Annotated in this window: 52 protein-coding genes (2 of these 52 only partly in view); 29 read left to right on the top strand and 23 right to left on the bottom strand. The window is 55.4% G+C overall.

Translation table 11 applies throughout. The annotated features are described in order from the left end of the window. On the bottom strand, positions 1-901 hold the 5' portion of the coding sequence (locus ACMWKK_RS04415; protein WP_112780129.1) for an aldose 1-epimerase family protein. 308 nt of this gene lie to the left of the window's left edge; only the first 901 of its 1209 coding nucleotides appear in the window; its start codon is at positions 899-901; its stop codon lies beyond the left edge, outside the window. 275 nt (positions 902-1176) lie between these two features. Further along, positions 1177-1683, bottom strand: coding sequence for a thiol peroxidase (gene tpx, locus ACMWKK_RS04410; protein WP_032640892.1), 507 nt, complete (start codon positions 1681-1683; stop codon positions 1177-1179). 107 nt (positions 1684-1790) lie between these two features. Between tpx and ycjG the strand changes: the two genes are divergently transcribed. Then, a complete protein-coding gene (ycjG, locus tag ACMWKK_RS04405; RefSeq protein WP_045331153.1) occupies positions 1791-2756 on the top strand; it encodes an L-Ala-D/L-Glu epimerase in 966 nt (321 codons plus the stop codon). On the opposite strand, the gene mpaA is transcribed toward ycjG, so the two are convergent. Then, on the bottom strand, positions 2747-3460 hold the full coding sequence (mpaA, locus tag ACMWKK_RS04400) for a murein tripeptide amidase MpaA (protein ID WP_112780130.1): 714 nt from the start codon (positions 3458-3460) through the stop codon (positions 2747-2749). The two genes, ycjG and mpaA, sit on opposite strands and share 10 nt — an antisense overlap. A 185-nt stretch (positions 3461-3645) precedes the next feature. On the opposite strand from mpaA, the gene ACMWKK_RS04395 reads away from it, so the two are divergent. The 3 genes from ACMWKK_RS04395 (at position 3646) to ACMWKK_RS04385 (ending at position 8370) form a co-directional block, all read left to right on the top strand. Continuing rightward, positions 3646-5262 (top strand): peptide ABC transporter substrate-binding protein, encoded by a 1617-nt coding sequence (locus ACMWKK_RS04395; protein ID WP_045331149.1) that lies wholly within the window; start codon positions 3646-3648, stop codon positions 5260-5262. A 270-nt stretch (positions 5263-5532) separates the two neighbouring features. After that, a complete protein-coding gene (locus ACMWKK_RS04390) occupies positions 5533-7950 on the top strand; it encodes a glycogen/starch/alpha-glucan phosphorylase (protein ID WP_112780132.1) in 2418 nt (805 codons plus the stop codon). An 81-nt stretch (positions 7951-8031) separates the two neighbouring features. Then, on the top strand, positions 8032-8370 hold the full coding sequence (locus tag ACMWKK_RS04385) for an STAS domain-containing protein (protein ID WP_112780133.1): 339 nt from the start codon (positions 8032-8034) through the stop codon (positions 8368-8370). Between the two features lie 164 nt (positions 8371-8534). Here ACMWKK_RS04385 and ACMWKK_RS04380 read toward each other — a convergent pair whose 3' ends face one another. The 3 genes from ACMWKK_RS04380 to ACMWKK_RS04370 all read right to left on the bottom strand — a co-directional run bounded on the left by ACMWKK_RS04380 (position 8535) and on the right by ACMWKK_RS04370 (position 12203). Next, complete coding sequence (locus tag ACMWKK_RS04380) at positions 8535-8675, bottom strand: Ecr family regulatory small membrane protein (RefSeq protein ID WP_141884615.1); 141 nt, start codon at positions 8673-8675, stop codon at positions 8535-8537. 73 nt (positions 8676-8748) lie between these two features. Further along, positions 8749-9981 (bottom strand): sensor domain-containing diguanylate cyclase, encoded by a 1233-nt coding sequence (locus ACMWKK_RS04375; protein WP_112780134.1) that lies wholly within the window; start codon positions 9979-9981, stop codon positions 8749-8751. Positions 9982-10073: 92 nt separating this feature from the next. Next, on the bottom strand, positions 10074-12203 hold the full coding sequence (locus ACMWKK_RS04370) for a putative bifunctional diguanylate cyclase/phosphodiesterase (protein ID WP_112780135.1): 2130 nt from the start codon (positions 12201-12203) through the stop codon (positions 10074-10076). Positions 12204-12660: 457 nt separating this feature from the next. Between ACMWKK_RS04370 and ACMWKK_RS04365 the strand changes: the two genes are divergently transcribed. From ACMWKK_RS04365 to dbpA, 4 genes are all read left to right on the top strand, one after another. Beyond that, complete coding sequence (locus ACMWKK_RS04365) at positions 12661-13803, top strand: methyl-accepting chemotaxis protein (RefSeq protein ID WP_045331140.1); 1143 nt, start codon at positions 12661-12663, stop codon at positions 13801-13803. Between the two features lie 182 nt (positions 13804-13985). Continuing rightward, positions 13986-14969 (top strand): zinc transporter ZntB, encoded by a 984-nt coding sequence (zntB, locus tag ACMWKK_RS04360; protein ID WP_047716631.1) that lies wholly within the window; start codon positions 13986-13988, stop codon positions 14967-14969. A gap of 284 nt (positions 14970-15253) precedes the next feature. Continuing rightward, on the top strand, positions 15254-15427 hold the full coding sequence (locus ACMWKK_RS04355) for a hypothetical protein (protein WP_308464005.1): 174 nt from the start codon (positions 15254-15256) through the stop codon (positions 15425-15427). A gap of 27 nt (positions 15428-15454) precedes the next feature. After that, a complete protein-coding gene (dbpA, locus tag ACMWKK_RS04350) occupies positions 15455-16828 on the top strand; it encodes an ATP-dependent RNA helicase DbpA (RefSeq protein WP_112780137.1) in 1374 nt (457 codons plus the stop codon). Between the two features lie 42 nt (positions 16829-16870). Here dbpA and ttcA read toward each other — a convergent pair whose 3' ends face one another. Continuing rightward, the gene (gene ttcA / locus ACMWKK_RS04345) at positions 16871-17806 is read right to left on the bottom strand and encodes a tRNA 2-thiocytidine(32) synthetase TtcA (RefSeq protein ID WP_112780138.1); all 936 of its coding nucleotides are present in this window, start codon (positions 17804-17806) and stop codon (positions 16871-16873) included. 145 nt (positions 17807-17951) lie between these two features. Here ttcA and ACMWKK_RS04340 point away from each other — a divergent pair, with 145 nt between their 5' ends. The 5 genes from ACMWKK_RS04340 to ACMWKK_RS04320 all read left to right on the top strand — a co-directional run bounded on the left by ACMWKK_RS04340 (position 17952) and on the right by ACMWKK_RS04320 (position 21174). Continuing rightward, entirely contained in the window at positions 17952-18611 is a 660-nt protein-coding gene (locus tag ACMWKK_RS04340) for a DUF1345 domain-containing protein (RefSeq protein ID WP_045326601.1), read from the top strand. 98 nt (positions 18612-18709) lie between these two features. After that, positions 18710-19054, top strand: coding sequence for a DUF1294 domain-containing protein (locus ACMWKK_RS04335; protein WP_112780139.1), 345 nt, complete (start codon positions 18710-18712; stop codon positions 19052-19054). A gap of 113 nt (positions 19055-19167) precedes the next feature. Continuing rightward, positions 19168-19617, top strand: a complete 450-nt coding sequence (locus ACMWKK_RS04330; protein WP_112780140.1) for a hypothetical protein — start codon at positions 19168-19170, stop codon at positions 19615-19617. A 260-nt stretch (positions 19618-19877) separates the two neighbouring features. Then, a complete protein-coding gene (locus ACMWKK_RS04325; RefSeq protein ID WP_112780141.1) occupies positions 19878-20909 on the top strand; it encodes a methyltransferase in 1032 nt (343 codons plus the stop codon). A 67-nt stretch (positions 20910-20976) separates the two neighbouring features. Then, a complete protein-coding gene (locus ACMWKK_RS04320; RefSeq protein ID WP_023312007.1) occupies positions 20977-21174 on the top strand; it encodes a hypothetical protein in 198 nt (65 codons plus the stop codon). 427 nt (positions 21175-21601) lie between these two features. On the opposite strand, the gene ompC is transcribed toward ACMWKK_RS04320, so the two are convergent. Then, positions 21602-22711 carry a porin OmpC gene (ompC, locus tag ACMWKK_RS04315; RefSeq protein WP_112780142.1) on the bottom strand — a complete coding sequence of 370 codons (1110 nt, stop codon included), beginning with the start codon at positions 22709-22711 and terminating at the stop codon, positions 21602-21604. Between the two features lie 390 nt (positions 22712-23101). Next, positions 23102-26626: a pyruvate:ferredoxin (flavodoxin) oxidoreductase gene (gene nifJ / locus ACMWKK_RS04310; protein ID WP_112780143.1), complete on the bottom strand. Its 3525-nt coding sequence runs from the start codon at positions 26624-26626 to the stop codon at positions 23102-23104. Between the two features lie 272 nt (positions 26627-26898). Between nifJ and ACMWKK_RS04305 the strand changes: the two genes are divergently transcribed. Then, positions 26899-27165, top strand: coding sequence for a DUF333 domain-containing protein (locus tag ACMWKK_RS04305; protein WP_032658293.1), 267 nt, complete (start codon positions 26899-26901; stop codon positions 27163-27165). Here the strand turns inward: ACMWKK_RS04305 and hslJ are convergent, their stop codons facing one another. The 7 genes from hslJ to ACMWKK_RS04270 all read right to left on the bottom strand — a co-directional run bounded on the left by hslJ (position 27166) and on the right by ACMWKK_RS04270 (position 31708). Beyond that, entirely contained in the window at positions 27166-27603 is a 438-nt protein-coding gene (gene hslJ, locus ACMWKK_RS04300; protein WP_112780144.1) for a heat shock protein HslJ, read from the bottom strand. Positions 27604-27733: 130 nt separating this feature from the next. Then, positions 27734-27862, bottom strand: coding sequence for a DUF2474 domain-containing protein (locus ACMWKK_RS04295; protein ID WP_008501283.1), 129 nt, complete (start codon positions 27860-27862; stop codon positions 27734-27736). Then, positions 27862-28872 carry a cytochrome d ubiquinol oxidase subunit II gene (gene cydB, locus ACMWKK_RS04290; protein WP_112780145.1) on the bottom strand — a complete coding sequence of 337 codons (1011 nt, stop codon included), beginning with the start codon at positions 28870-28872 and terminating at the stop codon, positions 27862-27864. Before cydB ends, ACMWKK_RS04295 begins: the two co-directional genes overlap by 1 nt. Further along, on the bottom strand, positions 28872-30272 hold the full coding sequence (locus ACMWKK_RS04285; RefSeq protein ID WP_112780146.1) for a cytochrome ubiquinol oxidase subunit I: 1401 nt from the start codon (positions 30270-30272) through the stop codon (positions 28872-28874). Before ACMWKK_RS04285 ends, cydB begins: the two co-directional genes overlap by 1 nt. Before the next feature lie 152 nt (positions 30273-30424). Further along, entirely contained in the window at positions 30425-30826 is a 402-nt protein-coding gene (locus ACMWKK_RS04280; RefSeq protein ID WP_112780147.1) for a hypothetical protein, read from the bottom strand. Further along, positions 30804-31130, bottom strand: coding sequence for a polymorphic toxin type 44 domain-containing protein (locus tag ACMWKK_RS04275; RefSeq protein ID WP_236653081.1), 327 nt, complete (start codon positions 31128-31130; stop codon positions 30804-30806). The genes ACMWKK_RS04280 and ACMWKK_RS04275 overlap by 23 nt, the downstream gene beginning before the upstream one ends. Before the next feature lie 86 nt (positions 31131-31216). Further along, positions 31217-31708, bottom strand: coding sequence for an Hcp family type VI secretion system effector (locus tag ACMWKK_RS04270; protein ID WP_112780148.1), 492 nt, complete (start codon positions 31706-31708; stop codon positions 31217-31219). Positions 31709-32130: 422 nt separating this feature from the next. Between ACMWKK_RS04270 and ACMWKK_RS04265 the strand changes: the two genes are divergently transcribed. The 9 genes from ACMWKK_RS04265 to ACMWKK_RS04225 all read left to right on the top strand — a co-directional run bounded on the left by ACMWKK_RS04265 (position 32131) and on the right by ACMWKK_RS04225 (position 40649). After that, entirely contained in the window at positions 32131-32319 is a 189-nt protein-coding gene (locus tag ACMWKK_RS04265) for a hypothetical protein (RefSeq protein WP_028013309.1), read from the top strand. A gap of 82 nt (positions 32320-32401) precedes the next feature. After that, positions 32402-33811 (top strand): PLP-dependent aminotransferase family protein, encoded by a 1410-nt coding sequence (locus tag ACMWKK_RS04260; RefSeq protein ID WP_112780149.1) that lies wholly within the window; start codon positions 32402-32404, stop codon positions 33809-33811. A gap of 271 nt (positions 33812-34082) precedes the next feature. Continuing rightward, on the top strand, positions 34083-35228 hold the full coding sequence (gene ydcS / locus ACMWKK_RS04255; protein WP_112780150.1) for a putative ABC transporter substrate-binding protein YdcS: 1146 nt from the start codon (positions 34083-34085) through the stop codon (positions 35226-35228). 17 nt (positions 35229-35245) lie between these two features. After that, on the top strand, positions 35246-36259 hold the full coding sequence (locus ACMWKK_RS04250) for an ABC transporter ATP-binding protein (RefSeq protein WP_112780151.1): 1014 nt from the start codon (positions 35246-35248) through the stop codon (positions 36257-36259). Position 36260: 1 nt separating this feature from the next. Then, entirely contained in the window at positions 36261-37205 is a 945-nt protein-coding gene (locus tag ACMWKK_RS04245; protein ID WP_112780152.1) for an ABC transporter permease, read from the top strand. Further along, entirely contained in the window at positions 37195-38001 is an 807-nt protein-coding gene (locus ACMWKK_RS04240; protein ID WP_080329244.1) for an ABC transporter permease, read from the top strand. The genes ACMWKK_RS04245 and ACMWKK_RS04240 overlap by 11 nt, the downstream gene beginning before the upstream one ends. Before the next feature lie 24 nt (positions 38002-38025). Beyond that, positions 38026-39450: an aminobutyraldehyde dehydrogenase gene (gene patD / locus ACMWKK_RS04235; protein WP_112780153.1), complete on the top strand. Its 1425-nt coding sequence runs from the start codon at positions 38026-38028 to the stop codon at positions 39448-39450. Between the two features lie 183 nt (positions 39451-39633). Beyond that, the gene (locus ACMWKK_RS04230) at positions 39634-39807 is read left to right on the top strand and encodes a GhoT/OrtT family toxin (RefSeq protein ID WP_112780154.1); all 174 of its coding nucleotides are present in this window, start codon (positions 39634-39636) and stop codon (positions 39805-39807) included. Between the two features lie 86 nt (positions 39808-39893). Next, the gene (locus ACMWKK_RS04225) at positions 39894-40649 is read left to right on the top strand and encodes an alpha/beta fold hydrolase (RefSeq protein WP_112780155.1); all 756 of its coding nucleotides are present in this window, start codon (positions 39894-39896) and stop codon (positions 40647-40649) included. A 71-nt stretch (positions 40650-40720) separates the two neighbouring features. Here ACMWKK_RS04225 and ACMWKK_RS04220 read toward each other — a convergent pair whose 3' ends face one another. The 3 genes from ACMWKK_RS04220 to ACMWKK_RS04210 are packed head-to-tail and all read right to left on the bottom strand — an operon-like array spanning position 40721 to position 47221. Further along, positions 40721-42898, bottom strand: coding sequence for a virulence factor SrfC family protein (locus ACMWKK_RS04220; protein WP_112780156.1), 2178 nt, complete (start codon positions 42896-42898; stop codon positions 40721-40723). Then, a complete protein-coding gene (locus tag ACMWKK_RS04215; protein ID WP_112780157.1) occupies positions 42895-45876 on the bottom strand; it encodes a virulence factor SrfB in 2982 nt (993 codons plus the stop codon). The genes ACMWKK_RS04220 and ACMWKK_RS04215 overlap by 4 nt, the downstream gene beginning before the upstream one ends. 4 nt (positions 45877-45880) lie before the next feature. Continuing rightward, entirely contained in the window at positions 45881-47221 is a 1341-nt protein-coding gene (locus tag ACMWKK_RS04210; protein ID WP_112780158.1) for an SrfA family protein, read from the bottom strand. 283 nt (positions 47222-47504) lie between these two features. Between ACMWKK_RS04210 and ACMWKK_RS04205 the strand changes: the two genes are divergently transcribed. Together ACMWKK_RS04205 and ACMWKK_RS04200 are read left to right on the top strand one after the other, a co-directional pair. Continuing rightward, positions 47505-49103: an ABC transporter substrate-binding protein gene (locus ACMWKK_RS04205; protein WP_112780159.1), complete on the top strand. Its 1599-nt coding sequence runs from the start codon at positions 47505-47507 to the stop codon at positions 49101-49103. Positions 49104-49212: 109 nt separating this feature from the next. After that, the gene (locus ACMWKK_RS04200) at positions 49213-49446 is read left to right on the top strand and encodes a YdcY family protein (protein ID WP_045326554.1); all 234 of its coding nucleotides are present in this window, start codon (positions 49213-49215) and stop codon (positions 49444-49446) included. A 3-nt stretch (positions 49447-49449) separates the two neighbouring features. On the opposite strand, the gene ACMWKK_RS04195 is transcribed toward ACMWKK_RS04200, so the two are convergent. After that, positions 49450-49899, bottom strand: coding sequence for a DMT family transporter (locus ACMWKK_RS04195; protein WP_112780160.1), 450 nt, complete (start codon positions 49897-49899; stop codon positions 49450-49452). Further along, positions 49896-50414 carry a GNAT family N-acetyltransferase gene (locus ACMWKK_RS04190; protein ID WP_112780161.1) on the bottom strand — a complete coding sequence of 173 codons (519 nt, stop codon included), beginning with the start codon at positions 50412-50414 and terminating at the stop codon, positions 49896-49898. Before ACMWKK_RS04190 ends, ACMWKK_RS04195 begins: the two co-directional genes overlap by 4 nt. A 145-nt stretch (positions 50415-50559) precedes the next feature. On the opposite strand from ACMWKK_RS04190, the gene ACMWKK_RS04185 reads away from it, so the two are divergent. The 3 genes from ACMWKK_RS04185 to ACMWKK_RS04175 all read left to right on the top strand — a co-directional run bounded on the left by ACMWKK_RS04185 (position 50560) and on the right by ACMWKK_RS04175 (position 53163). Continuing rightward, on the top strand, positions 50560-51135 hold the full coding sequence (locus ACMWKK_RS04185; RefSeq protein WP_008501301.1) for a helix-turn-helix domain-containing protein: 576 nt from the start codon (positions 50560-50562) through the stop codon (positions 51133-51135). 65 nt (positions 51136-51200) lie between these two features. After that, positions 51201-52241: an NADP-dependent oxidoreductase gene (locus ACMWKK_RS04180; protein ID WP_112780162.1), complete on the top strand. Its 1041-nt coding sequence runs from the start codon at positions 51201-51203 to the stop codon at positions 52239-52241. Between the two features lie 253 nt (positions 52242-52494). Continuing rightward, positions 52495-53163: a GntR family transcriptional regulator gene (locus ACMWKK_RS04175; protein ID WP_045326548.1), complete on the top strand. Its 669-nt coding sequence runs from the start codon at positions 52495-52497 to the stop codon at positions 53161-53163. 119 nt (positions 53164-53282) lie between these two features. Here the strand turns inward: ACMWKK_RS04175 and pqqU are convergent, their stop codons facing one another. Continuing rightward, a complete protein-coding gene (gene pqqU, locus ACMWKK_RS04170) occupies positions 53283-55397 on the bottom strand; it encodes a TonB-dependent receptor PqqU (RefSeq protein WP_284948452.1) in 2115 nt (704 codons plus the stop codon). A gap of 239 nt (positions 55398-55636) precedes the next feature. Between pqqU and ACMWKK_RS04165 the strand changes: the two genes are divergently transcribed. Continuing rightward, the gene (locus ACMWKK_RS04165) at positions 55637-56698 is read left to right on the top strand and encodes a YncE family protein (RefSeq protein ID WP_112780164.1); all 1062 of its coding nucleotides are present in this window, start codon (positions 55637-55639) and stop codon (positions 56696-56698) included. A gap of 92 nt (positions 56699-56790) precedes the next feature. Here ACMWKK_RS04165 and ansP read toward each other — a convergent pair whose 3' ends face one another. After that, positions 56791-57671 carry the 3' portion of an L-asparagine permease gene (gene ansP / locus ACMWKK_RS04160; RefSeq protein ID WP_112780165.1) on the bottom strand. The gene runs 616 nt beyond the window's last position, so 881 of the gene's 1497 nt are visible here — the last part of the coding sequence; its start codon lies beyond the right edge, outside the window; it ends in the stop codon at positions 56791-56793.

Raw genomic sequence — 57671 nt, 5'->3', positions numbered from 1 at the left:
CTCCGGCTTTATTGACCACCGCCGCAAGCGTCTCGTGGTTATTGTCCGCGAGCGGCTGAATGTTAAAGACCATCTCATCAAAGCCTTTTGTCGGCCCGGCATAGGTTTGCCAGTCGTTAACGCCCGCTTTGGCGTAGTCGTTGAATGGGCTCACGCTGACCGCTGGCGCAAGGAAGCGGGCGCCTTCTTCGAGGATCGGCGTCCCGAAGTTGCTGTGATAAATGATTTGGTAATCATGAGGGTAATCGGCGTGGTTGGTCAGCACATCGTGCAGGCTGAACCGGTTGGTACCGGGCACGTAGCGCAGTTCGGTCATGGTTTGCAGATCCGCTTTTTTGAACGTGCTCTCCTTGATTAAACCCCGTACGCGGATCTCATGCGGAGCGGCATCCGCCACTTCAACCTCCACCTGCGACACCGGCGTATTACCGGCCCGGCCATGAAGGGTATAAATTTGCCCGTCCGCGATAACCGGGTGTCCCGTCCACTCATAGCCACAGCGCACCATCATCTCGTTGAAACCATCCAGCCAGCCGAGACCGTTGCGGCTTTCAAGATTGATATAGGCCGGGTTAACGACCTCTTTAACCGGAGAATTCCAGCCCAGCCGGGTGCCAAATCCTTCCACGTGCAGAATGTTCATGCCGCGAGTCGGGCTTAGGGTAATGGTCAGGCCATCTTTGCTGGTAATAATGATGACTTTGCTGCCTTCCTGCTTACCGCCGTGCAGAACCTTTTGCTCAATGCTGAACGTATTATCCTGAACGTTCAGCTCCTCGCTGGAAATCTTCCAGTTTCCTTTCTCTACGCTGCTTTCAGCGCTTGTCAGCACCCAGGTTTTAGCCGCTGCATGGCCAGAAATCAGGACAGCGAGGAGCGTAAACGCGAATTTGATCTTCATATTTTATCCTTTTTGCTGAAACGATTATTTTCTTTCGTAAGCAAATCTAATGTTTAGGCAAAAAGGGAAATGTGATGGGCTTCACTGGGGGTGAAAATAGGGAATTTTAACGATTATTATGCGTTATCGATCACGATAACATTACATCTTATCTTACCTATTGCATGATTAATGTGATTTTCGAGCATTTATGCTTTAACGATTCAGCATTGATGAAATAAAAAACCCCGCCGTGGCGAGGTTGCGAATAAGCTGTATAGAATGCTAAGGACTTATTATGCTTTCAGCACGTCCAGCGCGGCAGCATAGTCCGGCTCGGTGGTGATTTCGTTAACCAGTTCGCTGAACAGAACGGTGTCGTTCTCATCAAGAACCAGTACAGCACGTGCTGCCAGACCCTTCAGCGGGCCTTCCGCGATGCTGACGCCGTATTTCTCGAGGAAATCAGCGCTGCGCAGGGTGGAAAGGGTGATGACGTTGCTCAGGCCTTCGGCACCGCAGAAACGGGACTGGGCAAACGGCAGGTCAGCGGAAATGCACAGCACAACGGTGTTGTCCATCTCGGTCGCCAGCTGGTTGAATTTACGCACGGATGCGGCACACACGCCGGTATCAATGCTTGGGAAAATGTTCAGCACTTTGCGTTTGCCCGCAAACTGAGCCAGTGTGACGTCAGACAGATCTTTAGCCACCAGGGTAAAAGCCTGCGCTTTGCTGCCAGCCTGCGGAATGGAACCTGCTACAGCAACCGGGTTGCCCTGGAAATGAACGAGTTGTGACATAGATATCTTCCTGTTTACATATAGTTAACGTCGAGGCTAGTGTATGCCATCAGCGGATAACACGGCAAACCAAATTTTTCGCCTTTACGGGCCGCAAGGAGTCAGTGATGAGAAGCGTTAAGGTCTATGAAGAAGCCTGGCCATTGCATACCCCGTTTGTGATCTCCCGCGGCAGCCGAAGCGAAGCCAGCGTGGTCGTGGTTGAAATCGAAGACGAGGGTGTGAAAGGCGTCGGGGAATGCACGCCTTACCCGCGTTATGGGGAAAGCCTTGCCTCGGTGATGGCGCAGATCATGACCCTAGTGCCTGACCTGCAAAAAGGGCTCACGCGGGAGGCGCTGCAGCAGCGTTTGCCTGCCGGGGCGGCGCGCAACGCCATCGACTGTGCGCTCTGGAGCCTTGAGGCCGCCAGGCGGCAGCAATCCCTGCCGTCCCTGCTGGGCGTGGCGCTGCCCGCATCGGTCGTGACGGCGCAAACGGTCGTAATTGGTGAGCCGGAGCAGATGGCCGCCAGCGCTAAAGCGCTCTATGACGCCGGCGCCACGGTGCTAAAAGTGAAGCTCGACGACCGCCTGATCAGCGAGCGGATGGTCGCCATTCGCTCGGCGGTGCCCGCTGCCACGCTGATTGTCGACGCCAACGAGTCGTGGCATCCCGAAGGGCTGGCCGCGCGATGCCAGCTGCTGGCCGACCTGGGCGTGGCGATGCTGGAGCAGCCTCTGCCAGCTAAGGACGATGCGGCGCTGAAGAATTTTATCCATCCGTTGCCCGTGTGCGCGGATGAGAGCTGCCACACCCGCGAGAGTCTGAGCGAGCTGAAGGGCAGCTATGACATGGTCAACATCAAGCTCGACAAGACCGGCGGGCTGACGGAAGCGCTGGCCCTTGCGGCGGAAGCGCAGGCGCAGGGCTTCGCCCTGATGCTGGGATGCATGCTCTGCACATCCCGGGCAATCGGCGCGGCGCTGCCGCTGGTCAATCAGGTCCGCTTCGCGGATCTGGATGGCCCGACCTGGCTGGCGGTTGACGTTTCACCTGCGCTGAATTTCACCAGCGGCGTGCTTCATCTTTGAGGCTGCCAGCGCAGAAGCTCCACCATTGCTTTTAGGTATTTTTCGCTGGCTTCGTCGGAGGAAATCGGCGGGAATTCAGCGGTGATGCACGGCAGGCTTAAATCGGCACACCAGCTTCCGAACGAGCCCGGCGTTTCATACCCTACGCTGGTGACGAGCGGCAGAGCGAATGCCCCGGCCAGCCACTCGCCAAGGTCGGAGTGGCGCGGATCTTCAATGCAGGCCAGCGGATCGTGGAAGGAGACAACCCATGCGGGGTGGATCTTATGGATAAGCTGGCAAAGCGCCTGCGTTTCTGGCTCCGAGCCGGGCTTGTCTCCCGTCAGCAGCACCACGTCCCGCTCTTCGGCGGAGCTGTTCCAGCGATACACCGTTTCTCCGGCGCGCCAGTTTGCCGCCGGGAAATTACGGTTCAGGTCGACTCCCCGCGCATTCGCGCGTAACCCAAGCTGACAGCCATCCGGATTGACGGCAAGAATCACGTGATGACGCCGCAGTGATGGCGTAAGCGTCCGCAGCGCGCACGAGAGCGTGACGACAGACGAGTTCTCATCGCCGTGGGTGCCGGCAATAATCAGACCGCTGTCGCGATCGGCATCGGGCGCCGGGAACCAGATTAGCGATGCGCCTAAAAATGAGCGGCCATATTGCTCCGCGCCCGGTGGAAAGGCGCCGCGTTCCGCGCGTGGTCGGGTGGTTGCCATACGAAATCCTGATTAAGAAGTCTCTACTGGCAGTGTTGTGCAAAACACGCGGTTAATCAAATAGTTTCCTTGGTGGCTCAGAATTGCCTCAAATCACTATTCCTGACGAAGGTATTTGCATTTCTCTGTTTCGAAACAAATAATTACGCATCTGCTTGTTACCTGAATTCATTAAAGGGGATCTTATGAAGCATCCTGTTTCGCGTCTCTGCGCTGCACTGTTCCTGTGCGGACTTTCTACACTCTCGTACGCGGCTGACGTGCCCCAGGGCACGGTACTGGCGCAAAAACAGGAGCTGGTCAGGCATATTAAAGATGAACCGGCTTCGCTCGATCCGGCAAAAGCGGTGGGTTTACCCGAGATTCAGGTGATTCGCGATCTCTTTGAAGGGCTGGTCAATCAGAACGAGAAGGGGGAACTGACCCCGGGCGTGGCGACGCGCTGGCAGAGCAACGATAACCGTATCTGGACGTTCATCCTGCGTGACGATGCGAAATGGTCGGACGGTACGCCCGTCACCGCACAGGATTTTGTCTACAGCTGGCAGCGTCTGGTAGACCCGAAAACCACTTCTCCGTTTGCCTGGTTTGCGGCGCTGGCGGGCATCAGCAACGCGCAGGCCATTATCGACGGCAAAGCGGCGCCTGACACGCTGGGCGTGACGGCGGTGGATGCCAGAACGTTACGCGTTCAGCTGGACAAACCGCTACCGTGGTTCAGCAACCTGACGGCAAACTTTGCCTTCTATCCGGTGCAAAAAGCGAACGTTGAAAGCGGGAAAGAGTGGACGCGTCCCGGAGCGCTGGTGGGGAATGGCGCCTACGTCCTGAACGATCGCGTGGTGAATGAAAAACTGGTTGTCGTGCCCAATACCCACTACTGGGACAATGCGAAAACTGTCCTGCAAAAGGTGACCTTCATTCCGATTAACCAGGAATCGTCCGCCACCAAACGCTATCTGGCAGGGGATATTGATATTACCGAATCGTTCCCCAAAAACATGTATCAGAAGCTGCTGAAGGACATTCCGGGACAGGTGTATACGCCGCCTCAGCTCGGGACCTATTACTACGCGTTTAATACGCAAAAGGGACCGACGGCCGACTCCCGCGTGCGTCTGGCGCTGAGTATGACGATCGATCGCCGCATTATGGCGGAAAAGGTATTAGGAACCGGTGAAAAACCGGCCTGGCATTTCACCCCCGACGTGACGGCGGGCTTCACGCCTGAACCTTCACCGTTCGAGCAGATGTCCCAGCAGGAGCTGAACGCTCAGGCGAAAACCCTGCTCCAGGCCGCAGGCTATGGCCCTCAGCGCCCGCTGAAGCTGACCCTGCTGTACAACACCTCGGAAAACCACCAGAAGATCGCCATTGCGGTGGCGTCGATGTGGAAGAAAAATCTCGGTGTGGATGTCAAACTGCAAAACCAGGAGTGGAAAACCTATATCGACAGCCGTAATACCGGCAATTTCGACGTGATCCGCGCATCATGGGTAGGCGATTACAATGAGCCGTCAACCTTCTTGTCGCTGCTGACCTCAACCCACAGCGGCAACATCTCGCGTTTCAACGACCCGGCTTACGATAAGATTATCCACCAGGCGACGCTGGAAACCACGGCGAAAGCGCGTAATACGGACTACAACATGGCGGAGAAGATCCTCATGGAGAAAGCGCCTATTGCGCCCATTTACCAGTACACCAACGGCCGCCTGATCAAGCCCTGGGTGAAAGGCTATCCCATTACTAACCCGGAAGATGTGGCGTATAGCCGGACGATGTATATAGAGAAGCACTAGCGGACAGGGAATTATTGTTAAGGTAAGATTACTTCTGTCACACACTGAACTGGCGCGAAACCCGGCGCCAGTTGCTCTTTCAGATCCTCTACCGCAACCGCAAAAACCGGTTCTTATCAGACGAAACTCACTGCCGATATTTCCCTGACGATTCAAAAACAACATAACAGGCAAAAATTGCCTGAGTTGAACATCGCCGTCTACACTTGAACAAAATAATATCTTGTGTACTGCATATTTAATATAACCAGTCACGTCAGTGAGGTCACTATGTCTTTCACTAACAGCGAGTTGCGTGAGCTTGTCGAAACACAGTTAAAATATACTTTGTGCGTTGACGTGAACAAGGCTACCAACGGCGATATATTCAATGCGGTGGCGCTGGCCGTGCGGTATTTTCAGCAAGATCGCTTTCTCGAGAGTCAGGCCCGGCAATCCGCGGAAAAGAAAAAACGCGTTTATTATATCTCGATGGAATTTTTACTCGGGCAATCATTGCGCAACAACCTGATGAACATGAACTTGCTGGAGGATATGCGTCAGGCTGTCAATGACCTTGGATTTGATTTCGATTCTATTTTTGATGAAGAGCCCGATGCCGCGCTTGGAAATGGCGGGCTAGGGCGCCTGGCAGCCTGCTTTATTGATTCTATGGCCACGTTAGACCTTGCGGCATCGGGGCACGGTATCAAATACGAATATGGTCTGTTCAGGCAATCTTTTCAGAATGGACAGCAGGTTGAACATCCGGACGACTGGCATTCCATGCGCTCGCCCTGGCTCGTTGAACATCATAGCCAGGCAATGCTGATCCCCATCGGGGGTTATATCGAGCATGCAGATGATGCTGAGGGACATTATAACCCGATGTGGATGGGGTGGAATACCATCGTGGGTATCCCGAATGACTATTTCGTTTCTGGCTACAGGGGGAGCACCACGAATAAACTTCGATTATACAGTGCTGTCGCCTCTAATTCTTTCAATATTCATATTTTCAACCACGGTGATTATATCAAAGCGGTGAGTGAAAAAATCGCCTCCGAAAATATATCAAAAATACTCTATCCTTCTGATGAGGTCCTTTCCGGTAAAGAGCTGCGGCTGACGCAGGAGTATTTTCTCGTTGCTTGTACCTTGCGGGATATATTTCGGGAATACGCTGAGACTGGCACCGACATTTCGTTACTGCCACATCACGTGGCTATCCAGTTAAATGATACCCATCCAGCGCTGGCCGTTGTCGAGTTGATGCGGATACTGGTAGATGAACATAGCCTTCCCTGGGAGCAGGCCTGGGATATCACCCAGCGAACCTGTGCCTACACGAACCACACCCTGATGCCAGAGGCCCTGGAAACCTGGCCAGTAGCGTTGTTTGAAAAACTGCTGCCGCGTCACTTGCAGATTATTTTTGAGATTAACCACCGTTTCCTGGAGGATGTCGCCGCCCGCTGGCCGGACGAACCGCACCTGCTTTCCTCCTTATCTCTCTTTTCGGGGGATAACGATAAAAGTATCAGGATGGCAAATTTGGCCATCGTCGGGAGCCACCGCGTGAACGGGGTAGCAAAGCTCCATTCCGAGCTTATCAAAACACATCTGGTACCTGATTTTTACTTCATTACGCCCGATAAGTTCATCAATCAGACCAACGGGATCACGCCGCGCAGGTGGTTGCAGCAGGCTAACCCAAATCTTGCTGCGTTTCTGAATCAGCAGATAGGTACCCGATGGCCGACGGATTTACATCTGCTCCGCCAGCTGGAGAAGCATGCGGATGATACGGGGGCGATCGATCGCATCCGCAGTATTAAATTCAAAAACAAATCCACGCTGAGCGATATTGTTTCACAGCGCTATGGGATCATGCTGGATCCGATGGCGATGTTTGATTGCCAGGTTAAACGCATACATGAATACAAGCGCCAGCTTCTGAATATTTTACACGTCATTTCTCTCTATCTCGATATCAAAGAAAATGGGAGAACGATAGCGCCTAAGGTGCATCTCTTCGCAGGTAAAGCGGCACCCGGTTATCGAATGGCAAAGCTTATTATTCAGTTAATTAATACGGTGGCGAATAAAATCAACAGCGATGCGCGTATTGCCGGGCAGTTGAAGGTCATTTTTCTTGAGGATTACAAAGTCTCGTTAGCCGAAAGCATTATACCGGCAACGGACCTTTCTGAACAAATCTCCACGGCCGGAACGGAGGCCTCTGGAACCAGTAATATGAAATTCGCACTAAACGGGGCGTTAACCATCGGTACGTATGATGGTGCCAATATTGAAATTCTTAATGCTGTCGGGGCGGAGAACTTCTATCTTTTTGGCGCTGTTGCTGAAGACATCGCTAAAATGCGGGGCAATGGCGATAATAATCGGTTTTATCGTCAAAGCCATCCGAAAGTGATGCGCACAGTCGATACGCTCGTCTCCGGCCTGTTTACCGCCGATCGTGAAGTTTTTGCACCGTTACACCGTATGTTAACCACAGCCGATCATTATTGCCATCTGCTGGATTTTGACAGCTACAGTCAAACGCAATATCAGGCAATGGCGGATTTTGAACATCCCGACCAGTGGCATCGGAAGGCCCTGTTAAATATCAGTCGAATGGGAGAGTTTTCGAGTGACAGAACCATTCAGGGCTATGCAAAAGATATTTGGGGAATAGAGTGCTGAGGGTATTTCCCCTGCTATCTTTTGGAAACGATGTCGGTGACTCGAAAAGCCAGCGTGCTACAGCAAATGCCGAGGATGATGATGAACATTGAAATACAGAGTGAAAATGACGTACAGATCGTTGTTCCGCTGGTTCGCAGACTGGATGCGTCCGTCGAATCAACCTTTAAGCAGCAGGTGCTGGAGATTATGGAGAAAGGTCATAAAAAGGTCGTGCTGGACTTCAGCCATGTCGATTTTATTGACAGCAGCTGTCTCGGTGCGCTGGTATCGATACTCAAGAGTGTAAACGGCAGGGGGGAACTGGTGCTGTGTTCCCTCAACAGCAACACTCACGACCTGTTTAAGCTGACCAGAATGGATCGTATTTTTTCTATCAAGACTAATCGGCAGGATGCTTTGCTGATGTTGCGGGGCTGAATGGCCGGAGATAAAAAAGCCCGTCAGAGCACGGGCAACATAAGCAAGTGAATAAATGATTCGTTATCAACGTTGTTGGAGGATAACGACGCGTATTTTACGCGGCCATCAGGTATGCAGATACCTGACAAAGTCGGTAGGTGAAACAGGAAATCAAACGTGCGTTACGGTGCGTCGAAGGTCGGGTAAAGGCTATTTTCGAGAAACTCGACGAGATACCAGACCTCACCGCTAAAAATAAACCATAAGCCAAATATAATAAGCAGTAAAACAATTAAGGTGAGTATTATTTCTGTTTTTCCCATTGAAGCTTTTACCCACCTGCGCTAATTCATTCGAGGTGGGCATTGTAGCGGGGCTTTCCCGGATACTCCAGTTTCATGCAGCAAGGACTTTATTACGGCCATCATTTTTGGCGCGATACAGCGCATCGTCCACGCGCTTAAACAGCTCATCAATACTCTCGCCCTGATTATGCCGAGCCACGCCAATGCTGACGGTAAACCGCGGTAGGCCCGGGATCGTAATGCGGGCAACCGCTGCACGGATCGACTCGGCAATCTGCAGCGCGGTATCGAGCGCGGTATGCGGCAGCAGGATCACGAACTCTTCTCCGCCCCAGCGGAACACCATGTCGTTCTCCCGGCTACAGGCCTCCAGCGTTCGCGAGAGGGCGATAAGAACCTCATCACCTTTCAGATGACCGAACAGATCGTTGATGTTTTTGAAATGATCGGTATCCACCAGCAGCAGGCTAAACTGCTGTTGCGCGGGAAGATAGTTGAGGCTGCTTTGATCGGTAATCGCGTAGAACTGCCGCCGGTTGAGGAGCCCGGTCATGGAGTCACGTAACGCCGCATGTTCCAGCTCCTGTTCCAGCCTTTTTTGCTCGGTGATATCGTGAATGATGCACAGCATCAGCTTGTCACCGTAGATCTCAATGGGCCCGGCATAGGTCTGAACGTGACGGGTGGAGCCATCGGCAAGGCGGTGAATAAAATTGAGTGGCTTATGTCCCCCCGGCAGTGCGGCAATCGCCGTCATGATGGGCAGCACGTCTCGCCCCAGGGTATTAATTTCCCAGGTATGTCTACTGCACATGTCATCATGTGAATAACCATAAAAATTGAGCGCGGCCAGATTCGCATCAACGATTTGGCCATCGCGGGCAGGGTCGATTAGCAGCATCGGGGCGCTGTTGGTCTCAAAAAAGCGCGCATAAAAACCCTGTTTTTTCCGTCGATAGGTGGCGGACCGGCTGGCCTTTAATCCTGAAAGCGTTGGTGGGTAGATCCCCTCAAAAACAATGACATCTCCCCAGGGGGCGTAGTGGGCAAGCGAGAGACGACAGCTTAACGGCGTATCCTGTCCATCCCGGCTCAGCGTCCAGATTTCGACGATCTCCTGCTCTGTTTTCAGTTCAGGCACATACATCGACAGGAGGGTCTGTGCCCTGGCGGAATAGATCCCTTTGCGCAGCCCGTCGAGCGTTTTATTCCCCATGGCCTGCATTGCGGCCGCATTGGCAAAAACGATCTGTTCCGACACGGGTGAAATAAGCCAGACGGGTGTTTTAATTACATTTAATGCATCAAAACAAGGTTGCGACATAGGCGTTTCCTGGTCATCGGCAACGTGTGCCTGACAATCATGACAGAATTGACTCGCGTGTACTCCTTTGAAACATACTCCAGTTAACCCCGTCAGGCATGATTTTTTTGTGAAGCAAATGCATGTTCCGGATGAATTTTACCAATGGGTACAATTTGCTTGTCGGAGTTTATTTGCAGAAGCAGCCACGGCACCTGTTCAGCAGGTAAGGGGCGGGAGAAGAGGTAACCCTGCAGGTAATCGCAGCCGAGACGGGTGAGAACCGCCTGCTGCTCTTCCGTCTCAATCCCCTCAGCCACCACGTTCATCTCCATGGTCCTGGCGATACTGATAATGGTTTCAACCAGCTTGTAGCTTTTTTCATTTTCCAGCATCGAGGTGACAAAGCTTCGGTCGATCTTAAGCTCTTTAGCCGGAAGCACGCTCAGCATCAGCAGGTTGGAGTAGCCCGTCCCAAAATCATCAATCGAGACGACGATCCCCGCGTGGTTAAACGCATTGAGTAACTCAATGCTGCGGTCGAGGTTTTTAAGCGCGGTGCTCTCGGTTACCTCAAGAATCAGCCTGGACGGAGACAGGTTATATTTCTCCAGCATTGACGACACGATAGTGAAAATGTCGGGCTGCTCGAACTGGACGGGGGAGAGGTTGAGCGAGAGCGTCCACTGGCTGAAGCCTTGCTCAGTCCAGAAATGAAGCTGTCGGCATGCCGCTTCAATGGCCCAGTTGCCTACGGGAATAATTAAGCCAGTTTGTTCCAGCGAAGGGATAAAAAGATGAGGAAGTACAACGCCTTGCTCAGGATGACGCCAGCGCAGCAGGGCTTCAAAACCGTGAATGGTTTTCTCCTGTGCATACCAGGTTGGCTGGTACCACAGTTCAAACTGATCGCGTTCAAGCGCCTGAGAGAGCGCCTGCAGGAAGCCGGGTTTCGCCGGGATAGCGGTTGACATCTCGGCCCGGTAAATCGTCCAGCCGTTTCGGCCCTCTTCTTTGACGTGGTGCAAGGCGGCATCCGCCTTGAGTTTCAGCTCGTGCAGCGTTTCACCATCCCGGGGATAGAGGCTGACGCCCGCACTGATTGTGGCGCTCAGCGCATGCCCGCAGATCGAAAGCGGGCGTCGAACATCTTCCAGCAACGCGGTGAGCAGGGCGTTGAGCTTGTCGTCATCACATTCAGGCACCAGCAGGATAAAGGCGTCTCCTCCCAGCCTTGCCAGCGTCATTTCGCGCGTGAGCCGGGCGGTGATGCGCTGCGCAACGGCGATTAAAAACTCATCACCGACGCTGTGCCCCCACGTATCGTTAATGCGCTTGAAGTGATCGACGTTCAGAAAAATCACGGCGAATGGCCTGTTGCTCAGCAACGCGCTGCGCAGACAATCCTGCATGCGCAGATCCATCTGGTGACGGTTAGCGAGCCCGGTGAGCGCATCAAAGCGCGCCTGTAGCTCAAGCTGGCGGTTGAGCTGCTGCAGATTATCCGTCAGCCGGCCGGTGCGCCGGTGTGAATCGACAAGTGAAATAATTAACATCACGCCGAGCAGGCAGAGCGTGGTGACTGAAACCCAGATGGATAACCCCAGCTCGCCAATTCCCCCGGGCAGGGTATGCGCCATATCCTGAAACTGCGCGGCGCTCATGCCGGTATAGTGCATCGCACAAATCGCGGCGCCCATGACGACGGCCGCGAGAATGCGTTCAATAACGACGCCTTTGTGTTTATCCCGCAGACGGAAGGCCAGCCACAGCGCCGTGCCGGAGGCAACAACGGCAATGACCACGGACAGCCCCACCCAGCGGCGATCCCAGATGATGCTGCCATCCAGCATCAGCGCGGCCATACCAATGTAGTGCATCGACACCACGCCAGCGCTCAGGATCGCCGTGGCCAGGAGCAGTCGAAAGGGGGAGCGTTTTTTGCCCGTAACGGCAATATTAAGGGCCGTGGTGGAAGCCACTACCGCGACGCCCAGTGATGCGAGGGTTAACCACAGGTCGTAGCTCATCATCATGGGCATTTGCATCGACAGCATGCCGATAAAGTGCATCGACCAAATGCCAATGCCCAGCGTAACCCCACCGGCAATGCGCCAGAACAGGGCAGCTTTTCTGCTGGAAAGGGGGATCTTCCCGGCGCTGTCCAGTGCCACGAAGGAGGCGATAAACGCCACCAGATAAGAGATAGCGATTAACACAGGGTCCCACGATATATTGAGCATTATGCAATCCCACGCCTGAGAGGGTTACCGATTTCGCCTGCCGGGTACTTCTTTATCTGGCAACGAACATGCGCATTCAAACCATATTAGTTATTTATCGTGAAAAATGACCAGTCATATTAATACTCTAAAACTTAATAAGAATATAAAATATATTCTATGGTTAATTTCTTAAGCGTTGCTAAACAAAAGAGAATAATAGTAGCAAAGCTCCTTAAACAGGTGGGCGATCGTATCGTTTCACCGCGGGCGATCCTATCGCTTAACATGGCCGGAGACCAGTATCACAGCATGCTGAGCAGAACATTTTCACTAATACGTTCTTTTTTATCTGACTTAAGGTAAATCTCAGGATGCTAACGGCGAAACTAAAAACAAGCGCCGTTTGCAATGAAAAACTTGCGGGCCAATGCTATAAGTCTAAGTGCCGACCAAAATATAAAACGTGGGTATTATCATGCTAAAAAATATGAGCATCAGGACCTTTATTATTGGGTTCCTCGTATCGCTATTTTTAGTTAATGCAGGTGTCGTTGTTTTATTTTCCAGCAATCCGTCTCTCTTTATTTCGCTTAACGCCATCAACTTCGTTGCGCTATTTTTGCTCTGGGTCTATATGACGAAGTATCTTGTCACGCCGATCAATACGGTGAAGAAAAGTATTGAAGAGGTGACGGCAGGAAACCTGGGCGTCTCTATCCCCGAATTTGGCAATAACTGTGCGGGCCGGCTTATCCCCGGGATCAACAGCCTTTCCGGCAACATTGCGACGCTGGTGCGCGAGATCAGGGCGTCATCGCAGACCGCCATGACCTTGTCGGATCAACTCTCGGCGCGAAGCGCTCAGCTCTCGGTGAAAACCGAGCAGCAGTCTGCGTCTTTAGTGCAAACTGCAGCCAGCATGGAGCAAATGGCCGCGAGCACCAAAAACAATGCTGATAACACCCGTCTGGCGAGCGAGCAGGCAAACGTTGCAACGCTACAGGCGCGCAAGGGCGGCGAGCTCATGGGGCAGGTCGCCAGCAATATGCAGTCCATTACCGAATGCGCCCAGCAGATGACGGAGATCATTTCGCTGATTGACGGCATTGCGTTTCAGACGAATATCCTGGCGCTCAATGCGGCCGTTGAGGCGGCTCGGGCGGGCGATCACGGTAAGGGGTTTTCCGTCGTTGCGGAAGAGGTCAGAAACCTGGCACACCGCAGCGCAGAGGCCGCGAAGAACATCAAAACGCTGATTGACGTCACCAGCAGCAACGTCACGCAGGGAGCCAGCGTGGTGTCGCAGGCAGAGAAAAACATGCACGAAATCGTGACCGGCTCGGGGAATGTCAGCCGGTTGATGGACGACATTTCCGCGTCGACGTCGGAGCAGGAGAAGGGCATTTCCCAGATCACGCTGGCGCTTTCGGAGCTGGAGCGGGTTACGCAAAGTAACGTGGCAATGGCGGAAGAACTCAACGGTTCCTCTGATGTACTGCGCAATCAGGTGATTGAGCTGCAGGCCCGGACGCGTAATTTTAGACTCGACCCGGGTTCCCTCTCCTCATTATCTACCGGCTCGTCCTCCTTCCTTCAGCGGCCAGAGCACTCTCTCTGATACCGCCGCAATTTCATGCCGGGTGGCGCTGCGCTTACCCGGCCTACACGCTCAATCTCGACGCTCGACATTCCCGCATGTACATTTCCTGAGCGATTTCAGCGCGATGGCATACATAGTTGTTGCTTAACCCCTGATGGAGGCTAGACTGACACCGAAAGAGCTCAAAAGGTGGAGGCGCTGTGGAAAGCATTAAAGGATCTGAACTGAACGTTCCTGACGCAGTTTTTGCGTGGGTGCTGGATGGTCGCGGCGGTGCCCGGCCGCTGGAAGATAATGATGTGATCGACAGTGCGCATCCCTGCTGGCTACATCTGAACTATACCCACACCGACAGCGCTGACTGGCTGGCATCGACCCCGCTCTTGCCTAACAACGTGCGCGATGCGCTGGCGGGTGAAAGCCTGCGGCCCCGCGTGAGCCGAATGGGTGACGGCACGCTGATCACCCTGCGCTGCATTAACGGCAGCACGGATGAACGTCCGGATCAGCTGGTGGCGATGCGGGTCTATATGGACGATGGGCTGATTGTCTCCACCCGACAGCGTAAGGTGCTGGCGCTGGATGATATCGTCAACGATCTGAAAGAGGGCACCGGGCCGGTCGACTGCGGCAGCTGGCTGGTGGACGTCTGTGACGCCCTCACCGATCATGCGAGCGAGTTTATTGAAGAACTGCACGACAAAATCATCGACCTGGAAGATAACCTGCTCGATCAGCAGATCCCGCCGCGCGGTTTTCTGGCCTTGTTACGTAAGCAGCTGATTGTAATGCGCCGCTATATGACGCCGCAGCGCGATGTTTATGCGCGCCTCGCCAGCGAAAGGCTTACCTGGATGAATGACGATCAGCGCCGCAGAATGCAGGATATTGCCGACAGGCTGGGCCGCGGCCTGGATGAAATTGATTCCTGTATCGCGAGAACGGCGGTGATGGCGGACGAAATCGCCCAGGTGATGCAGGAGTCGCTGGCGAGAAGAACCTACACGATGTCCCTGATGGCGATGGTGTTTTTACCCAGCACCTTTCTTACCGGGCTGTTTGGCGTCAACCTGGGCGGCATTCCGGGCAATGCCTACCATTACGGCTTTACGGCGTTTTGCGTGATGTTAGTTGTTTTGATTGGTGGTGTTGCATGGTGGTTGCATCGTAGTAAATGGCTGTAAATTTACGCTTTTTTCCGCTTTTACCAAGTTCAAAACGCGCTTTTAATTGAGCGAAGTCAATAAACATCGTCCCCGTAAGGTGCAATATTACTCCCGCAGGTGAATGCAACGTCAAGCGATGGGCGTTGCGCTCCATATTGTCTTACTTCCTTTTTTGAATTACTGCATAGCACAATTGATTCGTACGACGCCGACTTTAATAGTCGGCTTTTTTTTTGCCTCCTGATTCTCAGCGTCTACCCTAAAAGGGACGACAGCAAATTCTGGAGGGAATGATGAGCATCCTGAACGCTCTGCTACTGCAACAATCGCGTCAATCCGATCCCATCCCGACCGATCCGGTGCCAATGCCTGACCCCATCCCGCGTCCGCAGCCGATGCCCGACCCGCCGCCCGATGAAGAACCGATTAAATTGTCGCATCGGACCGCGAGATCTGCGAGGATACGCGCCATCTGACCGCAAAGATCACCACGAGAGACTATTGTGACCGCTTTTTCTACCCTGAATGTTCTGCCCGCCGCCCAACTCGATAACCTCAACGAGTTGGGATACCTCACGATGACGCCTGTTCAGGCGGCCGCCTTGCCCGCCATTCTCGAGGGCCGTGACGTGCGCGTTCAGGCGAAAACGGGCAGCGGGAAAACGGCGGCATTTGGCCTTGGCCTGTTGCAGCACATTGATGCGGCGCTTTTTCAGACCCAGTCTCTGGTGCTGTGCCCGACCCGCGAGCTGGCAGATCAGGTGGCGGGTGAACTTCGTCGCCTGGCGCGTTTCCTGCCCAACACCAAGATTTTAACCCTCTGTGGCGGACAGCCGTTCGGCGCGCAGCGTGATTCACTCCAGCATGCGCCGCACATTATTGTCGCCACGCCCGGCCGCCTGCTGGATCACCTGCAAAAAGGCACCGTCTCGCTGGATGTGTTGCAAACGCTGGTGATGGATGAGGCCGATCGGATGCTGGATATGGGCTTCAGCGACGCGATTGACGAGGTGATCCGCTTCGCCCCGGCCGATCGCCAGACGCTGCTGTTCTCTGCCACCTGGCCGGACGCTATCGCCGCCATCAGCGGGCGCGTGCAAAAAAATCCGCTCACCATTGAAATCGACAGCGTCGATGCGCTGCCCGCCATCGAACAGCAGTTCTTTGAAACCTCGCAGCAGGGGAAGATCCCGCTCCTGCAGAAACTGCTGAGCCAGCATCAGCCTGCCTCCTGCGTGGTGTTCTGTAATACCAAAAAAGACTGTCAGGCGGTCTGTGATGCCCTGAATGCCGCCGGGCAGAGCGCATTGTCCCTACATGGGGATCTGGAACAGCGCGATCGCGATCAGACCCTGGTTCGTTTCGCTAACGGCAGCGCCCGCGTCCTGGTCGCAACCGACGTCGCTGCGCGCGGTCTGGATATCAAATCCCTTGAGCTGGTGGTGAACTATGAGCTGGCGTGGGATCCGGAAGTGCATGTGCACCGTATTGGGCGTACCGCACGTGCGGGCAACAGCGGTCTGGCTATCAGCTTCTGCGCGCCGGAAGAGGCGCAGCGCGCCAATATTCTCGCTGAAATGTTGCAGATCAAGCTCAACTGGCTGAGTGCACCGGGCAGCGTGAAGCTCGTGCCGCTGGAGGCCGAAATGGCAACGCTGTGCATTGATGGCGGTAAAAAAGCCAAGATGCGTCCGGGGGATGTATTGGGCGCGCTGACCGGAGATATCGGTCTGGACGGGGCGGATATCGGTAAGATTGCGGTTCATCCGGCACATGTTTATGTGGCGGTTCGCCAGGCGGTTGCTCATAAGGCATGGAAGCAGCTACAAAACGGGAAAATCAAGGGTAAAACCTGTCGCGTACGTCTGCTGAAATAAAGAATGAAGCGTCTCAGACGTTGTGTCTGAGACGCTAACCGATTATTTCACTTCCAGCACGTTCAGACGCAGCTCGTCCAGCTGATTGTCATCCTCTTCAGGCTGCCAGCCCGCTGGCTGCATCGGGATCTCTTCCCGGTCAAACGCCAGATCGCCGCCATTTACTACTTCTGATTCGTGGTTGATGCCTTTAAAGTCGAACAGCTCCACGTCCGCGAGATGGGAAGGGACGACGTTCTGCATCGCACTGAACATGGTTTCAATGCGGCCCGGGTAGCGCTTATCCCAGTCGCGCAGCATGTCGCCAATCACCTGACGCTGCAGGTTCGGCTGAGAGCCGCACAGGTTACATGGAATGATAGGGAACCCTTTAGCCTGAGAAAAACGCTCAATGTCTTTTTCACGGCAGTAGGCAAGCGGGCGGATCACGATGTGTTTACCGTCATCGCTCATCAGCTTAGGCGGCATGCCTTTCATCTTGCCGCCGTAGAACATGTTGAGGAACAGCGTCTGCAGGATATCGTCGCGGTGGTGGCCCAGCGCAATTTTGGTTGCGCCCAGCTCCGTCGCGGTACGATACAGAATGCCACGGCGCAGACGGGAGCAGAGTGAGCAGGTGGTTTTCCCCTCCGGGATTTTCTCTTTCACAATGCCGTAGGTATTTTCTTCGACGATTTTGTACTCAACGCCCAGCTGCTCGAGGTATTCCGGCAGGATGTGCTCCGGGAACCCCGGCTGTTTCTGATCAAGGTTAACCGCCACCAGGGAAAAATTCACCGGTGCGCTTTGCTGAAGATTACGCAGGATCTCCAGCATGGTATAGCTGTCTTTCCCCCCTGACAGGCAAACCATGATGCGATCGCCTTCTTCAATCATGTTGAAGTCTGCAATGGCTTCGCCCACGTTACGGCGCAGTCGCTTTTGCAGTTTATTCAGGTTGTATTGCTCTTTTTTATTAATTTCTTGATTCTGTTGCATTTGTACTACCTTCGGAGCCAATAGGGGCAAAATTCGTCTGCCGCGTATGGTACGGATTCCGGTGGCAAATGCCAGCACGTTTTACAGCGACGCTAAAAGTGGATCTATAGTTAAGCTATCCTCCCTTCGCTAATAAACGCATATCATGCTCTTTTCTTTCAGAACTTACTTTCACGGGCGCTTTCGGTTACTGATAGCGATTTTGGCCGGGTTCATCTGTTTTTTAGTGCTTCCTCCCGAACTGGGGTATCTGCAGCGGTTGCTGATTGGCTGGAACGTGCTGGCGTGGCTGTATCTGTTCTTTATGTGGTTTCGAATGTTACGGACGGATGTACAGGATATTCCGCATATTGCCAGAATTCAGGATGAGAGCGCGGGGCTGGTGCTGGGCATGGTGATTCTTGGCTGCCTGGCCAGCATCCTGGCTATTCTGATTGAGCTGACCTCTCTAAAGCACCTCACCGGAACACCGCGCGTGCTGCATCTGTTGCTGACGGGCGCCACGCTGGTGGTTTCCTGGGCCTTGCTGCCCACCTCATTTGCCATGCATTACGCTCACCACCATTACCTGCACCGAAGTAAAGACGTCACCCCGATGATCTTTCCGGAAAAACCGGATGAGCCGGGCTACTGGGATTTCATCTATTTTTCCTTCACCATCGCCGTCGCGTCGCAGACCGCCGATGTGGCGACCGGGACCACCGACATGCGGCAAATCGCGTTGCTTCAGTCAGTGATTTCATTTGTTTTCAATCTGGCGATCCTGGGTCTGTCGGTGAACGTCGGTGCCGGGCTGCTGAACTGAATTTAAATGTTCAGTTGTCAGTATTCGCTGCGTGATAGATTGGCAAGTTGCGTATAATGCGATGTCGAAAACCGCTAAACACTCTCGTGACGAATACTATGATCCTTAATCGCTTTTGTTATTTACTCCCGATCGCGGCTGTAATCGGCAGCCTTTTTGCCCCGAACCCTTTGGCTATGTGGTTTTTGCTGATCAATGTGCTGACGATAGTCATCTATGGCGCAGATAAAATGGCGGCGCGCAAAGGGATGCGCAGGGTCCCGGAAGCCACGCTGCTGCTGTATGGCGCGGTGGGCGGCTGGCCTGGTGCCATCGCGGGCCAACAGCTCTTTCGCCATAAAACCCAAAAGCAGCCCTTTAAAACTTACTTTTTTTTAAGCATTGTCGTCAGCATCGCCGCAATGGCGGCGGTTTATCACTTCACGCCGGTTTCTTCTTTATGAAGGTATTGCCTGAATCAGCCATAACTGCCAATAGTAGTAGGACAATTCTTAAGGTGTTGCTGTTTTTTGCACAATCTGAATAATACGAGCAACAACACGGACGACAACATCCCATGAAAATAAAATCTATTGCGCTGGCAGTGCTGGTTGTCTTTTCTGTACCCTCCTGGGCTGCTTTTCAGGAGCGAGAATATAATACCTGGTATATCAAAAATGCGGTTCTTTATGACATGACGCAGACCTCAGAAGGTTTTCCCGTCATGGTAAGCGTATCCCAGCCCGGAAGAAAATCCGCTAATCTGCTGGTGTCATATATTACTGAGGGCCGCTGTGGTGAGAATAACCCGTCGCTAAACGTGAATGGTAAAATCCTGCCTGCCCGATATGACTGTGTTCAGATAGGACAGAACAAAATTGAACACTTTTCAGTGGTGGATGCGGACAGCGTCAATGGTATGGTGACGCACCTGAAATCTGATTTTACGATTCTTCTGCAAAACGATATTAAAATTTGGGCGGCAAATATCAAAGTGCCGAAATATGGGTTGTCACCAAGATTCTAAATAGTAAATACCTGTCTTACGATAGGTATTTTTTTTGCTATTTTGTAATCATTGATAAAATAATAATTTTTGCTTGTTATTAATCCATTTGTTGTGTAAGTGGCCCTGCTTATTTACGTATTTAAATAAACTGTATGCTAATCGGTACGACACCGCATAAATAAACCTTTCTTAATTTATGGATAAAGCTCACTGCCAGACATACGCTTGCTAGCGACCTTTTAGCTGTTTAACACACCTTTATGGATAAGGAGCAGTAAATGTCACAACGTAATAGTCTGGATTTACTAAGCCGTAAAGAAGGAATGTGTTTATTAGAGCAAAGCATGGGGTTTGTCTGGCATGCAGCACTCCGGGCTGTCGCGATATTAGGCGTTGCAGATCGCCTGGTTGAAGGAAGTAAATCCGTTAAGCAGCTGGCGAAGGAGCTTAATGTCGATGACAGCTCTCTTCACCGCATCATGCGCTTATTATCATCGCGTGGGATCTTTAACGAAGTCTCCGAAGCGGAATACGGTCTTAGCCATTCTGCCCAATTCCTGCGTTCCGATCACGAATTTTCGCTGCGTGCGGCGGTGCTTATGTTAACAGACCAAACATTCTGGCAGCCAGCGGCAAAAATGGATGAAATAGTCCAGGGTAAACCTGTTTTTAATGAATTGTTTGGTAAGCCTTTTTACGACTACTGGCAGCATGACGATACGGTGAATGAAGGCAACATTTTTCATGCCGGTATGGCCTCTATGTCATCCGTAGAGAATGAAGTCATCGCAGATAGCTATTCGTTCCCTGAACACGCTGTCGTTGCGGACATCGCCGGTGGGCTGGGTAATTTATTGCTGGCCGTTTTACGTCGAAATCCGACCTTAACCGGTATCCTGTTTGATCAAAAAGACGTGCTTGCGCGCAATCGGCTGTCACGATTAAATGACGATAGTCGATGGAAGACCGTAGAGGGCAGCTTTTTTACAGCCTGTCCAGCAGCGGATATTTATCTCCTCAAATATATTTTGATGGACTGGCCTGATGAGAAGGCAGTTCAGATACTTCAATGCTGCAGAAACGCGATGAAAGAAAACGCCCGGTTATTAATTTTTGAACCGCTTATCAAAAAGGAAAATAACGAGCAGGGCCGATTTGAAATTGACCTTCTTCTGTTAACGAGCTTTGACGGCGGGCGGGCAAGAACGGAGCCTGAGTATCAGGCCTTGTTTAAACACGCCAACCTGAAGCTGAACAAAATAATAGACACCCGTTCGTATCTGTCGATTTTAGAGGTCGTACCTGTTTGAATCTGTTCGTCATTCCGTTTTAGCGTATTCATGCTACGCTTTTTGTGTTGTACAAGGGAGCATGAATATGAAAAACAAAGACGAACAAACAGGACTGGTGGGGCTGGCGATTGGAGCAGCCGTTATTGGGCTGGTTTCAGCGCAAAAACCGATCCATCGCAATAGTATTGTCGATGAACTGGTCAGGCTCGGCAGGCAAAAAGGCGATGGAGTAGAAGACGAGGTTTTCGTGAAAGCGGCTGAGCTGGTGAGAAAAGGGGTATAGCGCATGGCTAAAAGACGAGATGTGAAGTGCCATTGCGCCGCGGTGGCATTCACCGTTGAGCTCACGGGTGGCTTCAACCTGTGAAAAAACAGTGCGTCTAAGTGTTAATCCGCCACCGGCACTGCTGGTGGCTTTTTATTTTCCGGGAGTAAGGTTAACCGCCATCCAGGTGGTTCAACACAGCGCCGAGATGCCCGACAATATCTGCAAAATCAAAAATTAACGCCATCCAGATTAGCGCGAGAAGAGTAAGTACGGCAACGGATACACGACCAAACAACGCTGTTATCCTTAGTGATGTAAAGACTTTCAACTCATTTTAAACAGCTTTCTCTCAACTTACCCTCAACCATACGACTCCAGAACCCATTTTTTGTGACGAACCTCAAAAATGGTGGAGCCCGCATCATCATGCGGGCTCTGATAATTAGAACTGGTAAACCATACCTAACGCTACGACATCATCCGTACCGATGCCGTTGTTTTTGTAGAAGCTGTCATTTTCATCCAGCATGTTGATTTTGTAATCAACGTAGGTGGACATGTTTTTATTGAAGTAGTAGGTTGCGCCTACGTCAGCGTATTTAACCAGATCCTGGTCGCTCTGGCCGTTACCCAGGTCCTTACCTTTAGACTGCAGGTAGGAAAGGGTCGGACGCAGGCCGAAGTCGAACTGATACTGTGCGGTCACCTCAAAGTTTTGGGTTTTGTTCGCCACGGCGTCGGTGTGATTGCCGTACGGGGTCATATTGCGGGTTTCAGAATACATTGCCGCCAGATAGATATTGTTGGCGTCATATTTCAGGCCCGCAGTCCAGGCATCCGCTTTGTCACCGCCCGCAGTCGTATTCATCACCTGCTCGTTGGTGCGGTCAGAAGAGGTGTAGGCGGCACCCGCACTGATCCCCATGCCGAAGTCATAGGTGGTAGAGATGCCGAAACCATCGCCGTTCTCGTGACGCGTGTCGCGGCCGTTGTTAGTGCCTTCCTGATTGTTGCTGGCGTCTTCATTCTTGCCCTGATACTGCAGCGCAAAGTTCAGACCCTGCACCAGACCATAGAAGTCGGTGTTACGGTAGGTTGCCACGCCGTTGGCGCGGCTGGTCATGAAGTTGTCGGCTTTGGTATAAGAATCTCCACCGAACTCAGGCAGCATATCGGTCCAGCCCTCCACGTCGTACAGCACGCCGTAGTTACGTCCGTAATCGAAGGAGCCGTAGTCGCCCACTTTCACGCCCGCGAAGGCCAGACGCGTCCAGGACTGGTTATCCGAACCTTCGGTATTATTGGCCTGAATGTTGTATTCCCACTGCGCGTAGCCGGTCATCATGTCGTTGATCTGGGTTTCGCCTTTGAAGCCCAGACGCATGTAGGTTTGATCCCCGTCAGCGCCTTTATCGTCGGAGAAATAGTGCAGACCATCTACTTTTCCGTACAGATCTAATTTATTGCCGTCTTTATTATAAATCTCTGCTGCATGCGTTGCGCCAGCCATTAACAGAGCCGGAATCATCAGGGCCAGTACTTTTCTTTGCATTGTGATATTCCTTTGCAGTTGTTTTTATTTAATTACCTGTTGAACTTTCAGAAAGAGAAAGTTGTCCCATGCTAAATCACTCCCGTGTAAGAGCAATAAAATATTATTGTTACGAATTAAGTAAAATCTAAACTGAATAAATCAGCAGTAATGGTCATTGGTTTTATGAATGATTTAGGGGTAAGCATATTAAATTGAAATTATTAATCAGGCGTTAATTGCGATAGTCTTGATGGCGTTATATGCCTTTAAGATGATTCATCCATAATTAACGTGAATGCTATTAAGGAAACTAAATAGATTTTCATTGATTATTTGGATTTGCCCGGTGTGAATGCGCCGGGCTTTTTTTATGGCAAAAAAAATGCCCGGACAAGCCGGGCAGGGGAACTAGTCGCTGGTCGGTTTTTCGGCTTTACCCGCCATTTGTGCCAGGAAGTCATAGCGTTTTTGCAGGTCCGCAGCGGCATCTTTCCACAGCTGTTCGGCCACCTCCGGCTGCTGCGCGTTAAGGCGACGGAAGCGCTGTTCCTGCATTAACGTCTCGGCCAGGGCATCTGACGGCGGCCGCGAATCCAGCGCCAGCGGTAATTTACCCTCGTCTGCGCGACGCGGGTCGAACCGGTACAGCGGCCAGAAGCCGGTCGCGGTCAGCTGACGCATTTGATCGTGGCTGAGCGCCAGGTCGTAGCCATGCTCCTCGCAAGGGCTGTAGGCAATAATCAGCGATGGACCCGGGTACGCTTCCGCTTCCTGAATTGCTTTTACCGTCTGGTTAAGCTGGGCACCCAGCGAGATTTGCGCGACGTAAACGTGGCCGTACATCATCATGCTCACGCCGAGATCTTTGCGCGCCTTGCGTTTACCGTGTTCCCCGAATTTTGTCACGGCGCCTAACGGTGTGGCTTTTGACGCCTGACCGCCGGTATTGGAATAACACTGTGTATCCAGAACCAGAATGTTGACGTTTTCGGTCAGGCTCAACACGTGATCCAGCCCGCCGAAGCCGATATCGTAAGCCCAGCCGTCACCGCCAATCAGCCAGATCGATTTTTCGACCAGGGCGTCAGCGTCGGTCAGCAGCTGTTCGGCTCCCGCTACGCCCTGAAGCGAGCGGCGCAGCTCAGCAACCTGCTCACGACGCACTTCCGGCGTTGCGTCTGCGTGAAGGGCGGCATTGAGTTCGGCAGGGATCTGCCCGGCAAACTGATCGAGCAGGCGCATCACGCGTGTGCGGTGCTGGTCAACGGTCAGGCGGAAGCCCAGGCCAAACTCGGCGTTGTCCTCGAACAGCGAGTTTGCCCACGCGGGACCGCGACCGTTGGCGTCAGTGGTGTACGGGGTGGAGGGCAGGTTACCGCCGTAGATAGATGAACAGCCGGTTGCGTTGGCAATCAACATCCGGTCACCGTACAGCTGGGTAAGCAGCTTGATATACGGCGTTTCACCGCAGCCGGAGCAGGCGCCAGAGTACTCAAACAGCGGCGTGATCAGCTGTGACGTGCGGATATCAATACGTTCCAGTTTGCTGCGGTCGATTTCCGGCAGATTCAGGAAGAAGTCATAATTGACCTTCTCCTCTTCAACGTGCTCCAGGCGCGACATCATATTGATGGCTTTAATGTCCGGGTTCTGCCTGTCTTTCGCCGGGCAGACCTCAACGCAGAGGTTACAGCCGGTGCAATCCTCCGGGGCGACCTGCAGAACGTATTTCTGCCCGCGCATATCGCGGGACTTCACGTCCAGAGAGTGCAGGCTGGACGGCGCGGATTCCATCTCCTCCGGCGACACCACTTTGGCGCGAATGGCCGAGTGCGGGCAGGCCGCGACGCAGTGGTTACACTGGGTGCACAGCTCCTCTTTCCAGACAGGAATCTCTTCGGCAATGTTACGTTTTTCCCAGCGGGTGGTGCCCATCGGCCACGTTCCATCCGGCGGCAGCGCCGAGACGGGCAGGGCGTCACCCAGGCCGGCCAGCATCGCCGCCGTTACCGTTTTCACGAAATCAGGCGCCGCATCGGACACGACCGGAGGGCGGTTCGGGCTGGCGGCATTCACCGGCTGCAGCGGCACCTCAAACAGCGATTCGCGCGCCAGCGCCAGCGCCTGCCAGTTCCGCTCGACCAGTTCCTGCCCCTTGCTGCTGTAGCTTTTGGCTATTGCGCCCTGCAGTTCCGCGAGCGCGCTGTCTCCCGGCAGGATATTCGTCAGATGGAAGAAGGCCATCTGCATCACGGTATTAATACGCGCAGCAAGGCCGCATTCGCGGGCAATTTTGGCGGCGTTGACGACATAGAACCGGGCTTTTTTCTGGTTCAGCACCGCCTGCACTTCCTGCGGCAGCCGTGACCAGACCTCATCCGCGCCGTACGGCGTATTCAGGAGGAAAATACCGCCGGGCTTCAGGCGCTCGGCCATCTGATATTTATCGATGAACTGCAGCTGGTGACAGCCAACAAAATCAGCCTGAGAAATAAGATACGCCGAGCGGATGGGCTGTTCGCTCACGCGCAGGTGGGAAACGGTCAGGCCGCCGGCTTTCTTGGAGTCATAAACGAAGTACCCCTGGGCGTACCACGGCGTAGAGTTACCGATGATTTTGATGTTGTTTTTGGTCGCGGAGACGCTGCCGTCGCTGCCCAGGCCGTAGAACAGCGCCTCAAGTTTGGCGGTCGAGGGCAGGGTGTTTTCCGGCAAGGCCAGGGACAGGTTGGTCACATCATCATAAATGCCGACGGTGAAGCGCGGCTTGGGCTTCGCTTCGCTGAGCTCGTTAAATACCGCCAGCACGCAGTCCGGGCCAAACTCTTTGGAGGACAAACCGTAGCGCCCTCCGACGGTGCGCGGCAGCGTTTCGCGTTCGCCATTGTTAAAGGCTTCTGCCAGGGCGGTCATGACGTCCAGATAAAGCGGTTCCGCCTGCGCGCCGGGCTCTTTGGTACGATCGAGCACCGCCACCGCGCGCGCGCTTTCAGGCAGAACGGAAAGCAGATGTTTAGCCGAAAACGGGCGATAAAGACGCACTTTGAGCACGCCCACCTTTTCGCCGCGCGTCAGCAGCTCGTCAACCACCTCTTCACAGGTCCCAATGGCTGATCCCATCAGCACAATGACCCGATCCGCCTGCGGGTGGCCGTAGTATTCAAACGGTTTGTATTCACGACCGGTTGCGGCGGCAAAGTCGTTCATCGCCTGTTCAACATGGTCGTACACCGCGTTGTACCACGGGTTCGTGGCCTCGCGAGACTGGAAATACGTATCCGGGTTCGCCGACGTTCCTCGAATAACCGGATGTTCCGGGTTAAGGGCGCGGGCGCGATGCGCGTCGATGTCCGCCTGCGGGAGCAGGTTCAGGATAGTCTCGTCAGCCAGCGGGACAATTTTGTTGATTTCGTGAGAGGTGCGGAAACCATCAAAGAAGTGAATAAACGGCACGCGGCTTTTGAGCGTGGCGATATGCGAAATTAAGGCAAAGTCCTGGGCTTCCTGGACGCTGCTGGCGCACAGCATCGCGCAGCCGGTCTGGCGCACGGCCATCACGTCAGAGTGATCGCCAAAAATAGAGAGCGCGTGGGTGGCAACGGTACGCGCAGCGACGTGCAGAACGAAGGGGGTCAGCTGACCGGCGAGCTTGTAAAGCGTCGGGATCATTAACAACAATCCCTGAGAGGAGGTAAACGACGTGGAAAGCGCACCGGTCTGCAGCGCGCCGTGTACCGTGGCGATCGCACCGGCCTCGGACTGCATTTCAACGACCCTTGGGACATCGCCCCAGACGTTTTTTAACCCGTTACCCGCCCAGGCGTCCGCCTGCTCAGCCATGGTTGAACTTGGCGTAATTGGGTAGATGGCGATAACTTCACTGGTGCGGAAGGCGACTGAGGCAACTGCACCATTACCGTCAATAGTTTGCATAGGACAACACCCTTACATTGCGCAAAAAAATAGGGGTCTGTTTTACGGCGACAAACCCTGAATATTATCTGTGTATTCTAGCAAACGGGGGATTTTACGATTTTCGCTTTTGTGTCCTCGGTATTCTCGCCATCAATGAGTAGATCAAACTTTTGGCGAAAAAATTGCGAGAAATTGTTTCTGAAGCGCATAAATACGCACTTCCGCTCTCGACGACACGGGATGTGATGCCTATTATGCATAGGTTTCGCATTAATTATGGGGGAGAGAGCATGCGCTCAGCATTTTTGGTAGGGTGTGCCGCATTATTGCTGTCGGCATGTAGCAGTGAACCAGTCCAGCAGGCTACGGCCGCTCACGTCGCGCCGGGAATGAAGGCGGCGATGTCCAGTTCAGGTCAGGCCAACTGCGCGATGATTGGCGGTTCGCTGTCCGTCGCCCGCCAGCTAGATGGTTCTGCTATTGGGATGTGCGCCTTGCCAAACGGCAAACGCTGCAGTGAACAGTCGCTTGCCGTGGGAAGCTGCGGTAACTATTGATTATTCTGCACGCTTAAACATCAGCGTTTTATCGGCTGTCGCCAGCGTCAACTGGTCTTCAGTCAGGTCGACCTGCGCCCCTTTGCGCAGCATGTCGCCGATGGCCTGATCCAGCTCGTTCAGCTGCGGTTCCGTGCAGAGCTTGCGCGTCATGGCCAGCGTTTTGACCTTAAGCTCGCCCTCGGACAATTTCCCCTGTCCGTTAAAGCGGTTACACATCTGGCCAGAAACGCTGATGTTGTTCACCAGGCTGATATCAGGCAGCGCGCTAAAACTGATTTCAGGTTGCGCTGTTCCGCTCTTCACGGCCTTACCGTTCACATTTTCCAGCACAAAGCGGTGGCTTTTAAGTTGCTCCGGCTGTACGGAGGCTTTACCCGGATTAACGCACCCGGTAAGGACAAGACTAATAACGCTTAACGCGATGAGCTTTTTCATTTTTCTTCTCAAACTATAAATACTGTGAATCTTTTTCCAGTGTAACGATACTCTGCCGGGCGTTAATGGGGTTTATCTGAAAGTGCGAGGGGGGAAGTACCGGGCAACGCAGCGGTTGCCCGGAATGACGTTAGTGCGATTTAAATCCTGCCGCCGTCATCAGCATGCGGAAGAGCATGCTGACCGCAGCCAGCGCTAGCACGCTGCCGCCCCAGATAATGGCCAGCCACAGCAATCTTTTCCAGACCGGTTGTTGCATCAGTGATAACCCTCCCCATGCTTAACTTTGCCGCGAAATACGTAGTAGCTCCAGAAGGTGTAGACCAGAATAACGGGAATGATCAACAGTGCGCCCACCAGCATAAAGCCCTGGCTTTGCGTCGGTGCGGCGGCCTGCCACAGGGTGATCGACGGCGGAATAATATGCGGCCAGATGCTGATCCCAAGCCCGCTAAAGCCGAGGAAGATCAGCCCCAGCGTCAGGATAAACGGTCGGCTATGGCTGTCGGGATTATTCAGGCAGCGCCACTGGTACAGGCTAAACATCACCACCAGCGCCGGGACGGGCAGCAGATAAAACAGGTTTGGCAGCGTAAACCAGCGCGCAGCGATGGCCGGTTGCGCCAGCGGCGTCCAGAGGCTGATCGCCGCAACAAACGCCAGCAGCACGATTAAAAGCGTTTTCGACATTTCTCTCATCCGCTGTTGCAGCGCGTTTTCGCTTTTCATCACCAGCCAGGTCGAGCCTAACAGCGCATAGGCCACCACCAGACCCGCGCCGCAAAACAGGTTAAACGCGGTGAACCAGTCAAAGGGGCCGCCGCTGTAGGACCGTCCGGTAACGGCAAAGCCGTTGATGACGGCACCTACCGTCACGCCCTGTGTAAACGTCGCCAGAATCGAACCGCCTATAAACGCTTTATCCCAGAAGGGACGGTGCGCCGGGGTGGCCTTAAAGCGAAATTCAAACGCCACGCCGCGAAAAATAAGTCCGATCAGCATTAACGTTAGCGGAATGGTCAGGGCATCAACGATCACCGCATAGGCCAGCGGGAATGCGCCGAACAGGGCGGCACCGCCCAGCACCAGCCAGGTTTCATTACCGTCCCAAACCGGCGCGACGCTGTTGACCATCACGTCGCGATCGTCGGCGTTGTGCATGGCCGGGAACAGAATGCCGATCCCCAGATCAAAACCGTCCATCACGATATACATCAGCGTGGCAAAGACGATAATGACGAACCAGATAATGGAGAGATCGATACCCATTATGGCTGCTCCTTATGTTCAGTTGTTACGGCAGAAAGCGGGCGGGCCGGACGTCCGTCGGACTCGGTGGCGAAAGACTCATGCGCCTGCGGGCCTTTCCGAATCAGGCGCACCATATAGCTGTAACCCACGCCGAATACCGAGGTATAGACGACGAAGAAGGCCAGCAGGCTGACGCTCATGTGCAGGTCACCGTGGGCGGAAACCGCATCTTTTGTTCGCTGAAGTCCATACACCACCCACGGCTGACGGCCCACTTCGGTGGTGATCCACCCGGCCAGAATCGCAATCAGCCCGGATGGCCCCATCAGCAGCGCAAACCACAGGAAAGGGCGCGACGAATACAGGCGTTTTTTGTAGCGTAGCCAGAGTGCCGCCACCCCAAGCAGCAGCATCAGCATGCCCAGGCCCGCCATAATACGGAACGACCAGAAGACGATGGTGGCGTTGGGCCGGTCTTCCTTTGGAAACTCTTTCAGCGCAGGGACCTGTTTATCCAGACTATGGGTCAGGATAAGACTGCCGAGCGCGGGGATCTCCAGCCCAAAGCGGGTGCGCTCCTGTTCCATATCCGGCCAGCCAAACAGCAGCAGCGGGGTAGGTTCACCCGGCGGATTTTCCCAGTGGCCTTCAATGGCGGCAATCTTGGCGGGCTGGTGCTTTAAGGTGTTCAACCCGTGCATATCGCCGACCATGGCCTGAATGGGGGCGACAATCAGCGTCATCCACAGCGCCATCGAAAACATCGCCCGGATGGCGGGGGTATTATTCCCGCGCAGCAGATGCCATGCCGCGGATGCGCCCACAAACAGGGCGCTGCTGAGGAAGGCGGCTATCGACATATGCAGCAGGCGGTAAGGGAAGGAGGGGTTAAACACCACGGCAAACCAGTCCACCGGGACGACCTGACCGTTGACGATCTCATAGCCCTGCGGAGTCTGCATCCAGCTGTTCGAAGAGAGTATCCAGAAGGTGGAGATAATGGTGCCCAGCGCCACCATGCAGGTGGAGAAGAAGTGCAGGCCCGGCCCGACTTTGTTCCAGCCGAACAGCATCACGCCAAGGAACCCGGCTTCGAGGAAGAAGGCGGTAAGCACTTCATAGGTCAGCAGCGGGCCGGTAATGCTGCCCGCAAACTGCGAAAAGCCGCTCCAGTTGGTGCCAAACTGGTAGGCCATTACCAGCCCGGAGACCACGCCCATGCCAAAGTTGACGGCAAAAATCTTCGACCAGAAATGGTACAGGGAGCGCCAGACCGGATTTTTTGTTTTCAGCCACAGCCCTTCGAGCACGGCAAGATAGCTTGCCAGGCCGATGGTGATGGCCGGGAAAATAATGTGAAAGGATACGGTAAAGGCAAACTGTATCCGTGCAAGGTGAAAAGCATCCAAACCAAACATGCAAAACTCCGCGATGTAATTATGTCGATGCCATTCTAAGCCGCGCCAGCTCTGGGTTGCAGAAACAGACACGGCATATTTACCTATAACAGTTTCCCGTCTATTGGGTACATTTCCTCATGCGCGGAAAAATCAATGAACCCCTGCCGCTATCAGTAGGGGGAGGCATCCAGAAGAATATTGGCGAGTTTAGACGTATTATGGAAAGAGTATACGTCCCCTCGAACACGCAGATATACTCCATCGTCTTTAACATCGATTTTCACTTCAGGATCGTTAGTCACCATGAATGGCGCGGCCTGATCAATATGCGATAAAAAATCTGCCTCACTTCTTTTGGCATCCAGTAAATAGTAGTGATAGGTGTATGATGTCATGGCCCCGGCATTAGCTTGTGTGACATACAACACAGCCCAGTTATTGACTTTCACCTTTGAACGTAACTCTTGTTCGACAGGGAAGTTCATAAAACAGAAAACCCATCCGGCGTAGGCTAGTGCGAATAATGCAGGTATGAGAATATAGCGTTTTTTAAAAACCCGTTCTTGTTGCATAGTCTATTCCGCATTTTATCCAGAATTGATCGGTCGGATCATCCCCAAAAGGGGGGGAACCATACCAGTGTCCATCTTTTGACTGACCATTCCCTGACTTTGACTGCGCCCAGCCTGCTGCGCGTAACAGAACGGGGGAAGAAATTCCAGCCGCAGTACCCACCGCACCATAATGAAAATTACCAAAATTCTCGTATTGGCGGCCTATTCTGGTTTTATAATCCCAGGGGCCATGTAACCTGACCTGTTGATAAAACCAAGCATATGTTAACGCTGATGGTCCCCGGTGAAATCTTGCTAGCATCATATTACTCAAGATGTTAACGCCTGGAGGAGAGAAAGATGAAATATCATAAGGTGGGTGAGGAGAGACCGCTAGAGTTGGGTACCTCATGCTTGCAGTCTCTCATTCCAGTTGTCGGTAAATATAATGTTACCGTCACAATGTTTCCAGGTAATTTTTTCATATCGAAATTCTACACACTCGAGGTGATTGTGTTTTTCCTTTGTTGGATCTTTTGTGTCGTGCATCATTGGTGAGACGCCGACAATTTTCACCCCTTCAAGTAACATGTTGAAATATTCTACTTCTTGCCCTGCATCATTAATCTTGTACCATCTAAATTCAGCCGATTTAAGAGTTTGACCCGTTGCAACCGCCTTATAAAGATACGGTGAAGATGAATCAAATTCTTTTTGTATGATTATGGATGAATGTTTGCGAGTACCGGTGATTTTTCCCGTAAGACCATCGGTAGGCAGACTGAGATTGTGGGAGAAACCATTAACTTCTATGCTTCCTTCCCGATTCTGAACATCAACCGCCCCTTTAATATCCGCTCCGCCGTCGTCTTTTATCCATAAATATGCTGGAATTGCCATGAAAAGCTCCTTTCTAATTAAGTAAATGGTATTTGTGATTAATTTAATACTCCAAAACGGACAAGCCAATTAGGCAAAAAATGTTATATAAATTATTTATATTTCATGGTGTTATGTGCTTGATTGTAGCGATAGGCTTAATCAATACCCCAATGTAATGTGGACATCACTGTTTTAAACAATGTTTTTATGAATTTTCCGCATAAAACCGCTTGCTTTATCGTCAGCGCCGTGCGTTAATGGTCTTCTGGTTTTGAGTCCAAATAAATATCTGATGTAGTTTTATAAAGCAGTTCTCATCACGTTGTGCCTCTCCGCAGCCTCTCTTGGGTCTTTATCTACTTTCCGATTCGTTTTGTTTAAAACCATCATTGCTCAATCGGCCCATTAGTAATTTACGTTTTACGTGTCAGGAGAATCCTATGACTTCTTATATCCATTTTCGCTGCCCATGCTGTCATGGTTCGCAGTACCGTACCTCAGTCTTCGATGTGTCTGAGAAAAACCCACTCGGCGCGAAATGCATCTTTTGCAAATCGTCGATGATTACGCTCGATCACCTGGCCGCTGCGCGTCAGGCGCAAAGCCACGTTACCGAGTACCGTAAGTAATTCACCTTCCAAACTATAACAGTTAGCTAAATCTTCTCTTTTTCTCCTGCTGATATACACTGTCGGTCATAAGGAGAATCTGATGAAAAAATACCAGCGTCTGGCGCAACAAATTATCTCGCAGATTGAGCTTGGCGTATGGCTGCCGGGCGATAAGCTGCCTTCCCTGCGAGAGCAGGTGGCAAGCAGCGGCATGAGTTTTATGACCGTTGGCCACGCGTATCAGATGCTGGAAAGCCAGGGGCGCATTGTCGCCAGACCGCAGTCGGGCTATTACGTTGCCTCGCGCCCGACCGCACAACAGCCCGCGCCACCTGCCCAGGTGATGCGTGACGAAGCGGTAGATATTAACACCTACATCTTCGACGTCTTACAGGCCAGCCGCGACCCGTCCGTTGTCCCTTTTGCTTCCGCGTTTCCCGATCCGCGACTTTTCCCGCTGCAGCAGCTCAACCGCTCGTTGGCGAACGTCAGCAAAACCGCGACGGCGATGAGCGTTATTGAGAACCTGCCGCCGGGGAACGTCGATCTCCGCCACGCCATTGCCCGTCGCTACGCGCAGCAGGGGATGAACATCTCCCCGGAAGAGATCGTCATCACCGCTGGCGCGCTCGAAGCGCTCAATCTGAGCCTGCAGGCGGTCACCGAGCCGGGTGACTGGGTGATTGTCGAAAACCCCTGCTTCTACGGCGCGCTGCAGGCGCTGGAGCGTCTCAAGCTCAAAGCGTTGTCAATTGCGACGGATGTCCGCGAGGGGATCGATCTCAATGCCCTCGAACAGGCGCTGAATGAGTACCCGGTTAAAGCCTGCTGGATCATGACCAACAGCCAGAACCCGCTTGGCTTCACGCTGAGCGCGGAGAAAAAAGCGCGGCTCGTCGCGCTATTAACGCAGCACAATGTCCCCCTGATTGAAGATGACGTCTACAGCGAGCTCTATTTTGGCCGCGAAAAGCCGCTCCCGGCGAAAGCATGGGATCGTCAGGACATGACGCTGCACTGCTCGTCCTTTTCAAAATGTCTGGTGGCCGGTTTTCGCATCGGCTGGGTGGCGGCAGGAAAACACGCGCGACGGATCCAGCAGCTGCAGCTGATGAGCACGCTCTCCACCAGCTCTCCCGTACAGCTTGCGCTGGTGGATTACCTGGCGACGAAGCGCTACGACGCCCATCTGCGCCGCCTGCGGCGTACGCTCGCCGAGCGAAAGCAGCAGGCATGGCAGTCACTTCTGCGCCATATGCCTGCCGGGGTCAAAATCCACCATAACGACAGCGGCTACTTTTTATGGCTGGAGCTTCCGGCGCAGCTGGATGCGGGGCTGTTGAGCGAAAAAGCCTTAACGCACCACATCAGCATTGCCCCCGGGAAGATGTTTTCCACCTCTGACGCGTGGACGCCGTTCTTCCGGTTTAATACCTCATGGGCCTGGGGAGAGCGAGAGGAGCAGGCGGTGATTCAGTTAGGTAAATTAATTAGCACGATGCTGGAATAAACCTTTCCCCGTTATTTAAATAATCAATTCTTATCCTGATAACGGCGCTGCGAATATTTTGCGGTGCCCGGTCATAGGAAATCCGCATACCGTCTCCCGCGGCTAACTCCTTGTCTATAATCCAGTTAACGGGGAATGCGCCCTCTGTCACACCTTGATGAAATTTCCTGAAGCCGTACGGTGCGGCGCATTTGCGCGGTCTACGTTTAATAAGGGAGATATTTTTAGGGCACGGCTGCCGCTAAATTTCATTGCGACAGGAGTAACTCTTATGAGCAAAAAATTTGCCCGCAGCAGCCTGTGCGCGCTCGGCATGACTATCATGACAGCGCAAGCCGCAGAACCACCAAAGGCCATTGGCGACGGGGAAGGTCGGCTGGATATTATCGCCTGGCCGGGATACATCGAACGCGGACAGACGGATAAAAACTATGACTGGGTCACCCAGTTTGAAAAAGAGACCGGGTGTGCGGTCAACGTCAAAACGGCGGCCACGTCGGATGAAATGGTCAGCCTGATGGCGAAAGGGGGATATGACCTGGTCACCGCCTCGGGTGACGCCTCCCTGCGCCTGATCATGGGCAAACGCGTTCAGCCCATTAACCCCGACCTAATTCCGAACTGGAAAACTCTCGACGCGCGCATCGTAAAAGGGGAATGGTTTAACGTCGGCGGGAAGGTCTACGGCACGCCGTATCAGTGGGGGCCAAACCTGCTGATGTACAACACCAAAACCTTCCCGACGCCGCCGGACAGCTGGAGCGTGGTCTTCACCAAACAGGATCTGCCGGACGGGAAAACCAACCAGGGGCGCGTGCAGGCGTACGACGGCCCGATTTATATTGCCGACGCCGCGCTGTTCGTCAAAGCTACGCAGCCGCAGCTGGGCATCAAAGACCCGTACCAGCTCACCGAAGCTCAGTATGCCGCGGTGCTCAAGGTGCTTCGCGACCAGCATGCGCTGATCCACCGCTACTGGCATGACACTACCGTCCAGATGAGCGACTTCAAAAATGAAGGCGTTGTGGCCTCCAGCGCCTGGCCGTATCAGGCAAATGCGCTGAAAGGGGAAAACCAGCCCATCGCCACCGTCTTCCCGAAAGAGGGGGTAACCGGCTGGGCGGACACCACCATGCTGCACGCGCAGGCAAAACACCCGATGTGCGCCTACAAATGGATGAACTGGTCGCTGACGCCGAAAGTACAGGGCGATCTGGCGGCATGGTTTGGCTCCCTGCCCGTGGTGCCGGAAGGGTGTAAGGCCAGCACGCTGTTAGGTGATAAAGGCTGCGAAACAAACGGGTATAACGAGTTCGACAAAATCATGTTCTGGAAAACCCCCATCGCTGAAGGCGGCAAATTTGTCCCTTACAGCCGCTGGACGCAGGATTACATCGCCATCATGGGCGGTCGTTAATTGCCCGGGAGCAGAACATGACGTACGCGGTCGAGTTTAACAATGTTTCCCGTCTTTACGGCGACGTAAGGGCGGTGGATGGGGTCACCATTGCGATTCGTGACGGAGAGTTTTTCTCCATGCTGGGGCCTTCGGGCTCCGGCAAAACCACCTGCCTGCGTCTGATCGCCGGTTTTGAGCAGCTTTCTGGCGGCACGATTTCTATCTTCGGCAAGGAGGCGAGCGAACTGCCGCCGTGGGAGCGGGATGTGAACACCGTCTTTCAGGACTACGCGCTGTTCCCGCATATGTCTATCCTCGACAACGTTGCCTACGGGCTGATGGTTAAAGGCGTCGACAAGAAAAAACGCCACGCGCGGGCCCGCGATGCCCTGGAAAAAGTGGGCCTGAGCTTTGCCGTTTCCCGCAAGCCGTCGCAACTTTCCGGCGGCCAGCGCCAGCGCGTCGCCATTGCCCGCGCGCTGGTCAATGAACCGCGCGTCCTGCTGCTGGACGAACCCTTGGGCGCGCTCGATCTTAAGCTGCGCGAACAGATGCAGTTCGAGCTGAAGAAGCTTCAGCAGGAGCTCGGCATCACCTTTATTTTCGTTACCCACGATCAGGGCGAAGCCCTTTCCATGTCGGACCGGGTGGCGGTATTCAATAACGGCCGCATCGAGCAGGTGGATACCCCGCGCGATCTCTACATGCGTCCGCGCACGCCGTTTGTCGCCGGTTTTGTCGGCACGTCCAACGTCTTTGATGCCGGCCTCGCGCAGAAACTGTGCGGCATGGACGGCAGCTATTCCCTGCGCCCGGAGCATATTCGCCTTAATGAACTCGGTGACGTTCAGGTTCAGGGCATCGTGCAGGCCGTTCAGTATCAGGGGGCGGCCACGCGCCTTGAGCTGAGGCTTGCCGATGGTGCCAAACTGCTGGTGAGCCAGGCCAACCTCAGTGAAACCTCACCGCTGAGCGGCATTGCGCCGGGGCAGGCCGTTATGGCGTCGTGGTCACGCGAGGCGATGATCCGCCTGCACGAGGAGAGGTGAAATGGCTACAAGCGTTGCGCATCCTCCCGCCTCACGCGGCCGCCTGAGCCGCATGACCGCGCTGTTCTGGCGTAAGCCGTCGCTCGGCCTGTTCCTGCTCCTGCTTGCGCCGCTGATGTGGTTTGGCATCGTCTATTTAGGATCGCTGCTGACCCTGCTGTGGCAGGGGTTCTACACCTTTGACGATTTCACCATGGCGGTCACGCCGGATCTGACCCTTGCGAACATTCAGGCGCTTTTCAATCCTGCAAACTACGACATCATTTTGCGCACGCTAACGATGGCGATTGCGGTAACCATTGCCAGCGCCATCCTCGCCTTCCCGATGGCCTGGTACATGGCGCGCTACACCCGGGGCAAGTGGAAAGCGTTTTTCTATATCGCCGTGATGCTGCCCATGTGGGCGAGCTACATTGTTAAAGCCTACGCCTGGACGCTGCTGCTGGCGAAGGACGGCGTGGCGCAGTGGTTTCTCAGCCATTTGGGGCTGGAGCCGATCCTGACCTCGCTCCTGACGCTCCCGGCAATCGGCGGCAACACCTTGTCCACCTCCGGGCTGGGACGGTTTCTGGTCTTCGTCTATATCTGGCTGCCGTTTATGATCCTGCCCGTGCAGGCGGCGCTGGAACGCCTGCCGGCCTCGCTGCTGCAGGCTTCGGCCGACCTCGGCGCGCGTCCGCGTCAGACCTTTCGCTATGTGGTTCTGCCGCTGGCGATCCCGGGGATTGCGGCGGGCTCAATATTCACCTTTTCCCTGACGCTGGGGGATTTCATCGTTCCACAGCTGGTGGGGCCGCCGGGCTACTTCATCGGGAACATGGTCTATTCCCAGCAGGGTGCGATTGGCAACATGCCCATGGCGGCCGCCTTCACGCTGGTGCCCATCGTGCTGATTTCGCTTTATCTGGCGTTCGTGAAACGTCTGGGAGCCTTCGATGCACTCTGAACGCGCACCGCTGTTCCTGAAAGTGGCAGCGTGGGGAGGCGTCATCTTTCTGCACTTCCCGCTGCTGATAATCGCAATTTATGCCTTTAACACCGAAGACGCGGCTTTCAGCTTCCCGCCGCAGGGGCTGACGCTGAAGTGGTTTAGCGTGGCGGCGGGGCGCGGCGACATTATTGAATCCGTGACGTTGTCACTTCAAATTGCCGCGCTTTCAACCGCGATTGCCCTCGTGCTTGGCACGCTTGCTGCAGCGGCGCTGTGGCGAAGCGAGTTTTTCGGCAAGAATGCGATCTCGCTGCTGCTGCTGTTACCGATTGCGCTACCGGGGATCATCACCGGCCTGGCGCTGCTGACGGCGTTCAAAACGATCGATCTTGAGCCGGGGTTTTTCACCATCGTCGTCGGTCACGCCACCTTTTGCGTGGTGGTGGTGTTTAACAACGTGATTGCCCGGTTCCGACGCACTTCCTGGAGCCTGGTGGAGGCGTCGATGGATCTCGGGGCCGACGGGTGGCAAACCTTCCGCTACGTGGTGTTGCCCAATCTGGGATCCGCGCTGCTGGCCGGGGGGATGCTGGCGTTTGCCCTGTCGTTTGACGAGATAATCGTCACAACGTTTACGGCGGGACACGAGCGCACGTTACCGCTGTGGCTGCTCAACCAGCTTGGCCGTCCGCGCGACGTGCCGGTCACCAACGTGGTGGCGCTGCTGGTGATGCTGGTGACAACGATTCCCATTCTGGGAGCCTGGTGGCTAACCCGCGACGGCGAGAACATCGCCGGCAGCGGGAAATAACGGTGAATTCAACAGGAAAATGCTATGCAAACACAACTGCTGATAGAGGGAAAACTGGTAGCCGGAGAGGGAGAAAAACAGCCGGTTTATAACCCGGCCACCGGAGAGCGCCTGCTGGAGATTGCTGAGGCGTCAGCGGCGCAGGTCGACGCGGCGGTGCTGGCGGCCGACCGTGCTTTTGTGGCGTGGGGCCAAACCACGCCGAAGACGCGCGCCGAGTGCCTGCTGAAGCTGGCGGATGCGATTGAAGCCCACGGCGAGGAATTTGCCCGGCTTGAATCCCTCAACTGCGGCAAGCCGCTGCACTGCGCGCTGGGGGATGAAATTCCGGCGGTGGTGGACGTCTTCCGTTTCTTTGCCGGGGCAGCCCGCTGCCTGAACGGGCTGGCCGCCGGGGAATACCTTGATGGCCACACGTCGATGATCCGCCGCGATCCGGTGGGGGTGGTTGCCTCTATTGCCCCCTGGAACTACCCGCTGATGATGGCCGCCTGGAAACTGGCGCCCGCGCTGGCGGCAGGGAACTGCGTGGTGATTAAGCCCTCAGAGATCACGCCGCTGACCGCGCTGAAGCTGGGAGAGCTGGCAAAAGATATCTTCCCGGCAGGCGTCCTGAACGTCCTGTTTGGTCGCGGGAAAACGGTCGGCGACCCGCTCACCGGGCATGAAAAAGTGCGTATGGTCTCGCTGACCGGTTCGATTGCGACCGGGGAGCATATCATCGGCCATACGGCGTCCTCTATTAAACGCACCCACATGGAGCTGGGCGGAAAAGCGCCGGTGATCGTTTTTGATGATGCGGACCTGGATGCGGTTGTCGAAGGGGTGCGGACGTTTGGTTTCTACAATGCCGGGCAGGACTGTACGGCGGCCTGCCGCATTTATGCCCAGAAGGGAATTTATGCAGCGCTGGTGGAAAAGCTGGGCGCAGCGGTAGCCAGCCTCAACATGGGCGCGCCGGAAGATGCCGCGACCGAACTGGGGCCGCTCAGCTCGGCGGCCCATCTTTCGCGCGTCTGTCAGGCCGTCGATGAGGCGAAAGCGCTCGCTCATATCCGCGTGGTCACGGGCGGAAGCAAAGGAGAGGGGGCGGGCTACTACTTCCAGCCCACCCTGCTGGCGGGGGCAAAACAGGACGACGCCATCGTTCAGCGCGAAGTGTTCGGCCCGGTAGTGAGCGTCACAGAGTTTGACGATGAAGCGCAGGTGCTGGCCTGGGCGAACGATTCGCAATATGGACTCGCGTCATCGGTCTGGACTCAGGACGTGGGCCGCGCTCATCGCCTTAGCGCACGCCTGCAGTATGGCTGCACCTGGGTGAATACCCATTTTATGCTGGTGAGCGAAATGCCGCACGGCGGCATGAAGTTATCCGGCTACGGCAAAGATATGTCGGTCTACGGGCTTGAGGACTATACGGTCGTGCGGCACGTCATGATCAAACACTAAGCCCGTCATGCCTGGCTGCACGCGCGGCCAGGCGTTCGCCACGCCCACGATGGGTGTTACGCAAGATAATCAATTGTTATTAGCCGTAATTTTTAAGTGGTTATTCTGTAACGAAAAAACTTGATCTGTATCAACATATGACGCATATTGCGTGCGGTTATTTTTTCGGCTCTGGTGTACAGAATGACGTTGTATCAAAAGATGTTGGTTTTTTACGCAATCATGGCTGCCATCTGCGCATTAATTACCTGGTTCCTCTCTAAAGACCGCAAACGTATCCGCCTGCTCAGCGCTTTTCTGGTGGGGTCAACCTGGCCAATGAGCTTTCCCGTTGCGCTGCTGATCTCGCTTTTCTGAAGCACGCTTCCATTTTTAAAAGATGAATATGGCATTCCCGACACGATGACTGTATAAATAAACAGTGCATCGTAAAAGGAGTGCTTATGAACAGTTTTTACTCGCAGCAGGCCGGTTGTACCGTGCGCTGGCATGATCTGCCCGGCACCGGCGATCCCGTGGTGTTTATTCACGGGCTGGGCTGCGCCTCTTCCTATGAATATCCCCGCGTCGTTCATGACCCGCTGTTTGGCGCGCGCAGAGCGATTCTCATTGATTTGCCCGGCAGCGGCTACAGCGACAAGCCCGAGCACTACAGCTATAAAACCACCGACCAGGCGCGCGTTGTGGCGGAGCTGATTAACCACCTTGAGCTGGATGCCTTCTGGCTATACGGCCACAGCATGGGCGGCAGCATTGCTATCGAAACGGCGGGGCTGCTGGCAGCGCGCGTGAAGGGGCTGATGGTGTCAGAGCCCAATTTTCATGCGGGCGGGGGAATGTTCAGCCGGTCCATTGCAGCGCAAACCGAGCAACAGTTTTTGACGCAGGGCTATGACGCCATGCTCGGTGCAGAAAAAACGGCGTGGGCGGGGTGCCTGCAGAGCAATGCCCCGTATGCCGTCTGGCGCGGTGCATCGAGCCTGGTGGCGGGCGTTGAGCCCGAATGGGAAGCGCAGTTCCTGTCACTTGCTTGCCCGGTTACGCTGATTTTCGGCGAACTCTCTCAGCCGGATGACGATGTGGAAAATCTCCAGCAGAAGGGCGTTGAGGTAAAAATTATCCCTGCGGCGGGGCATTCCATGTCGTGGGAAAACCCCTCTGCGCTGGCGCAGACGCTATCCGGGTGTATGACAATGTAATGATTGTGCGGTTTATGATTGCTGTGAAAAGTAGGCCGGGTAAGCACAGCGCTACCCGGCAAGAAAGGCGGCTACTTTATTAAATCCCGCAGTGCCTGACGTGCGCCAGGCTGAATATCATGCGGATGCTGGTAATCAACGTTCTCTATTGCACGGCTATAGAGCGCAACCAGCCAGTCATAAACGTACGCGGTGGCCGCATGCACAGGCTGTTCCCCCAGGCGCGTCAAACGCGGCTCGCCGCTGCTGACCACCGGCGTGACGAAGATGGCCTGGCCCTTGCGAATGCGGCTTGCCGGACGTGCCGTCACGGGAGTCTGGTCATAACCCAGCCAGCCAATGAAATTGCCTATCACGGCATGCAGCTGTGCAGCGCTGCTTTTGTCCGCTTCGACAATACGCTGCAGCTGCTGAGGCAGATTCAGCCGGTAGCTGGTGACCACCAGCACGTCCGCGATTTGCTGTAACACCGCAGGATCCAGCCCGAGACGGGCGGCCGTGGCCTCGTTGCGGCTCCACTGACGAAGATGATTTATCCAGACCCTGTGCGCCAGACGCGCTTTGTCTTTTGTCTGGAACAGGCCGGTGCTTTCCTGCGCACTCTCGGCAAACAGGTCAATAGCGTCCGTAAACAGCCCGTTCACCTGCTCCTCGCGCGGCTGCTGAACCGCGAGCAGCGTTTCAAAGGCTTTCAGCGGCGGCAGAAGGCCTTCAAGCAGCTCGCCGTGGCGGGCGGCGCTGCTTTGCAGCGTGCGCACCATGTTTTCGGCCTGAGCGCGTTTTGTCCCGGGCTCCTCAACCAGCGGCGCCAGATAGCTATGCATCAGCGACGTAAGCTCCTGGCGCAGCAGGGCTTTCAGCGTGCTGAGACGCTTCTGTCGCTGCGCGGGTAGCGTGGCCTGAGACAGCCACTCGATGACGCGCTGCATGCTGTGGCTGTCCAGCGCCTGCAGCGTGCCCCAGCGTAGCCCCGGCTTTCCGAGCAGGTGCTGTACGGCCTCATCAAGATTCTGTCGGGTGGTAAAGCGGGCGTCGTGAGGGGTAATCGCCCACACCAGCCCCGGCAGGGCCGATTCTTCAGCAGGCTGCGTCTCCTTCACCCAGTTCATCAGCACTTTTGCTTTTTTGGCGGTCTGTTCGTGCTGCGCCGTCGCATTGCAAATCACCAGCACATCCGGCTGGAGCTGCTGACGGTAATGCTCAAGCAGCCACTGGGATTTCGCCTGACGCAGCGGGTCGGCACGGTTATCTTCAAACACCGGAATATCAATAATGTCGACGCGGTCCAGCGCGCCGTTCTCAACCGGCAGCACCAGCTCGCGGGTCAGGAAGGCCAGCACATCGACCGGGAGGCTGATGGCGTTAAGCATCTCGCTGCCGTTCAGCGGATGAAGCAGCGTCTCCTGCGCGTCCTGAAGATCTAACGTGCCGTCGTGCGTCAGGAACCCTTCACCCGGCAGCCCAAAGCTGTCCACCAGCAGGCTAAGCGGGGCAGCAAGCTCGCTGGCATGGCTGGTCTGGTGCAGCACGTGGGCCAGTTTCAACCACTGCTGGGTCAGCTCCTGCTGCTCGCCCCACAGCAGCGACCAGACGCTGGCCCGCGTGCTGAGATCGAGTGATGGCACCAGCTGGGCAAACGCGTGCCAAAGGGCATCATCAATCTGCTGCTTAGCGGCGGGGACGGTGCTCTTCCAGAAGCGGGCAATGGCACCCACCTCCTGCGCCGTGATGCCGGGCACGCCCTGCGGCTGGCGCAGCCCGCGCCATTTCTCCAGACGTGCCTCAATGACCGCCTTATCCACCGCGCGCATCTGCGGATGCAGCGTCGTGCGGGCAATAAACAGCTGTACCAGCTCGGCCTCGGAGACCAGACGCAGACGCAGCGGGAACGCATCATCAGCCACTTCCGGGTTTTCCCGGGTGAAGCGGACGGCCATGTTGGTCAGGGCATGTCCCGGATTGATATGCGAAAAATAGTCAAAGGTCCGCTGTCCGGGAGTCACGTTCAGGCGTCCATTACCGCTGCCGCACAGCGATAACAGCAGGTGTGCTTTCGCGCTCTGCGAATGTCCGTAAAGCCCAATGCTGCTCTGGCGGGTCGTGGCGCGCTCAATGGCCTGCTCCCGCGCCTGCAGCGCGTTGATGCGTGCGAGCAGGGCGTCGGCATCGTTATCCAGCACAGGGGCGTTCAGGCGCGTCTCATTAATCCACCCGATTAAGGCCTGAGTGGTGGTCGTCGTCGCTGTCATTTCAGATATACGCTCCCGCTGTCGATCCAGTAGTGGCTGCCGCTGTGTCGGCGGTCGGCCAGGGTGTTCAGTTTGAAGGTTAATGCGTCAGGCGCAACCGGGGTGCCGTCCTGCAGCCAGGCGTCGCTCAGCTCGAAGGCCTCCGGACCTTCCTGCTTGCTGCCGCCGCAGAGCCTGAGCCGCACGTTCAGCACGCCGTCACCGGCAATCGCTTTCGCCAGTTCAGCCGAGTTAATGCTGAGCGTGTAGAGCGGCGTGGCGGGCCACCGCGCGTTCTCCAGCTGGCGGAAGCCGAGGGTGACGTTGCCGCGCAGCGGGAAGTGCAGACGCGCGTCGAGCTTCGCGCCCGGTTTATCGAGATCGATATCCTGATACCAGACGTTTTCCTCGCGCAGGGTGTTGACGGTGTTATCCAGCACGCCGAGATAGCGCACGGTGGAATACGCGCCAATGTCCGCGGCCTTAAAGTTGAAGCGCGGCAGACGGAGGTCGAGCGCCAGGCTGCAGAGCATCGCCCCCACGGCGGCGGTCGATTTCGGGTTGCCGATGCGCCCCTGCTGGCTAAACGGATACCATTCGTGTACCTGGTATTTATCCAGCCAGACGATGCGGTTGACCGGTACCGGCTGCAGGTGGCGAATGAGCGCCTGGACGCCAGGCAGGCAGCCGGGACGACCGGTGATCAGCAGAATGTCGCAGCCGTAATGGGAGATCGCCTCGCACACCGCGTGGAGCGGGGAGGCCAGGGTAAACTGCCCGGCCAGCATCGCATCCTGCATTTCGCGGAAATTGACGTGCAGCGGCACCGCGAACAGATCAAACGCGTCGGAACCCGCGGGCAGGGCATGATCGATCGCCTGCTGCAGGTAATTCATCACGTTGCGGGTCGGCTTTTGCGCCAGGAGATCGCCAAAGGTGGCATGCAGACCGGCCAGCGGATCGTCAACGTCGCTGGATTCCCACGCGGCAAGAATGGCATGGCCAATCGGCATAAAGAGCTGAAGCGCCGTCTGCTGGCGGAGTACGGCCTGGGTATCAATGCGTCCGGAGTCGCCGAACAGCGAGGCCATCAGCAGCGAGGCGTCAGCGATACCGGATTTCTGCAGCTGCGTTTGCAGGGCAGGCAACACGTAGCGCTGAATCACGTCCAGCAGCGTATCGTCGCCCGCGACCTTAAAACCTTCGCGGAACAGCAGCTGCGGGGTAATTTTGACGTTATTGCCGGAGCCGTCGTCCAGCTGATAATGGGTGATCGCCATATCCGTTGTGCCACCGCCGATGTCGATGGACGCGACGCGCAGCGCGCGGCCCGGCGGGCTACCCGGCTCAGGGGCACGGTCCGGGCGGGCCAGGGAGGCAAAGAAGGCTTCCGTCTGACCGCCAAAGCGGGAGATGGCTTCGTTGTACAGCCAGACCAGCTGACCGCAGCTGGCTTCATCCCACTCCATCTGGATTTCAGGCACCGGCACCACGCTTTTATCCTGCTGTTTGCGGGTGACAAAATCCTCATCCTGCGGGTGCCAGCCCATCGCTTTCCAGACGATGGCGATGGCTTCAAACATCCGGCGACGGAAGATCTCGCGCTCCTGCTTTGGCATCGCCGAAGGCAGGGTCAGGATCAGGGTGCGCAGCTGGCGCGGCGAGGCAGGGAAGCCCAGACGCAGGCGCGTGGCGACGCTGTTGATCTGGCCCAGCGCCTGCGCCAGCAGCTCGCACAGCATGTGCGTCATCAGGGTGCTGCGGCTGTACTGCGGCGAGAAGACCGGCAGGCGCTCGTCCTGCGGCAGCGTGAAGAGCGGCTCGCCGTCATCGTTCATCAGGTTCATCAGCGGGAACGCGGTGGCAAGCGGCTCGCGCTGGGTCTTATTGTTCATCTGGCTAAAGCGCCAGTCCTGCACCACCGGCGTTTCATCCCACAGGTAGCGACGCGGGCTGGAAATACCGCTGTTGCCTTCAGTTCCCAGACGCTGCATCGCCAGCTTGCGGGCTTCATCGCCAACGCGAACAATCGACGGCCAGACAAAGGCATCTTCACGACCGCTTTCAACCGAGAAGTGCTGTTTGCCAAAACGCGCTTCCGAAAACTCCAGGCGGCTGGTGAACAGCGGCTCGTTCAGGAACTGCGGCTCGCTGAGCGAGCGTACCTGCAGCTCGGCGGTCTGGCGCAGCCCATCGTTGGCATCCCCGTGGTCTTCAATAATGACGCCGCAGGTGTGGGTATTGCCCACGTCGAGGATCAGGTCGACCGGAATGGCTGGCGTGCTGAGCGTATGGGTGACAAATTTCACTTCCGGCACGGTGAGCTGTTCACCGAGCATAGTCATCAGGTTGAGCCAGTGGGCCTGATATTCAAAGCCGCGCATCGCCTGCTGGAGATCGCGTTCTGAGCGGTTTTCAACGCCGTCGGCATACTGGCTAAACGCCTCGCGCAGCCAGCCGTCAATCCAGGTCTGATCGAGGAAGCTTTCTACTTCGCTGTCTCGCCAGGCCAGCGCGAAACGGGTCCCGTTCAGAATGTCGTTTTCTACCGGCGAGAGCGCGGACGTGGCATGTTCGGCAATCTGGCTGTCAAGGGCGAGCGTGACGCGGTGCGTGTTGCCTGCCGTATCGGGAGTAGCAAGCCTGCGCACCTGAACGCGGGCCCAGTTATCCGGCCCCTCGACAAAGGTGCGCGGCGGGTTGAAGCGCAGGAACGGAACCGGAAGCCAGACGCCGTCCAGTACCGCCAGAGACTGATGCAGCGGGATAGTGGTTTCCGGCTTGACCACTTCAGGCTGCCCGCCGTTCATGGCCGGCAGGGTATAGCGACCATTGACCAGGTCGAAATCGAGGCGCAAAAGCGGGCCGTTCGCGGTTTTACGTACGAAGCGCCCGTTGCTGGCAGAGTCCTGCGGCGTCAGACCGAAATCGAGGAACTGCACGCCGCTGTTGGCAATGAGCGTGACGCTTTGTTTATAGTCGCAAAGATTTACCAGCATAGGATCAGGCACCTGCTTTCTTGAACGTCAGTGGGACGACGGTGTTGGCATCATAACGGGCGCGACATTCTGCGATATCGCTGGTGCCTGCTTTACAGGCAATTTCCGGCATCGGGTAGCGGGAACCGTCGGTGCAGCGGGCGGTGCCGCGACTTTTAATCATCAGCTCGCCATTGCTGTGCAGGCCGGAGAACACGTCCGCGCGGCAGACAACGTTGTCGCCGTGGACAACGCGGGCAAAGCCTTTATTGTTCTGGATTTGATAGCGCATTGACGGCGGTTTGCCGGTGACCGGGTCTTTCACGTCGAGAACCGCACGCCAGGTGCCGTTCAGGAAGCGCGTCGATCCCGCTTTTACCTGATTCGCCTCCATCACCATGGCGTCTTTCGGGATGGCGACAATCACTACCGGAGCGGGCTGCGGCGCAGGAGCAGGTTCTTTTTCTTTGCTCGCCAGCACCTCTGCCTGATGCAGCGGTAACGTCATCGCCAGCGGCTCAACCGCTTTGATCGGCTTAGGCGCAATCTCCACGGGTTCCGGCGCGGCGGCCTGCGCGGGCGCAGCGGAAGGGGCCTGTTTTGGCCACAGCAGCGGGGCGGCGACGGCGGCGACGATCGCGACGGCAACCGGCAGCGTCCATAAGGGAACGCGGCGCTTTTTCGCGACGATCGGCGGTGCCGGTTCCTGAACGGGTTGCGCAACAGCCGGGACGGACTCGGGCGCATACAGATCGTCCGGGGTAATGCGCACCACCGTGGAAGGGGCGATCAGGGGCTCGTCTGCGTGTTCAAAGGTGACGATCGGTTCGGGTTCAGGCTCGGGTTCCGGATCCTCAATTACAACGGGGGCAGGTTCAGGGATCAGGGATTCACGCAGGCAGTCAAGAACATCGTCGCGCGCGTTCTCGTTCAGGTTTACAAACCCCCAGAAGCAGATGACCGGCTTTCCGTCCACCAGGAAGAGGAAGTTTTCCCCCGGGAACTGAAATGCCTTCGACAGCAGAGAGCCAAAAAGCTGCTGCGCGGTTTTGGGCGACTGGAGGCATTTCTTGCTGAGCGACTCGACGCTGGCGAGCGTGTTTTCGAGATAGCGCAGGGCGCGGTAACGATCGTCTTCATCGGCCGCTTTCCAGCTGGTTACGCTTCCTTCAACCGGGGAATACCAGTCCACGCGGTCGCCGCTGTCGTTGATCTGAGGGATCGCCAGACAGTCGACGATGGTCTGCTGTTTGCGCAACCGGAGCGCTTCCCGGATTTGTAACGCTGATTCAAAAACGGCTTGTCCGCCGCCGCCAACGGCCTGAAAGTCATCCAGGTTACCGCTGCGTAAAAGAGTTTTTGCCACGATTTGATCCCATATACTTCTTCACACCGTTACTTTAACGAAACGGGGAAGCAACCAAACGGCAGAAGAGACGCTAAAAGGGCCGATTTCTTGCGGCATAGAAAGTGACGGTTGTGCTTGACGAATAATGGCCCTTAAGGCAAATCACCTTTTCGGGCGCTGGCTGTAAAACCAGCAAAAAACGCGGCTTTAGAATAACCTGATAGTGTTTCGTTATTTGCCAGGTCATAACGGCTGTGCTGTTATTACTGTCTTATATAATAAAACTGTCAGGGTTATAACCATGTCTACAGGGAAAACACTGCTCGCCCTTGCGCTGAGCGCGCTGTTACCAGCCGGTGCCGCATGGGCGGCAAATAACGACACGCTTATTTACTGTTCAGAAGCGTCTCCCGAGTCCTTCAACCCGCAAATCGCCAGTTCTGGCCCCTCTTTTGTGGCCAGCTCTCAGGTACTGTACAACCGCCTGATCAATTTCGACCCGGTGAAAAACACCCCGGTTCCATCGCTGGCAGAGTCCTGGACGATCTCACCGGACGGTAAGACCTATACCTTTACCCTGCGCAAAGGGGTGAAGTTCAACAGCAACAAATACTTCAAGCCGACGCGCGATTTTAACGCCGATGACGTTATTTTCTCTGTGATGCGTCAGAAAGACCCTAAACACCCGTACCACAACGTGTCGCAGGGCAATTACGAATACTTTAACGACGTCGGGCTCGATAAGCTGATCCAGGACGTTAAAAAGGTTGATGATTACCACGTCCAGTTCACCCTCAGCGAACCCAACGCCGCGTTTCTGGCCGACTGGGGGATGGATTTCGCCTCCATTCTTTCCGCCGAATACGCCGACGCGATGCTGAAAAAAGGCACGCCTGAGAACGTAGACACCTGGCCGATTGGTACCGGGCCTTACGTGCTGCAGCAGTACAAGGTGGATTCGCTGATCCGCTATGTTGCCAACCCGAACTACTGGGAAGGCGACGTGCCGACGAAGCATCTCATCTTCTCTATCACGCCAAACGTGGAAACCCGTCTGGCGAAGCTGCAGACCAACGAGTGCCAGATTATTCCTGCGCCGTCTCCGGTTCAGTTTGACGTAATCAAGAACAACAAAGACCTGACGCTGCACTCGGTCGACGCGCTGAACGTCGGCTATCTGGCGTTTAACACCGAGAAAAAACCGTTTGATAACGTGCTGGTGCGTCAGGCCCTGAACTACGCGACCGACAAGAAGGCTATCGTCAATGCGGTCTTTATGGGGTCGGGTACGGTGGCAAAATCGCCGATCCCGCCAAATATGCTGGGCTTCAATAAAGACCTGAAGGATTACGGCTACGATCCTGAAAAAGCGAAAGCGCTGCTGAAGCAGGCGGGCCTGGAGAAAGGGGCGGAAGTCACGCTGTGGTCAATGCCGGTTCAGCGTCCGTATAACCCGAACTCGCGTCGTATCGCGGAGATGATTCAGAGCGACTGGGCGAAAGTCGGCGTGAAGGCCAAAATTGTCTCCTACGAGTGGGGCGAATACCTTTCCGGAATGCGCAAAGGCGAACATGACGCCGCGCTGTTTGGCTGGATGTCCGATAACGGCGACCCGGACAACTTTGCCGATGTGCTGCTGGGCTGCAACAGTATTAAAACCGGATCAAACGCCGCGCGCTGGTGCGATAAGGGGTATGATGCCCTGGTGCAAAAAGCGAAGCTGACCAGCAGCCCGGCCGAGCGCGCGAAGCTTTACGGCCAGGCGCAGGAGATCTTCTACCAGCAGGCGCCGTGGATCGCGCTGGCTAACGGCAAAACGTTCTACGCGACCCGCAGCAACGTCACCGGGTACAGCGTGAGCCTGATGGGCAGCGATTTCTCCAAAGCGAAGCTGAATTAAGCATTTTATCGCCGGGTGGCGGCTACGCCTTACCCGGCCTACATCTTACGGTTCCCCCTGTAGGCCGGGTAAGGCGTAGCCGCCACCCGGCAATTCACGAGGAGTGACAATGTCACATTTAAACGATGTCACCGCCCGCGTCGATGCCGCCATCGAAGAGAGCGTAATAAGCCACATGAATGAACTGCTGATCGAATTAAGCGATGATGCAGAGCTTAGCCGGGATGATCGTTATACCCAGCAGCAGCGCCTGCGTACCGCGATTTCGCACCACGGCAAGCAGCATAAAGAGGAGATGGACGCCCGTCAGGAACAGCTGACCAAAGGCGGCACTATCCTGTAGCAATTAAAACTGGCGTCTCGCCACCAGCCAGGCCCCGACGACCAGCATCACCGCGCCGCACGCCGGGCCAATCAGGGCGCGCAGCGGAACGCCATGGCTTCTCAGCACGTCCAGCACCAGCCCGCCAATCAGCTGGCTTGCGACCAGCACGGCGATGGTCGTCGCCGCGCCAACGTTCTGATACCCGCTAATACTGGCAAACACAAAAAACGACCCCAGCAGCCCCGGGATCAGCGTCCACCAGCGGACCGTCGCCGCCAGCTCGCTGAATCCGGCAAGGCCCTGTTTCAGCAGCAGAATGCTGACAAACAGCACGATGCCGACCAGTGAGTTCAGCAGCATCGCGATAAGAATGGTGGAGGAGGACTGGGTAATACGCACCATTAAGGTGTTTTGCACCACCAGGCCGATGCCCGCCGCCACCAGAAACGCCAGCGTCAGTGACTGATTCATGGGATAGCGTCCGGATCGCTGCGCTCGTCCAGCTGCAGCTGCATAAAGGTTAGGTCCAGCCAGCGGCCAAACTTGGTCCCCACCTGCGGCATTTGCCCGGTCGTCACAAAGCCGAGGGTTTGGTGGAGATGAATAGAGGCATGATTCTGCGCCTCAATGCCGGCCACCATCACGTGCTTACCGATGGTGCGGGCCTCGTGGATCAGCGCCTTCATTAACAGGCGGCCAATGCCTTTGCCCTGATGATCCGGATGCACGTAGACCGAATGCTCCACCGTATGACGAAAACCGTCGAAGGCGCGCCAGTCGCCGAAAGAGGCGTAACCGGTCACCACGCCGTCTTCTTCACTCACCAGAACCGGGTAACCCGCAAGCGTGCGCGCCTCAAACCAGGCGATGCGGTTATCGGTATCGACGGTTGTATCGTTCCAGATCGCGGCAGTATGCAGCACCGCGTGGTTGTAGATTTCGCCTATCGCAGCGCAGTCTTCTTTGCAGGCATGACGAACGATCATGATTAACCTCTGTGTTGTTCACTATAGTATTACGTTATCGCTACGATATTACACAAGCGTCTCACCCGATCGCTACGGCATAAACTATATTTTTTTGTTATCAAAAGCCCATTGAAATGCCGTTCATACACTATAGTATGACGTCATGAACACCATAACAGACACGATGAATCAACGGATTAGCGCAAGAATTCGCCTCGAGCGCGAGTCTCGCGGATGGTCCCTGAGCGAGCTTGCTGACCGGGCAGGCGTCTCCCGCGCCATGATCCACAAGATAGAGCGCGGAGACAGTAGCCCTACGGCCACCTTGCTTGCCCGCCTGTCCGGCGCGTTTGGCATCAGCATGTCCACGCTGATTGCCCGGGCCGAAATGCAGGAAGGCAAGCTGTTGCGCCTTGCCAACCAGCCCGTCTGGCGCGACCCGCAGACGCACTACCTCCGCCGCCATGTTTCTCCTCGTACCGATCTGCCCATCGACCTTGTTCAGGTTGAACTGCCTGCGGGCAGCGATGTCCCTATGCCTGCCTCTTCTTACGCGCTGGCACGTCAGCTTATCTGGCTCCAGTCCGGTGAGCTGGTGTTTCAGGAGGGCGATACGCGTCACGAAATGCATGCCGGAGACTGTCTTGAGCTGGGGCCGCCAAATGACTGTCGGTTCATCAACGAAACGAATGAAACCTGTATCTATCTGGTTGTACGGCTCAACCAGTCTGGCTCGTAATGCTAATGCGATAACGGCGATCGTGCGCCAGGCTGTAATGACATTTGTACCAGAAGGAGAACCTGATGAGTCACTCTGTTTCGCAAAACCGCCGCTGGGTACTGGCCTCCCGTCCTCAGGGCGCGCCGGTCGCGGAAAATTTTCGTCTGGAAACGCAGTCCGTTCCGGCGCCTGGTGAAGGGCAGCTCTTGCTGAGGACCGTCTGGCTGTCGCTGGACCCTTACATGCGCGGGCGCATGAGCGATGCGCCGTCCTATTCCCCGCCGGTTGAGATTGGTGCGGTGATGGTGGGGGGAACGGTCAGCCGCGTTGAGCAGTCAAACCATCCCGACTTCAAAGCCGGTGAATGGGTACTGGGCTACAGCGGCTGGCAGGAGTATGAACTTTCCGACGGCAGCGGCCTGGTCAAGCTGGGCGATAATCCCTCGCATCCGTCCTGGTCGCTGGGGATTCTGGGCATGCCGGGCTTTACCGCCTATATGGGATTGCTGGATATCGGGCAGCCGAAAGCGGGTGAAACGCTGGTGGTGGCCGCGGCGACCGGGCCGGTGGGCGCGACAGTAGGGCAGATCGGCAAAATCAAAGGTTGCCGGGTGGTCGGCGTGGCCGGCGGCGCAGAGAAATGCCGCCATGCCGTGGAGGTCCTCGGGTTTGACCAGTGTCTGGATCACCACGCGGCCGATTTTGCCGAGCAGCTAAAACGCGCCTGCCCGAAAGGCATTGATGTCTATTATGAAAACGTCGGCGGGAAAGTGTTTGACGCCGTGCTGCCCTTGCTGAATACCTCCGCGCGGGTGCCGGTGTGCGGCCTGGTGAGCGGCTACAATGCGACGGGCTTGCCCGAGGGGCCGGACCGCCTGCCGCTCCTGATGGCGACTATCCTGAAAAAGCGCATTCGTATGCAGGGCTTTATCATCGGCCAGGACTACGGGCACCGCATTAAGGAGTTCCAGGAAGAGATGGGACGCTGGGTGCAGGAGGGCAAAATTCACTATCGCGAACAGGTGACGGACGGGCTGGAGAATGCCCCCGATGCGCTGATTGGCCTGCTTGAAGGGCGTAACTTCGGCAAAGTCGTGATTCGCGTCGCGGCTGACAATAAATAAAAAGCATTATGGCGGGGGTTTCCCGCCATATTTATTTGTGAAGATACGATATATTGTCTTTAATTAACGGACATGGTTTTTCGCGTCCGGATCCCGAATGGGCGCGAAACCGAAAAAAAACAAACTTTGCTTTTTTTTGCTGTTTTTACGTACTTCCCACCACCAGGCATGACGATACAGGATATATCGGAACAGCGTCGTTTATTTAACTGACGCTTAAAATAGCATTAAGTTTTAGCTACAGGAATTGAACATGCTTGATTTGGATCACTTAGAAAAAGCCCAAAGGGTTAGCCTTACCATGCAAGTTGAACACAGTTTGAAAGGCGCGTTAATAACGGGCTCCCTCAAACCTGGGGCGCGACTGATTACCAAAGAGATCGCCGATAAATTAGGGACCAGTATTACTCCGGTTCGGGAGGCGCTTTTACGGCTGGTGTCATCGGGGGCATTACACGCCACGCCCGCGCAGGCCTTTCTGGTTCCGGAGGTGACGCTGGAGCGTTATAACGAGATTAACGCGATCAGAAAACAGCTTGAGCCGATGGCGGTCGCCGCCGCATGCCAGAATATGTCGGAGAGCAAGCTGGAGACATTGCGCAACATGTCAGAGGCATTTCATGAGGCTATGCGCAACGGAAACGTTCAGCAGGCGCTTCACGCGAATCGCGTCTTCCGTTTTACGCTCTATCAGTATGCGGAAATGCCGACGCTCAATGCGTTAATTGAACAGCTCTGGGTGCGCATCGGGCCCTGTATGAACTATCTGCATCAGGAGCTTAACGACATCAAAGCGTCGACATATCACTATGAAGAACTCCTTTCCGCCCTTGAGCGACGAGATGTCGTTGCCTGCCAGAAGGCGATTGATAAGGTGATTGATGAAGCGAATGTGCTTTTACAGCGACAATATTTTAACTGAGAGATTATTTAACAGAGCGACTATATACCGCAGCTAATTATTTATCTGGTGAATAACTCCTGAGGGCAATAAGCCATCAGGAGGGTTATTTCATTAATATAATAAACGCTTCTCTTAGCTTACTCGAAGCGATAAGAGACCGACAGCCCGACCCCGTAGTTACGACCTGGCGCAGGTTCGTAATAACGGCCATTGGATTCGTTGACAATTACCGAGCCAACATATTCTTTGTCAAACAGGTTATCGACGCGGCCAAAGACGTCCATGCCCCAGTTGCCATAGTTGAATTTATACCCGGTATTCAGCCCGACCACCGTATACGACGGCGCTTTCGCCGTGTTCTCGTCGTCGGCCATGATGTCGCTCATGTATCGCACGTCAGAACCCGCGTACCAGCCTTCCTCCGGCTGCCAGCCAAACGAGGCGTAACCCATGTTGCGAGCGATACCCGGCATACGGTTACCGTTACAGTCTGCATCGCCACAGACGTTGGTGCGGTAGGTAGCGTCGAGGTATGTCCAGGCCAGCTTCAGCTTCCAGTTTTCGGCAAACTGCTGGTCGAGGGCGAGCTCTGCCCCCTGACGACGGGTTTTACCGGCGTTTTTATAGCTGGTACGTCCGCCCGCGCTGGCATCCACCACGATCTCATCATCCGTATCGGTACGGAACAGCGCGGCCGTCAGCAGGCCATTGCCGATGCGGGTTTTGCTGCCCACTTCGTACGTGTTGTTCGTGGACGGCTTCAGGCCAATGTTCAGACCGCCCTGGCTATCGGCGCGATAGGAGAGTTCGTTGATGGTTGGCGTTTCAAAGCCACGCCCTGCGGCCGCATAGAGGTTCCATGCGTCCGTCACCGCATACTTCACGGAGCCCGCCGGGAGCCATTTGTGGTAGCTGGCGTCACCGCTGTCATCACCGTTGCCCGGCGTAACGTAGTGGTCGTTGGAATCAAACCAGACCGAGCTGTAGCGAACACCGGCATCAACAGAGAGTTTCTGCGTCAGCTGCCAGCTCGTTTGCAGGTAAGGATCGACGTTCCACATCAGGTTGCGTTCGTCCCGGCGCTTATTACCCTTCACGCCGTAGTCCGGCACGCCGTTGTTCATCACGAAGTTTTCGTAGCCGCGACGATCCTCGCTCAGGTTTTCGTAGTTCAGACCGGTGGTAAAGGTCACCGGCACCAGCAGTTCGCCACGGTGCGTCCAGCGGGTATCAATGCCCTGGTAATGACGCTGCATATCAATCACCCCGCCGGAGTGGGAGGCTTTCAGCTGAGGCTGATACGGAATCGACTGGTACTGCGTCATTTCACGCTCGCCGGCGTACATCATTACGCTGAGGTCGTCCTGGGTGCTGAACTGGCGATCGTAGCGCAAACCGGCCTGGGTCTGCTTGATGGTTTTACGGGTGTTGTACTGATCGCCGCGCGGAGACTGGCGCGGGTTATTCTGCCATTCCTGATAGCTCAGCCCGCCCGGATCGTTGGCCTTCATGTCCACGCTGTTGAAAATCAGCGTCAGCTTGCTGACGTCATCAATACGCACGCCCAGCTTCGCATTGGCCAGATTCTTCCGCGCGCCGCTGTGGTCGCGGTAGCCCGTGGTGGTGAAGCGGGTAGTGGAAACGGTGTAATCCACATCGCCCGCGTGGGTGCCGTCACCCATCGCCCCGGTGGCCTTCATGCCGTAGCGCCAGGTACCGTAGCTGCCGTAATAGCTGCTGGCTTCAATGGTCGGCGGCTGCTGCCCGGTCTGGGTATTAATGTTAATCACGCCGCCAGAGGCGTTGCCGTACAGGGCAGAGAAGGGGCCGCGCAGCACTTCAACGCTCTCGACGCTGGAGAGATCGATGTTAGAGGTCTGGCCCTGTCCGTCCGGCATGGTGGCTGGGATGCCGTCGACATACATACGGATCCCGCGCACGCCAAAGGTTGAGCGGGCGCCAAACCCACGCATCGAAAGCTGGAGGTCCTGGGCATAGTTCTGACGGTTCTGAATTTGCAGCCCGGGTACGCTGCCAAGTGATTCTGACAGATTGATGCGGGGCGCGGCCTGGCGCATGTCATCGCCATTGACGACGCTGACCGCGGCCGGGGTATCCAGTTCCGATACGGTTTGCGGCGTCGCGCTGACGATCATGGTCTGCTCCTCCGCGCTCATTGCGGCCAGCGGCGCGAAGATAACGGGAACCAGCAGCAGCGGGAGAGAAGCCTTACGGGCAGAAATGATTTTCATGAATAAAACCGGTTGTGATGTAAACGAACCAAATGGAACATGTCCATACATGTTAAAGGTTTTGTAAATGTTTTGAAAACTATAACCGCACATTGCGTTAATGAAAGGCGAGAAGGGAAAGAAAAACTCCACTTTCCACTAATTAATGATTACTATTCTCATTATCAAAAGACAATGCCATGACGTTGTCTGCCGGAAGTGATGTCAGCCCAGACCCTCTTTTCAGAAAAGGAATTGTTATGTTTTTACGTCATCTGCGCTCGCCGCGCCTGAGTCTGTCGCTGCTGTCTGCCACCTTACTGCTTGCCGGAACGTTCCAGGCGCATGCCGCCGAAGAGGTGCTGCGCAAAGCGGTGGGCAAAGGGGCTTATGAAATGGCGGTCAGCCAGCAGGAGAATGCGCTGTGGGTGGCGACGTCGCAAAGCCGTAAAACCGACAAGGGCGGCATTGTTTACCGTCTTGATCCGGTCACGCTGGACGTGACGCAGGCCATTCATAGCGATCTCAAACCCTTTGGCGCCACCCTTGACAACGCGACCCAAACGCTGTGGTTCGGTAATACCATCAACGGTGCGGTAACCGCGATTGATGCCAAAACGGGCGACGTGAAAGGGCGACTGGTGCTGGATGGTCGTCAACGCAGCGACACCGTCAAGCCGCTGCAGCCGCGCCAGCTGGTGGCGGATGACGCGAGCAACACGATTTACATCACCGGTGTCGGTAAAGAGAGCGTGATCTGGGTAGTGGATGGCGCCACGCTGAAGCTGAAAGAGGCCATTACCCACACCGGTACCTACAGCACCGGCCTGGCGCTGGATGCGCAGGCCAAACGCCTCTACACCACGAATGCGGACGGTGAGCTGGTAACGATTGATACGGCCAGCAATAAAATTATCGCCCGTAAAAAGGTGCAGGATGACGGAAAAGAGCACTTCTACCTGAACCTGAGCCTCGACGCTGCCGGTCAGCGCGCGTTCCTGACCGATTCAAAACAGCCGGAAGTGCTGGTAGTGAGCCTGAAAGACGGCAGCGTGATCGAAAAAATCGCCGCGCCGGAATCACTGGCGGTCCTGTTTAACCCGGCCCGCAACGAAGCCTACGTGACGCACCGTGAAGCCGGTAAGGTGAGCGTGATCGACGGGAAAACGTACAAGGTGACCAAAACGTTCGATACGCCGGTCTACCCGAACAGCCTGGCGCTGTCTGCCGACGGCAAAACGCTGTACGTGACGGTGAAACAAAAATCTACCCGCCAGCAGGAAGCCACTCAGCCTGACGACGTGATTCGTATTGCGCTGTAAGGTGGGAATTGCCCGGTGGCGCTGCGCTTACCGGGCCTACAAAATAAAGAAATGTAGGCCGGGTAAGGCGAAGCCGCCACCCGGCTTTTTTATTAACGCGAGGTTTCTTCCACCAGCGGCGCGTCGTGTTTTTCATCTTCAGGATGAACCGGCGCGGTGCTGTGGATTTCGTGAACGCGCTTACGCACGCCAAACCAGCCGGCAATCAGCAGTACGGCCAGCAGCGGAATGGTCGCGATGGTGTAAGTGCCGTTCGGGTAGTCGAACGCCATCAGCACCAGCACGCTGAACAGGAAGAGCAGGGTGAGCCAGGAGGTCACCGGCGCGCCGGGCAGCTTAAAGCTGACGTCAGCGGCTTTGCCTTCTTTAATGGCTTTGCGCAGGCGCATCTGGCAAACCACGATGAAGGCCCAGGAAGCGATGATGCCGAGCGCGGCAACGTTCAGAACGATTTCAAACACCTGTGACGGCACGAGGTAGTTGAGGAACACCCCGAAGACGTACACCACCAGCGTGGCCAGAATACCGGCGTACGGTACGTGCTGCTTGCTCATCTTCGACATGAACTTCGGCGCAGAGCCGCCCATCGACATCGAGCGCAGAATACGACCGGTAGAGTAAAGGCCGGAGTTGAGGCTGGAGAGCGCCGCCGTCAGGACCACGATGTTCATGATGCTGCCAACGTAAGGCACGCCCAGCTTAGAGAAGAAGGTCACAAACGGGCTCTGGCCCGCCTGATAGGCGTTCCACGGCAGCAGCAGAACCAGCAGCACCACGGAACCGACGTAGAACAGACCGATACGCCAGATCACGCTGTTGATGGCTTTTGGCACCATGGTCTGCGGATCTTTACATTCACCCGCGGCGGTACCCACCAGCTCGATAGAGGCAAAGGCGAATACGACGCCCTGTACCAGCACCAGCGCAGGCAGCAGGCCGTGCGGGAAGAATCCGCCGTTATCGGTTATCAGAT

It is taken from the genome of Enterobacter sp. 01-M-03-SI-ECC (assembly GCF_047530215.1).
GTDB lineage: Bacteria > Pseudomonadota > Gammaproteobacteria > Enterobacterales > Enterobacteriaceae > Enterobacter > Enterobacter chengduensis.
This window is presented reverse-complemented; position numbering and strand designations above follow the sequence as displayed.

Coding starts and splice junctions, on each gene's coding strand:
- ACMWKK_RS04380 (WP_141884615.1), bottom strand. CDS start 8,675: ATGGGAAAAACAGAAATAATACTCACCTTAATTGTTTTACTGCTTATT.
- ACMWKK_RS04365 (WP_045331140.1), top strand. CDS start 12,661: ATGCTAAAAAATATGAGCATCAGGACCTTTATTATTGGGTTCCTCGTA.
- ACMWKK_RS04260 (WP_112780149.1), top strand. CDS start 32,402: ATGAAAAAATACCAGCGTCTGGCGCAACAAATTATCTCGCAGATTGAG.
- ycjG (WP_045331153.1), top strand. CDS start 1,791: ATGAGAAGCGTTAAGGTCTATGAAGAAGCCTGGCCATTGCATACCCCG.
- ACMWKK_RS04205 (WP_112780159.1), top strand. CDS start 47,505: ATGTCTACAGGGAAAACACTGCTCGCCCTTGCGCTGAGCGCGCTGTTA.
- ttcA (WP_112780138.1), bottom strand. CDS start 17,806: ATGCAACAGAATCAAGAAATTAATAAAAAAGAGCAATACAACCTGAAT.
- ACMWKK_RS04320 (WP_023312007.1), top strand. CDS start 20,977: ATGAAAAACAAAGACGAACAAACAGGACTGGTGGGGCTGGCGATTGGA.
- ACMWKK_RS04250 (WP_112780151.1), top strand. CDS start 35,246: ATGACGTACGCGGTCGAGTTTAACAATGTTTCCCGTCTTTACGGCGAC.
- ACMWKK_RS04165 (WP_112780164.1), top strand. CDS start 55,637: ATGTTTTTACGTCATCTGCGCTCGCCGCGCCTGAGTCTGTCGCTGCTG.
- ACMWKK_RS04230 (WP_112780154.1), top strand. CDS start 39,634: ATGACGTTGTATCAAAAGATGTTGGTTTTTTACGCAATCATGGCTGCC.
- ACMWKK_RS04265 (WP_028013309.1), top strand. CDS start 32,131: ATGACTTCTTATATCCATTTTCGCTGCCCATGCTGTCATGGTTCGCAG.
- ACMWKK_RS04295 (WP_008501283.1), bottom strand. CDS start 27,862: ATGCAACAACCGGTCTGGAAAAGATTGCTGTGGCTGGCCATTATCTGG.
- ACMWKK_RS04185 (WP_008501301.1), top strand. CDS start 50,560: ATGAACACCATAACAGACACGATGAATCAACGGATTAGCGCAAGAATT.
- ACMWKK_RS04200 (WP_045326554.1), top strand. CDS start 49,213: ATGTCACATTTAAACGATGTCACCGCCCGCGTCGATGCCGCCATCGAA.
- ACMWKK_RS04190 (WP_112780161.1), bottom strand. CDS start 50,414: ATGATCGTTCGTCATGCCTGCAAAGAAGACTGCGCTGCGATAGGCGAA.
- ACMWKK_RS04395 (WP_045331149.1), top strand. CDS start 3,646: ATGAAGCATCCTGTTTCGCGTCTCTGCGCTGCACTGTTCCTGTGCGGA.
- ACMWKK_RS04285 (WP_112780146.1), bottom strand. CDS start 30,272: ATGTTTGGTTTGGATGCTTTTCACCTTGCACGGATACAGTTTGCCTTT.
- nifJ (WP_112780143.1), bottom strand. CDS start 26,626: ATGCAAACTATTGACGGTAATGGTGCAGTTGCCTCAGTCGCCTTCCGC.
- ACMWKK_RS04335 (WP_112780139.1), top strand. CDS start 18,710: ATGATCCTTAATCGCTTTTGTTATTTACTCCCGATCGCGGCTGTAATC.
- ydcS (WP_112780150.1), top strand. CDS start 34,083: ATGAGCAAAAAATTTGCCCGCAGCAGCCTGTGCGCGCTCGGCATGACT.
- ACMWKK_RS04180 (WP_112780162.1), top strand. CDS start 51,201: ATGAGTCACTCTGTTTCGCAAAACCGCCGCTGGGTACTGGCCTCCCGT.
- ACMWKK_RS04275 (WP_236653081.1), bottom strand. CDS start 31,130: ATGCTAGCAAGATTTCACCGGGGACCATCAGCGTTAACATATGCTTGG.
- ACMWKK_RS04370 (WP_112780135.1), bottom strand. CDS start 12,203: ATGCTCAATATATCGTGGGACCCTGTGTTAATCGCTATCTCTTATCTG.
- tpx (WP_032640892.1), bottom strand. CDS start 1,683: ATGTCACAACTCGTTCATTTCCAGGGCAACCCGGTTGCTGTAGCAGGT.
- ACMWKK_RS04340 (WP_045326601.1), top strand. CDS start 17,952: ATGCTCTTTTCTTTCAGAACTTACTTTCACGGGCGCTTTCGGTTACTG.
- ACMWKK_RS04375 (WP_112780134.1), bottom strand. CDS start 9,981: ATGTCGCAACCTTGTTTTGATGCATTAAATGTAATTAAAACACCCGTC.
- ACMWKK_RS04240 (WP_080329244.1), top strand. CDS start 37,195: ATGCACTCTGAACGCGCACCGCTGTTCCTGAAAGTGGCAGCGTGGGGA.
- ACMWKK_RS04195 (WP_112780160.1), bottom strand. CDS start 49,899: ATGAATCAGTCACTGACGCTGGCGTTTCTGGTGGCGGCGGGCATCGGC.
- ACMWKK_RS04330 (WP_112780140.1), top strand. CDS start 19,168: ATGAAAATAAAATCTATTGCGCTGGCAGTGCTGGTTGTCTTTTCTGTA.
- mpaA (WP_112780130.1), bottom strand. CDS start 3,460: ATGGCAACCACCCGACCACGCGCGGAACGCGGCGCCTTTCCACCGGGC.
- ACMWKK_RS04175 (WP_045326548.1), top strand. CDS start 52,495: ATGCTTGATTTGGATCACTTAGAAAAAGCCCAAAGGGTTAGCCTTACC.
- ACMWKK_RS04305 (WP_032658293.1), top strand. CDS start 26,899: ATGCGCTCAGCATTTTTGGTAGGGTGTGCCGCATTATTGCTGTCGGCA.
- ACMWKK_RS04385 (WP_112780133.1), top strand. CDS start 8,032: ATGAACATTGAAATACAGAGTGAAAATGACGTACAGATCGTTGTTCCG.
- ACMWKK_RS04245 (WP_112780152.1), top strand. CDS start 36,261: ATGGCTACAAGCGTTGCGCATCCTCCCGCCTCACGCGGCCGCCTGAGC.
- hslJ (WP_112780144.1), bottom strand. CDS start 27,603: ATGAAAAAGCTCATCGCGTTAAGCGTTATTAGTCTTGTCCTTACCGGG.
- pqqU (WP_284948452.1), bottom strand. CDS start 55,397: ATGAAAATCATTTCTGCCCGTAAGGCTTCTCTCCCGCTGCTGCTGGTT.
- ompC (WP_112780142.1), bottom strand. CDS start 22,711: ATGCAAAGAAAAGTACTGGCCCTGATGATTCCGGCTCTGTTAATGGCT.
- ACMWKK_RS04390 (WP_112780132.1), top strand. CDS start 5,533: ATGTCTTTCACTAACAGCGAGTTGCGTGAGCTTGTCGAAACACAGTTA.
- ACMWKK_RS04325 (WP_112780141.1), top strand. CDS start 19,878: ATGTCACAACGTAATAGTCTGGATTTACTAAGCCGTAAAGAAGGAATG.
- ACMWKK_RS04220 (WP_112780156.1), bottom strand. CDS start 42,898: ATGACAGCGACGACGACCACCACTCAGGCCTTAATCGGGTGGATTAAT.
- cydB (WP_112780145.1), bottom strand. CDS start 28,872: ATGGGTATCGATCTCTCCATTATCTGGTTCGTCATTATCGTCTTTGCC.
- patD (WP_112780153.1), top strand. CDS start 38,026: ATGCAAACACAACTGCTGATAGAGGGAAAACTGGTAGCCGGAGAGGGA.
- ACMWKK_RS04270 (WP_112780148.1), bottom strand. CDS start 31,708: ATGGCAATTCCAGCATATTTATGGATAAAAGACGACGGCGGAGCGGAT.
- ACMWKK_RS04280 (WP_112780147.1), bottom strand. CDS start 30,826: ATGCAACAAGAACGGGTTTTTAAAAAACGCTATATTCTCATACCTGCA.
- ACMWKK_RS04215 (WP_112780157.1), bottom strand. CDS start 45,876: ATGCTGGTAAATCTTTGCGACTATAAACAAAGCGTCACGCTCATTGCC.
- ACMWKK_RS04225 (WP_112780155.1), top strand. CDS start 39,894: ATGAACAGTTTTTACTCGCAGCAGGCCGGTTGTACCGTGCGCTGGCAT.